This is a genomic window from Streptomyces sp. NPDC127068, assembly GCF_042724695.1.
Classification (GTDB): Bacteria; Actinomycetota; Actinomycetes; order Streptomycetales; family Streptomycetaceae; genus Streptomyces.
This window is the reverse complement of sequence record NZ_JBHXEN010000062.1, coordinates 1-47,458: the sequence shown is the minus strand read 5'-3', so window position 1 is coordinate 47,458 and position 47,458 is coordinate 1. Positions and strand designations below refer to the sequence as shown.

The window sequence follows — 47,458 nt, the reverse complement described above, 5'->3', positions numbered from 1 at the left end:
GTCGCCCTGCCGTCCCGTGCGGAGCGGCAGGGCGACACCGCACGGCACCACAGGACACGACGGGGCCGGGGGTCAGCCCTTTTCGGACGCTGCCCCGGCCTCCGCCGCCGCGCACTCCGCGCAGGTGCCGAAGATCTCCACGGTGTGCGCGACGTTCACGAACCCGTGTTCCGCCGCGATGGCCTCGGCCCACTTCTCGACGGCCGGCCCCTCCACCTCCACGGCCTTGCCGCAGGCGCGACAGACCAGGTGGTGGTGGTGCTCGCCGCTGGAGCAGCGGCGGTAGACGGCCTCGCCGTCGGAGGTGCGCAGGACGTCGACCTCACCGGCGTCGGCGAGGGATTGCAGGGTGCGGTACACCGTCGTCAGGCCGACCGAGTCGCCCTTGTGTTTGAGCATGTCGTGGAGGTCCTGGGCGCTGCGGAACTCGTCCACCTCTTCGAGCGCTGCCGCCACGGCCGCGCGCTGGCGGGTGGACCTGCCTCGAACCGGGGCTGTCACGATGGCCTCCTCCTGGTCTCCTGCCCGGCCATTGTGCCAGGCGTTGACCCCCCGGTGCGGTGCACCGGGCGGGCGGCGGACGCCGTCGCTCCGTCGGTGCGGGGTGATTCCTCCCGGTTCTGGTGGGGTGGCTCGTGTCGGTTCCCCGGGTGTGTGGGGGTTGTGTGGGTTCCCCCCGCGGACTTCGCCGGGGCCTCCCCTGCGGGGGTGGCGCCCGCTTCAGTGCGAGGTCGGGACCGCGCACTCCAGGGGGGCGCCGTCGGTGTCGGTGGGGGCCGCCTTGCGGGCGCGCCGGCGGGCCAGCGGTGCGGCCAGCACGGTCAGCGCGATGAACACGCCGATCGTCAGCAGCACGATCGTGGCGCCCGGCGGGACGTCCTGGTAGTACGAGGTGACGGTGCCGCCCAGGGTCACCGAGACGCCGATCGCGACGGCCACGGCGAAGGTGGCGGCGAAGGACCGGGTGAGTTGCTGGGCCGCGGCGACGGGCACCACCATCAGCGCGCTGACCAGCAGCAGCCCGACCACCCGCATCGCGACGGTCACGGTGACGGCGGCCGTCACTGCCGTCAGCAGGTTCAGGAACCGCACCGGCAGCCCGGTCACCCGGGCGAACTCCTCGTCCTGGCTGACCGCGAAGAGCTGTCGGCGCAGCCCGACCGTCACCAGCACGACGAACGCCGCCAGCAGGCAGATCGCGAGGACGTCCTCGGAGGACACCGTCGACAGCGAGCCGAACAGGTAGGAGTTCAGGTTGGCGTTGGAACCGCCCGGCGCCAGGTTGATGAACATGACGCCGCCGGCCATGCCGCCGTAGAAGAGCATGGCGAGCGCGATGTCACCGCGGGTCTTGCCGTACCAGCGGATCAGCTCCATGGTCACGGCGCCGAGCACGGCGACCGCCATCGCCATCCACACCGGCGAGGCGGACAGCAGGAAGCCGAGGCCGACCCCGGTCATCGCGACGTGTCCGATGCCGTCGCCCATCAGGGACTGGCGGCGCTGCACCAGGTAGATGCCGACCGCGGGGGCCGTGATGCCGACGAGCACGGCGGCGAGCAGGGCCCGCTGCATGAAGGCGTAGTCGAGGATCTCCATCAGCCGTCGTCCTCAGCTCAACAGTCCGGTGCGCAGCGGCTCCGGGCCGGGCGCGTGGGGGTGGACGTGGTCGTGGCCGGGCAGCGCGTGCTGACCCAGGGCCTTCGGGGGTGGTCCGTCGTGCAGGACGCAGCCGTCCCGCAGCACGACGGCCCGGTCGATCAGGGGTTCCAGCGGTCCCAGCTCGTGGAGGACCAGCAGGACCGAGGCGCCCGCCGTGACCTGCTCCCGCAGGGTCGCCGCCAGCACCTCCTGGCTGGTCAGGTCGACGCCCGCCATCGGCTCGTCCATGATCAGGAGCTCGGGTTCGGCGGCCAGTGCGCGGGCGATCAGCACCCGCTGGTGCTGGCCGCCGGAGAGCGCCTCGACGGGGTCCTTGGCCCGGTCCGCCAGGCCGACCCGCTCCAGCGCGTCGCGCACGGCCGTCCGGTCGGCCCGGCGGAGCAGCCCGAAGCGGGAGCGGGCCAGCCGCCCCGAGGTGACGACCTCGGTGACGGTCGCCGGGACGCCGCTGGCCGCGGTGGTGCGCTGCGGTACGTAGCCGATGCGGGCCCAGTCGCGGAAGCGGTGGCGGGGGACGCCGAACAGTTCCACGGTGCCGCCGGTCACCGGGACCTGGCCGATGACGGTGCGGACCGCCGTCGACTTGCCCGAGCCGTTGGCGCCGAGCAGTGCGACGACCTGGCCCCGGTCGACGGTGAGGTCGATGCCGCGCAGCACGGGGCGCGAGCCCAGCTCGGCGGTCACCCCGCGCAGGGCGATGACCGGGTCTCCGCTCGGGTGCGCGGGGTCGCCCGTGCCATGCGTGTGGTCCGTGTGGTTCACGGGTCCGCGTCCTTCCCGGCCGTCACGGCCTCGTTCGGTGTCCGGCACTGTCAGCGTGCCGGTGGCTCCGGGGCATTCCCGGGGCGGGTCGTCACTTGGCGCCGAGCGCGGTGCGCAGGGCGGTGAGGTTGGCCTCCATGACCTGGAAGTAGTCGTCGCCGCGGGACTTCTCGGTGATGCCCTCGATCGGGTCGAGGACGTCCGTGCGCATCCCGGTGTCGGCGGCGAGGGACTTCGCGGTCCGGTCGGAGACCAGGGTCTCGTAGAAGACCGTGTTCACGTCGTCGGCCTCGGCCACCTTCTGGAGTTCCTTGATCCGGGCGCCGCTCGGTTCGCTCTCGGGGTTGAGGCCGCTGATCGACTCCTCGATCAGTCCGTACCGGTCGGCGAGGTAGCCGAAGGCGGAGTGCGTGGTGATGAAGACCTCGGTACGGGTGTCCTTCAGACCGCTCCGGAACTTGGTGTGCAGTGCGTCCAGCCGCTTGACCAGCGCGTCCGTACGGTTGCGGTAGTCGGCCGCGTGGTCGGGGTCGGCCTTCTCCAGCGCCTTGCCGACCCCCTCGGCGACCTCCGAGTAGCGCACCGGGTCCAGCCAGATGTGCGGGTCGGGGCCGTCGTGGCTGTGGTCGTGGCCGTGGTCGTCGGCGTGCGCGTCCTCTCCGGCGCCCTCGTCGGCGTGCGCCTCACCGCTCTCGTGGGCGTGGCCCTCCTCGCCGTGGGACTCGTCCGCGTGGGCTTCGTCGCCGTCCTGGTGCTCGTGGCCGGGCTCGCCGTGCTCGGGGTGCTCGTCGGCGGGCTCCTCGGAGCGGGCGGCGCCGGTCTTCTCCAGGGAGGTGAGCGTCGTCGCGTCGACCTTCGTCCGGGCCTCGGACTGTCCGACCGCCTCGTCCACGGCGGGCTGGAGCCCCTTGAGGTAGACGATGAGGTCCGACTCCTCCATGGCGGCCCGCTGCCGGGCGCTGACCTCCAGGTCGTGCGGCTCCTGGCCGGGCTCGGTCAGGGTGGTGAGCCGCACGTGGTCACCGCCGATCTCGTCCACGAGGTAGCCGAGCGGATAGAACGAGGCCGTGACGTCGAGCTTGCCGTCGTCACCGGACGCGCCCGCGTCCCCGCAGCCGGTCAGGGCGGTCAGCGCGACCAAGGTGGCCGCGGAGGCCGCGACGGCGGTGCCGGGTATCAGGCGTCGTACGTTCATGACTGTCATTTTCAACAAAACTGGAAACGATTGTCAATAAACCGGCTAGTCGCCCACATCACTCGAACGAGATCATCCCGTCCGATCGGCGTACGCGACCCCGTTCCGGAGCCCTCCGACCGCGGCCCGTCACCCGGCCCGTCACCCGACGCGCCCCGAGTCGGCGCGGACCCCGACGCCGACCCCCGCGCGGACCCCGCCGGGGAGCCGGTGGACCGGCCAACGAGACTTGGCCGACCGGAGTTGGCCCGGCCCGTGCCTGCGCCGTAACCTTGGGCATTCGCTCGGAAGCATTCGCTTCGCGCCGTCGTCACCCCGTCGTCATCCGTCGTAATGAAGAGAGCACCGTGGCCGCCGACAAGATCGACACCATCGTCAGCCTGAGCAAGCGCCGTGGCTTCGTCTACCCGTGCAGCGAGATCTACGGAGGCCAGCGCGCCGCCTGGGATTACGGGCCGCTGGGCGTCGAGCTCAAGGAGAACATCAAGCGCCAGTGGTGGCGCTACATGGTCACGTCCCGTGAGGACGTCGTCGGCATCGACTCCTCGGTGATCCTCGCCACGGAGGTCTGGGAGGCTTCGGGTCACGTAGCCACCTTCTCCGACCCGCTCACCGAGTGCACCTCCTGCCACAAGCGCTACCGCGCCGACCACCTGGAAGAGGGCTACGAGGCCAAGCACGGCCGCCTCCCCGAGAACGGTCTGGCCGACATCAACTGCCCCAACTGCGGCAACAAGGGTCAGTTCACCGAGCCCAAGCAGTTCTCCGGCCTGCTCGCCACCCACCTCGGCCCCACCCAGGACAGCGGCTCCGTCGCCTACCTGCGGCCCGAGACGGCGCAGGGCATCTTCACCAACTTCTCCCAGGTCCAGCAGACCTCGCGGCGCAAGCCGCCGTTCGGCATCGCCCAGATGGGCAAGTCGTTCCGCAACGAGATCACGCCGGGCAACTTCATCTTCCGCACCCGCGAGTTCGAGCAGATGGAGATGGAGTTCTTCGTCAAGCCGGGCGAGGACGAGAAGTGGCAGGAGTACTGGATGGAGCAGCGCTGGAACTGGTACACCGGCCTGGGCCTGCGCGAGGAGAACATGCGCTGGTACGAGCACGCGCAGGAGAAGCTCTCCCACTACTCCAAGCGGACCGCGGACATCGAGTACCGCTTCCGCTTCGGCGGCAACGAGTGGGGCGAGCTGGAGGGCGTCGCCAACCGCACGGACTACGACCTGTCCGCGCACTCCAAGGCGTCCGGCCAGGACCTCTCCTACTTCGACCAGGAGGCCGGCGAGCGCTGGACCCCCTACGTCATCGAGCCCGCCGCCGGTGTCGGCCGCACGATGCTCGCCTTCCTCCTCGACGCCTACGTCGAGGACGAGGCGCCCAACGCCAAGGGCAAGCTGGAGAAGCGCACCGTGCTGCGCCTCGACCCGCGCCTCGCGCCCGTCAAGGTCGCCGTGCTGCCGCTGTCCCGCAACCCGGAACTCTCGCCGAAGGCCAAGGGCCTGGCGACCGCGCTGCGCCAGCACTGGAACATCGACTTCGACGACGCCGGCGCCATCGGCCGCCGCTACCGTCGCCAGGACGAGATCGGCACCCCGTTCTGCGTGACCGTCGACTTCGACACCCTCGACGACAACGCGGTCACCGTCCGTGAGCGCGACACGATGAAGCAGGAGCGGGTCTCCCTCGACCAGATCGAGGGCTACCTCGCCGCCCGCCTCATCGGCTGCTGAACCCTTCCGGGCGACGGGGTGAACCCGTCCGGTACGGGGACCGTTCCCCGTACCGGGTGAGCCCCGTCGCCGCTCCGGAACCACCGTGGACCCCGGCCCCGCACCCGCGCGGCCGGGGTCCACGCGTTCCGGCCCGTCACACCGGCCGCACCGGTGGGGGTCACGGAGATCGTCGGCAGGCCCTAGGGTGTGCGCATGTCCGCGCCCGAGCTGATCCGCATCGTCACCCGCGACTCCCCGATGGCGCTCGCCCAGGTCGAACGGGTCCGTGCCCTCCTGGCCGCGCACCACCCGGACGTCACCACGACGGTCGTCCCCGTGAAGACCACCGGCGACAAGTGGCAGGGCGACCTCGCCGCCGTCGAGGGCAAGGGGGCGTTCACCAAGGAGGTCGACGCGGCCCTGCTGAACGACGAGGCGGACGTCGCCGTGCACTGCGTCAAGGACGTGCCCGCCGACCGCCCGCTGCCCGCCGGGACCGTCTTCGCCGCGATGCTCGCCCGCGACGACATCCGCGACGCCCTGATCCACCCCGGCGGACTCACCCTCGACGCCCTCCCCCCGGGCACCCGGGTCGGCACCTCCTCCGTCCGACGCACCGCCCAACTCGCCCGCAGCCACCCCCACTTGCACTGCGTACCGATCCGCGGCAACGCCAACCTCCGGTTGGAGAAACTCGCGCACGGCGCCGCCGACGCACTGCTGCTCGCCGTCTCCGGACTGGAACGGATCGAGCGCACCGACGTGATCAGCGAGGTGCTGTCGCCCGAGGCGATGATGCCGCCCATCGGCGCCGGCATCATCGCCCTCCAGTGCCGGGAGGACGACCACGACACCATCGAGACGGTGAGCGCCCTCGGCGACCCGGGCACCCACCGCGAGGCCACCGCCGAGCGCATGTTCCTGCACGTGCTGCAAGGCCACTGCAACAGCCCGATCGCCGGCTACGCCTCCGCCCGCGCCGGTGAACTCTCCCTGCGCGCCTGTGTGTTCACCCCCGACGGCAAGACCATCCTGAACGCCCACGAATGGGCCGGCCGGCTCGACCCGGCGACGCTCGGGACCTCCGTGGCCGTCGCGCTGCTGCGCCAGGGCGCCCGGGACCTGATCGACGGCATCCCGCACTGACCGGGCGCCGCGGGGGCGGACGGCCCCGACCCGCGGAGCCCGACGGCCCGGCACGCACCCTGGTGGACCCCGCCGCCCCCACCTAGGGTCCAGGGCCATGACTACCAGCGAACGCCTCCCAGCGGTGCAGCGGGCGAGGACCCTGCTGCTGCTCCTGGTCCTGTCCGTGATCGCCGCGACCCTCACCGGCGTCCAGCCCGCCACCGCGAACGGGGCCGGCGCCCAGTCGACGACCACCCTGGACCCGCTGCCGGCGGCGCAGCGCGACACGTACAAGCTCCACCCGGCGCCGGCCGATCTGGACACCTACGGAGCGTCGATACGGGCCGTGGAGGCCACGGGCAACGTGACCCGCACTTCGCCGGCCGCGGTGGCCCTGTCGCGGCAGCACGTGGGGCGGGCGCTGTGCCACGGCACCGGACTGAACGGGGCCTACCTGTACGACGGCTTCTGTTGGGACGCAGGTGACGACGCCACCAGCGCCTGGTCCGGCGGCTGGCACCCCCAGGGCCTGACCGCCTCCCACGACGCCCAGCCCGGCGGCACGGTGGACGGCCACCACCTCTACGTCGCGTCCTGGTACTACGGCACCGGCGAAACGACCCGCGATCAGTTCGCCCGGGTCTCCTTCCTGAAGTCCACCGGAACCGACCGCAGTTACGGGCACGTCATGCTCGTGAAGCCCAAGAACACGGGCGCCAGCGCCACCTTCGAAGCGGTCACCAACGTCCACGCTGACGGCATGGTCTGGTACGGGAACAAGCTGTACGTCGCCAACGGCGGCGAGTTGCAGGTCTACGACACCCAGTACCTGTGGCGCATGGAGTCCACCGCGACCGACCGCGTCGGCATCGCGAACGGCGTCTCCTCGGCCCGCTACCACCAGTGGGCGCTGCCCATGGTGGCCCGCTACGTCACCGTCCCCACCGAGACCAACGTCCGCACCTGCGCCGACGGGAAGGCCTGCCTGGGCAGCCTGAGCCTGGACCGTAGCGGCCCCGTCGACCACCTCGTCTCCGGGCAGTACCTCACCCCCGGCTCGCGCACCGCCCACCTGGCCCGCTGGCCCCTGAACGACGCCACCGACCTGCTGGCCTCGGACAGCGGGGCGACCTTCGGCATCACCACGGCCACAGCCGTGTACGCGGTGCCACCGTCGGTCCGACGGGTCCAGGGCGTCGCCACGGACGGCACGCGCTACTACCTCGCCGGCCAGTGCCCCGACGGCTACATGGGCGACGCCAACACCAGTGACCCCCTCTCCTACTCGTGCATCTTCGAGTCGCTCCCGGGCGGCGTCCCCACCGTGCTCACCCGGTCGCCCACGCTGACGCAGAACCTCTCCTACGCCCCGTCATCGGGTCGCCTGTGGGGCCTCAACGAACAGACCAACCACCGGGTGGTCTTCTCGATCCTTCCCAGCGCGGTGTGACGGAACGCCGGTGACGAGTGGCCGTGCTGCCGGGGCGGGTACGGGGCACGGCCGTTCACGGAGGGTGCGCCTACGAACGGGACGCCGTCCCGCACTCCGCGTCGCCGGACGCCCGTAGGTGTTCGTCCATCGAGGTGCTGCGGTCGTAGGGGTCGACCCCGGGGCCGCCGGCCCCCTCGGTGGGCCGCGCGGTGCCGAACTCCGGGGTGAAGTGGCCGGTGGAGTCGCCGCAGCCGCCGTTGGTGCTGTCGAGCTTGTACGAGACGAGCGAGAAGGTACCCGGCTCGGTGATCACCTTCGCGGGATCGTCCCAGCTCAGCACCAGCTCGCGCCGCACGATCGTCCGCACGACCTCGTCGCTGCCCGCCGCCGGGGCGACCGGGTACACGTACGTGACGTCCGCGGTGACCTGGAGCGCACCCTGCTCGCCCTCCCGGTACGTCAACCGCCCCCGGGTCTTGACGACGTCCCCGACCGGACGGGTGTGCGCCGGGTCGAACCGGCTGAACAGCATCAGCGGGTCGTCCTCCTCGCTCGGCGCACGGAACGCGTTCTTCAGGAAGTCCTGCACGTCCTTCTGGTGCGGATTGATCAGCGCGGTGGCCCGTGTCGGGTGCTCGCCCCGCAACACCTGCGCGTCCAGGTTCGACACGTTCAGGAACTCCCGGGACCGGTTGAGGGCCCGCTCCACCTCGGCCTTGCCCATCCAGCCGGTCGCCCTGGCCGCGGGCACGGCGACCCCGGCCGCACCGTCCGCCCAGCGCGCCGCGGGCGACCCCTTGAACGGCTCGTCCAGCGTGGGGCGTCGGGCGTCCTCCAGCGGCGGCGGGTCGTTCGGACGTTCCGACTCCACGGCGAGCGGTTGCACGGTCTCCTCGTCGCCGAACCATCCGCTGCTCAGCCCCGGCACCAGCGCCACGACCAGCACGGCGAGCGCGGCCAGTAGCCCGGCCACGTACCAGCCCGTGCGCCGCTTCGGCCGGGCCGGCGTGTACGTGCGCCACGGTTGCGGCGGTGCGGGTTCGTCCCGTAGGCGTCGCGTCACCTCACGGGCCCGTGCGGACGGCTCCTTGGGCGCGTCGTCCGGCGTACCGTTCACCGACTCCCGCAGGAACCGGTCCCATTCGTCGTCGGGCACGGACGAACCGCGCTCCTCCCCACCCGCGGCCACACCGAGCTCCCTACTTACCCCGACCAGCGTCGCAGCCCCTCCCCAGGACCGTCACGGCATGATCGCACAGCGGTTCTCCCCGTCCGGGACCCCGTCGCCCGGGTGCGACGCCCGGGAGTTCAGAGTGTCGTGTCGATGCGAGGTGCGCACGCGTCGGCGAGTTCACGCAGTTCGGCCCGTGCCTGAGCGACGGAATCGGCTCCGAGCAGGGCATCCGCAAGAGCCATGTTCACGAGTCCCTGCAACCGGTGCCTGTTGGGGATCGGGAGCAACGACGTGCTGTGGAGGGGAAGCCCGGTCTCGATGCGGTTGCCCAAGGTGTGGTTCAGTTGCATCCACTCGGCCCGCGCGCTGCTGACGCGGGATTCCCGCTGGTCGGCCGTTCCCGATGCCAGGGTGTCGAGGGTCAGCACGAGCGAGTCGGCTTGATGGCTGATCTGCGTGCACAGCTTCCTCGCACGGGAGTGGACCTTCAGCGAAGCTCCGCCCGCAGTGAGGAAGATGCCCGTCACGAAGGTGAAGTTGGCGTTCTGCTGATCGGGTGCCGTTCGCGTGCTCGTGCAGAAGAGGATCAGCGCGATCGATGCTGCCGCGATGGCGATGACGCGGAAGGCCACCCGAGTGGTGATGCGCGCATGCAGGTGTTTCAGGGGAATGGGATGACTCCCGTTCCCGCCGGCAATGAAGTAGTTGCCGAATGCCACAAGTGCGAACAATGCCATGGCTGCCGCTCGGTCCACGAAGAGCACGAGGACGGCACATGCCGTGAGTCCCAGGTATCCGGAGATCGATCCGATGGTCCGGAGGGTGAACAGACGGCGCCTGGCGCGCGGCGAGAAGCGATTCGTCACTTCATTGGCCAGCAGGATGAAGGCGACCAAGGAGACGAACCAGCAAGCGAGCAGTGCCCACTGCACGGTCGGCGAGTCTCCGTAGCGCGGGAACGCCATGCCGCTGAGGAGGTAGGCGGTGCCGGCTGCGCCGATCGACCACACCCGAAGCGTGAGGGGGATGCGCTCCACCTGTGCCTGGAGTCGTTTCGCTGTACGCATGGCTTCATCGACGGCGCGAAGGCCGAGACCGGTTCCGGGACCTGCGCCCTCGGTGACCCGGGCCCCGTTGTTCGCGGTGCGAGGTCAGCTGGTCAGTGGGTCGCCCGTCCGTACGGCTCCGAGGAACGCGGTCCACGCGGCGTTCCTTACGAGGAGCACGGGGCCGTGCGGGCGCTTGCTGTCGCGTATGGGGATGCTCGCGTGGTTGCCTCGTCCGACTTCGAGGCAGTCTCCTCCTTCACCATTGCTCAGGCTGGACTTTCGCCAGTTGAAGGCTTCTCCCCCCGAGGTGTGGCGAATCGCTTGCACTTGGCGTGGCCTCCAGCAAGTGTCTGAGGAACTGAGCGGACTCCCCGGGAGGTAGCGCGGCGTCTCGCAACAGGTCGTAGGTGAGGTCAAGCTGCTCCACCCGATCCGGTTCCTCGACGAGATCCATGGCGCGATTTCCCTCCATGTAGGCGATGAGCTTGCCCGTCCGCAGCCGCAGCAGAGTGAGCGAATCGCCCAACAGTCCGTGTAGTCCGGCGGAGAAGGGCAACACTTGAATCCGGATGCTAGGCACCTTCGTGGCCTCTATCAGCACCCGCAACTGCTCCTGCCAGACCTGGTCGTCCTTGGTGGGCCTGCGCAGGACTGATTCGTCCAGGATTGCACGGTAGTGCTGCGGGTGGTTGCCGAGAACCATGGCCTGGCGACCCAGCCTGACCGCGATGAGGCGTGCCCGGTCCTCTTCGGAATGACTCAGGTGCGTCCCCATGAGTTCCTGCATGTAGCCCTCAGTCTGGAGAAGCCCGGGGATGGTGCTGAACGAGTACTGCTTGCGACTGGTGGCCTGCCGTTCGCGCTCCATGAACCGCTGGTACTTGTCAGGGTGCGCCTCGTTCTTGGCCAGCTCCCACAGCTCCTGCAAGTGCTGTCCGGTGCCGTAAACGGCGTCCAGCGCGGCCAGCACCTCGGGAGATCCGCTGCTCTTGCCGGTCTCCAACTTGTGGAGATACGCGCGGTCGTACGTGGTCAGGTCCGACAGCGCCCCGAGGCTTTGCCCTGACGCCGCCCGCAGGCGTGCGAGTTCTGCGGCGAGGATTCTCTTTGCTGAGGCGCATCCGACCATCGCGGACCTGTGTGCAGGCATCGCAACCCCCTCGTTGCAGTGGAACATCCGGCTACGGCCGACCTCTTCCGACCCTACCGGCCGCCTCGGACACTCGTAGCCGTACGACTACCAAGGGCTACGAAAGGGAACGGCGTTCCATGACCGCGCAATCCACCCCCATCGGCATCACCATCCTCCGGGCGCCCGGCGAGCCGATCCACCGGGTCATCAAGGGCGACGCCCCGGACATGGTCTTCCTCCCGTTGCTGGTGGTGCAGGGGGACACCCCCGTCCCCGCCGGAACGGGGCTGATGCTCACCGAGTGGGAGGCGTTGCGACTGGTGGACCAGCTGAAGGACGTGCTCCAGCGGGTCCGGGTGGGCCGCCTCACCACCGTCATCGGTCCGGTGAACCGTCACGAGACGGAAGCCGCGGGCGAGCAGTGAGGCGGCACCGGCGGCGCGGCACGTTCTGGCGGGGTGTCGCCCGCAACCTGGACGCCCTGGTGCCCCTGTCCCTCTTCGTGGTGGGCGCGGTCGTCATCCTGGGGGCCTACCTCGTACCCGGCCGGTGCCACCGGTGACGGAACCGCACGCGTGCCCCCACTGCCGGGGGTCCGGCACCGTACTGGCGGGCTCGAACTCCGGGCCCTGCCGCCCGTGCCCGTGCCGCCGCTGCCACGGCACGGGCGTCTACGTACGGGCCCGCGACCCCGCGGTGACGCGGGGCGGCCCATCCTCACCTTCAGGTGGGCAGGGTCCAGCTGGGCCCGGTCGGGATGTCGAGACGCACCGTCTGTTCGGCGGGCGTGGCGGCGACGGTGAAGGCGGTCTGGGGTGGTGAGCCGGCCGCTTCCCAGACGTCGATGGTGGCCTCGATGTCGTCCCAGAGCCGAGCCGGACCGCCCTGGCGAACGTGGTACCCGTCGCCGCCGTCATCGGGGGTGAGGGTGGCGAAGGAACCGCTGCCGACGTCGATGGCGTGCGCCAGCCAGGGCCCGCCGTCCACGCGGGTGGAGAGGTGCTGGGCTCCGGGGGCGGCGAGCTGGGCGAGGAACACCTGGCTCCAGTTCCTGAAGACGTCCCGGCCGTGGCGGGCGGGGCGTTCGTCTGCCGGTTGCCGCAACAGGGCGGAGAAGTCACCGAGGTCCGGGGCAGCGTGGGGGCGGGCGATCATGAAGGAGACGGCGCCGGGCAGGAAGTGGCCCTCGGCGGTGCCGTTCTCACCGACGGCGAGGCGTACGAGGCCGGAGCCGTGGAGCCAGCCGGACACGGTGGTGAGGATCGTGCCACCCGGTTTGACCTGCCGGAGCCAGGCGGGCGGGATGGTGCGTACCGAGCAGGTGGCGATCAGGTGGTCGTACGGCGCACCCTCGGGGTCTCCTTGGAGGCCGTCGCCCTGGATCAGCCGGGGTGTGTACCCGGCTGCGGTGATCGCGGTGCGGGCGCGGGCGGCGATGGCCGGGTCGTACTCGATCGAGGTGACGTGGTCGCTGCCGAGGCGGTGGCTCATGAGCGCGGTGGAGTAGCCGGTGCCGGTGCCGATCTCCAGGACCCGGGCGCCGTCCTCGGGGTCCAAGTCTTCCAGCATCCGTACGACGAGGCCGGGCAGGGTGGACGAGGAGGTGGGCTCCCCGCTGACGGGGCCGTCGACGTCGCCGGGGTACAGGCCGCCGTCGAATTGGGTGACCAGGGTCTCGTCGGCGTACACCTCTTCCAACCAGGCACCGGGGTCTTCCGCGTCGGGTAGCGCTGGGGTCCACACGGTCCCCTGGGGCCCGTCGCCGCGGCGGAAGAATCCGTCGGCGACGAAGACCTCCCGGGGGACCGCGGTGAGCGCTGCTCGCCAGGGGGCGGAGCGTAGTACGCCGGTGTTCTCCAATCGGTCTGCGAGTTCCTCGCGTAGCCGCGCGGCGTGCTCGTCGTGAGCGAGGTCGGTCATGCGGGGAGTCCCTTCTCCAGTACGTCGGCGAGCGCGGCGGCGATGGCGGTGCGGGTCCCGTGGTCCACGAAGGCCCACTGCCCGTTGGGGTTGATCTCGTACATCCACCAGCGGCCATCTTGGCCGAGTCCGAAGTCGAAGGCCCCGAAGACCAAGCCGAACGCGGTCAGGAACTTCCCGATGCCCTCGCGGACGTCGGCGGGCACGTCGATGGGATCGAACGTGATCCGGTCGTAGTCCCAGCGCCAGTCGAGATGGTCGCCGTCCACGGTGATCCGGCTGGCGAACAAACGGTCGTCGACGACGGCGATCCGGATGTCCGCGACCTTGTCCACTGCTTGCTGGAAGAGGTGGGGACAGGCCGCGACCCCGTCGCCGATCTCGTCCGGATCGACCTGCCGGACCCAGATCGTGCGGTGCTCGCCGGCCTCGACGTAGGGGGTTGATCGCAGCGGCTTGTAGACGACGGGCCCGTACTCCTTGGCGAACCTGCGGGCCTCAGCGGGGTCGTTCGTGATCAGGGTCGGTGGAACGAACAGGCCGGCGCGGGCGGCTTCGGTGATCTGGCGCGGCTTGTACCCGGCGGCCAGGTTCTGGTGGGGATGGTTCACGTAGAGGCAGTCGAGCGCCCCCAGGATGCCGCCCAGGCCGTGCCGGGCGTGAGCGGTGACGAACGTCCGCTGCTGGGAGTCCAGATGTTCCGGCGCGCTGTACGGGGACGGCCTGCGGTAGTAGACGGAGCGCACGTCGCCGAGGTCGAGGGGACGGCCGTCGGCTGCGAGGGGACCTCTCCACTCATGTCCGGGCAGTGCGAGCGCGGAGAAGGCCACCGGGTCCGTTCCGGGGTCGAGCCGAACGACGGGGACCCGACGCTCGTTCAGCTCGGTGATCACCCAGTCGGCTGTCGGGTCGGCCAGTTCCGTGAGCACCACGACGGGTCGGTGGGTGCTCATGATCAGCTATCGGACTCGTCCTGCTCCGTCCGCTGATCGTGATCTTCGTCGTAGGCGCCCGGGCTGGCGCCGTCCCCCGGGTTGGTGGTGGTCGCGGTCTCCACGCCGTGGTGAGTCGAGTGTTTGCCCATCTCCACCCGGCGGCCCTCTGCGTCCTGGTAAATCGCGGTCTGGGTGTCCGGATCCAGCCCGACGAGCGTTGCTGTCTGCTTGCTCAGCGTCGGGTAGGGCTCCATACGCGTCAGCCCCCACGGCACGACGGTCTGTCGGCTCATGCGTCTCCTCAGGCCAGGGCTTCTCAGAGTTGCTGCATTATCCGGGCGCGCCGAACCGTTCGCCAGAACAGGGGGGCGTTCTCGGACACGACCGCCAACCCCTCGCACGGGGAAGGCCCGCGCTCCGACGTGTGGTCGGGGCGCGGGCCGGTCCTCACCGTCAGGACGTGTGCCGGTGCACCAGTGCGCTGATCGTCGCCGCCGTGGCGAAGTCCGCGCCCAGCCGGTTCTTGGTGACGGCGAACGAGACCCCGGACACCGTGTCGCCGCAGGCGAAGCTCCCGCCCACGCCGCCGAGGCCGAAGGTGGTCATCCGGGGCTCGGGGTCGGTGTCGATCGAACCGAGACCGTAACCGAGCGCCCAGGTGCTGGGCATCCCGAACACCTCGTCGGGGCCGCTGACCGCCTGCTGCGTGGCCTCCCGCAACCGCGCCTCGGGGATCAGCCGCACGCCGTCGACCTCACCGAGCAGCGCCGCGTACATGCGGGCGATGGCCCGGGCGCTGGTCTTGGCGCCGGCCGGGATGTCGGCGGCGAGGACGTCGGTCCGGCTGCCGAACGCGGCGTCGGGGAAGGTGTGCAGCGGCCCGGCCTTGAGCATCGGGGTGTCCGGCGGGAGCTGGCTCATGTCGAACGTCGAGGGGCCGTCCTCCAGCACCGCGAGCCGGTGGTGTTCGGCGGCGGGCATGCCGAAGTACAACTCGTCGGCGATGCCCAGCGGTTCGGTGATCTCCGTGCGCAGCACCTCGGAGATCGTGCGGCCGGTGGTGCGGCGGGTGATCTCACCGAGCAGGTAGCCGAAGGTGTAGGCGTGGTAGCCCATCTTGGTTCCGGGCTCCCACCACAGTTCGGCGTCCGCGAGGGCCGCGCACATGTGGTCCCAGTCGCAGAGCTGCTCCACCGTGGTGTCCGGGGGGATGCCGGGGACGCCCGCCGTGTGCGTCAGGACGTGGCGGACCGTCACCTTCTCCTTGCCGCGGGCGGCGAACTCGGGCCACAGTTCGGCGACGGGCGTGTCGTAGCCGAACAGGCCCTTCTCCACCAGGAGATGGGCGATCGTGGCGGTGGCGCCCTTGCCGATGGAGAAGTTGTAGAACGGGGTCCCGGGCGTGACCTCGCGCCCGGTGGCCGGGTCGGCGACCCCCGCGACGGCCTCGGCGATCAGCTCGCCGCCCCGGTAGACGGCGACCTGGACGCCCCGCTCGGCGTCCTTCGCCACCAACTGGTCCACGGTGTGCTGGAGTTCGCTTTGAAGGTCGGTCATCGTGCCGCTCCCTGTGATCGTGCTCGGTGGGCCCCGTCACGGAACCCGGCCCCGTTTCTCTGAGTAGTGACCCTAGAACGCACCGGAACTCATCGGCGGGGCTGAATCCCGTCCCCCTCGGTCGTGCGCCGGTCCTGACCGTTTCGGGGTCCGTGCTGGTCAGGCGGGTGGGCCGGAGGTGTGAGCCGAGAGTGACGGGGGCCGTCGGGGGGAGTCCGGCCGGCCCTGGCGGGTTTACGCCGTTAGCCTGGCGTGCGCGTCGGGGAGAGGATGCCGGCCGGGGTGACCGTCCGGACGTGGAGGACGGCGTCGAACCAGTCGGTGAGCGCGCCGCCGGTCACGTGGTGGTCGGCGTCCTCGGTCGGGTCGTAGCCGGGGCCGATCATGCGGGTGCTGGTCGGGGCGGTGAGCCAGGTGCGCACGGCGGGGGGAGCGTCGGTGCGCAGATCGAGGAGGTAGGCGTCCGGTCCGGCGCTGCCGAGGACCGCTTCGGCGTACTGCGCCGGTGGGTGGGGGACGGTCGCGGGGAGCGTGCCGTGGTGGAAGGTGAGACCGAGGGAGGCGTATCCCGTTCCGAAACGTTCGCGCAGGTGGCTGCCCGCGTTCCGGTGCCCGGTCGGGGCGGCCGGGGTGCCCACCGCGGTGTGGGCGAGGCCGCCCCAGTAGACGATCTTGTCCCCCGTGCGTTCGTGCCACTGGATCGCCGCCGCGGCCAACGTCCACTCGATCCCGGCCATGCCGTCCAGCGCGGGGACGGGGCCCGTGACCGTGGACCCGGCGAACCGGACGGGGTCGTCGGGGTGGCGGAGGTTGAAGGCGCGCATCCAGCGGACCAGGTCGAGGATCTCCGCGGTCCGCCAGAAGGAGCGGGCCCCGGCGAGCAGCGCCCGCGGGTCCCCCGCCCCGGTACTGACGTACGCGTCGAGCCCGACCCGCGTCGCGTCGTCGCCCTCCAGGGCGAGCGAACGGAACCCCCGCTCCTCGACCAGCAGCCGGACGATGCGGTGCGCGAGGGCGGACAGTTCGTGGGTCTGACGGGCCGCGGCGCCGAGGGCCACCACCTCGGCGTCGCCCACCAGGTCGGCCAGGGGGAGGAGGTCGGTCGGCGGGGCTGCGGGGTCGAGCGTGGTGAGGGGGTGGGCGTGCTGCCCGATCCACCGGGTCACCTGGTCGGTCATGGGGCCTCCGCACGTCGGGGCGGGGGCGCCGGGGGCGCTCCCCGGTCGGGCTGGACCCCGCAGGCGCAGCCTCGGACGTGAACCGAAGTTGAGGTCAAGCCCGGGGGAGGGAGAGGGGTGACCGGGCGGGCGGGGTGGATAGTGCGGCTAACTAATTACCCGGGAGGGGTGTGGGTGCGCGACAATGGGGGGATGCCCGTGTCCCCGTCCCCCTCGATGGCTGATCCCGCGATGACCTCTTCCGTGTCCTTGCCCGCGCCCGCCCGCACCCCCGCCGCCGTGCCTGGCGCCCCCGCCGCCTCCGCGCCGGGTCTCGCCATCGGCCCGTACCCCGTGACGCCGCCGGTGGTCCTCGCCCCCATGGCGGGCATCACCAACGCGCCGTTCAGGACGCTGTGCCGGGAGTTCAGCGGCGGCAAGGGGCTGTTCGTCAGCGAGATGATCACCACTCGGGCGCTGGTCGAGCGCAACGAGAAGACCATGCAGCTCATCCGGTTCGACGCCAGCGAGACGCCGCGCTCCCTCCAGCTGTACGGGGTGGACCCGGCGACGGTCGGCAAGGCGGTCCGGATGATCGCGGACGAGGGCCTGGCCGACCACATCGACCTGAACTTCGGCTGCCCCGTCCCCAAGGTCACCCGCAAGGGCGGCGGCTCCGCCCTCCCGTACAAGCGCCACCTGCTGCGGGCGATCCTGCGCGAGGCGGTGACCGGGGCCGGGGACCTGCCGGTCACGATGAAGATGCGCAAGGGCATCGACGACGACCACCTCACCTACCTCGACGCCGGACGCATCGCCGTCGAGGAGGGCGTCACCGCGATCGCCCTGCACGGCAGGACGGCTGCCCAGCACTACGGCGGCACCGCCGACTGGGAGGCCATCGCCCGGCTCAAGGAGCACGTGCCGGAGGTCCCCGTCCTCGGCAACGGTGACATCTGGTGCGCCGAGGACGCCCTGCGGATGGTCCGCGAGACCGGCTGCGACGGGGTCGTCGTCGGCCGCGGCTGCCTCGGCCGGCCCTGGCTCTTCGCGGACCTCGTCGCCGCCTTCGAGGGGACGGGCGGCCCCGCGGCCCCCTCGCTCGCCGAGGTGGCCCGGGTGATGGTCCGGCACGCGACCCTGCTCGGGGAGTGGCTGGGCGACGAGGCGCGCGGCGTCATCGACTTCCGCAAGCACGTCGCCTGGTACCTGAAGGGCTTCGCGGTCGGTTCGGAGATGCGCAAGCGGCTCGCGATCACCTCCTCGCTCGCCGAGTTGGAAGAGGGCCTCGCCGAACTGGACCTCACCCAGGAGTGGCCGCTCGGCGCCGACGGTCCCCGGGGCCGCACCTCCGGCAACAACCGAGTGGTGCTCCCGGACGGCTGGCTGAAGGACCCGTACGACTGCGCGGGCGTCAGCGAGGAAGCGGAACTCGACACCTCCGGCGGCTGACGGACGGGCGGGCGCGCCCGTGATCCGCTGCGCGCCCCCGACCCGCTACCCCTCGCCTCCGCCCCCGCGCCCGCTACCCCTCGCCCCGCACGGCCGTGAGCAGCGCCAGCGGGGTCGCGGCCGACCGGGACTCCCGGACGCAGGCGTGCGGGTACGGGACCGGCACCGGATGGGTGTCGCGGGAGTAGCCCGCCAGCACCTCCGGCAGCCGGTCGCCGCCCGCCCGCGCCGCCGCCAGCACCCCGCGGGCCACCGTGCGGGCCTCGTCGTGCAGCCCGTAGCGGGCCAGCCCCAGGGCGATGACCGCGTTGTCGTGCGGCCAGACCGAACCCCGGTGGTACGACAGCGGGTGGTACGCGGGCTGCCCGGCGGCCAGCGTCCGCACGCCCCAGCCGGAGAAGAAGTCGGGGGCGAGCAGCCGCCGCCCCACCACCTGTCCGTGGTCCTTGTCCAGCAGCCCCGACCACAGCAGGTGCCCCGCGTCCGAGGCGAGGGCGTCCAACGGCTCGCCGTCCCCGTCCAGGGCGAGCGCGGGGAAGGCGTGGCCCGCCATCCAGAAGTCCCGCTGGAACCGGTCGCGCAGGTCGTCCGCCGACCGGGTCAGTCGGGCCGCGAAGTCCTGGTCGTCCCAGACCGTGCGGGCCAGCCGGGCGGTCCTGCGCAGGGCGTCGTACGCGTAACCCTGGGCGCCCGCCGCCCGCACCGGACCCGTCGCCCGGGTGCCGTCGGCGCGACAGATCGCCCCGGGGGAGTCCTTCCAGTTCTGGTTGGCGAGCCCGCCCTCGTCCGCGCGGTAGACGAGGTAGCCGTGCTCGGCCAGCCCGCCCCGGTCGAACATCCAGCCGACGGCGGCCCGCGCATGGCGTTCCAGGCGCCGGGCGAGCGTCCGGTCACCGGTGGTCTCCGTGTACGCGCCGAGCAGCACCAGGAACAGCGGGGTGGCGTCCACCGAACCGTAGTAGCGCCCGTACGGGACCTGCCCGAAGTGCGCCAGCTCCCCGTGCCGCACCTCGTGCACGATCTTCCCCGGCTCGCCGGCGCACCGGTCCGCTTCGCCGGCCGGCCCCGGGTCCGCGGTGCTGCGGGCCGCCTGGGTCGCCGCGAGTACGGGCAGGGTCGCGGCGGCCAGCGCGGGCAGGTACGGCAGGGCGAACAGCGAGGTCAGCAGGGCGTCCCGGCCGAGCATCGCCGAGAACCAGGGCACGCCCGCGGCCGGTACGCGCAGCTCCTCGCCGTCCGGTCCGGCCGCCCGCACCCGGAGCACCGCCAGATCGGCGAGGCCCTGGGCGCAGGCGTCCGCCAGCTCCGGCCAGTCCGGGTCGACCGCCAGGGTGCATCCGGCGGCCAACTCCTCGCGCAGGGTGCGCAGTTCCGCCGCCACGCCGGCCGGTGAGGCGGGCACCCGGGCGGTGTCCGGGGCGCCGTGCGGGCGGGCGGTCACCCGCAGCAGCAGTTCCGTCGTGCCGTGCGGCGCCAACTCCAGCTCCCACACCAGTCGGCGGGCCCCGGTGCCGGTCTCCTCCACGGCGTCCGGCGCCGGATCGCAAGCGACCTCCGTACGGGACTCCCAGTCCCCGCGCCGGTAGCCGAAGACGATGCCGTCCTCGGTGGCCTCCCGGGTGCGCACGGCGCCCGTCTTCGTATACGTGCGGTGGTCCCGGCGCAGCTCGAACGGGTCGCTGAAGTCCACGTCGACGGTGAGGGCGAGCCGTACCGTCGTCGGCACCGGACGGTTGCTCACCACCCGCACCGACTCCACGAACCCGTGTTCCGCCACGGCCTGTTCGCGCAGCACCGTGCAGGACGGCGGTTCCTGTCGGCCGCCGCGCGGCACCAGTACGCAGCGGGCGGTCTCGCCGGAACCCACCGGGGCGAGCACGGTGAGCACCGCCCCGTCCACCGTGAGCTGCCAGCGGCTCAGGTGCCGGGCGTCCCGGACGAACAGTCCGTCCGGGGCGCTGCCCGCGTGGACCCCGGTGATGTCTCCGCCGGACCCCACGGCCGCGAACGCGCTGCCGTGCACCAGCACATGATGCCGGTCACTCATCGTCGGCCTCCTCCTTGGCGCCGTCGTCATCCGTCTCGTCGCTCGCGCCGCCGTCGGCGCCTTCGGGGGTGCTGTCGGGTGCGGTCCCGGTCCGGACGAGGTCCAGGGCGAGGGCCGCCGTCCAGGAGAAGCCGCGCGCCCCGCACGCCCGGCCGGTGTGCGGGTCCACGTACTCGGCGAAGCCGGAGGCGTCCGCGGTCGTCACCAGCGCCGCCCGCAGCGCCCGGGCCTCGGCGTGCTCCCCGTGCACCCGCAACCCGCGCTCCACCAGCCAGTTGACGTTGAACCACGCCGGCCCGCGCCAGTACCGGTGCGGGTCGAAGGCCGCACCGGTCAGGTCGTAGCTGGGGACCAGCCGCGCCGCGCCGCCCAGCCCGAAGCAGGGTCCGCGGGCGGTGCGCAGCAGCCCGGCCACCACCGGGGCGGGCAGCGCGGGCAGCACCAGCGGCAGCAGACCCGTCACCCCGCGCTCCGGGACCAGGGTGTCGGTACCCAGGTCCCGGCAGAGGAACTGCTCCCGCTCCGGGTCCCACAGCCGTGCGACGAGGGCGGCCGTGAGGCGTTCCGCGCGCTCGTCGCGGGCGCTGCCGCCGAGGCCCAACTCGGCCGCGATCCGGGCGAGTGCGTGCTCGGAGGCGATCAACAGCGCGTTGAAGGAAGGGTCTTCCACCGCGAAGGCGTCGAACACCGGGCGGGTGTCGGCGTAGTGGCGGTCCCGGTAGTCGGCGGCGAGCCGTACGTACCGCCCGTAGTCGAGGTCGGTGGGCCGGTCGTCGGGTGCCCCGTGGTCGAGGTCCGCGCGACGGAACGAGCCCTCGGGCGCGGGGGTCACCCGGGACAGCGGGACGTCCCAGCAGGGGCTGTTGTCCATGCCCTGCTCCCAGGGGTGCACCACCGCGGCGAGGCCCCCGCCGCCCGCGTCCCGGCGGCCGAGCAGATAGCGGTGCCAGGCGGCGAGCTTCGGGTACGCCCGGGACAGGAACGAGCGGGAGCGGGACAGCTCCGGGTCCGCGCAGTGGGTGAGCCACACGGCCAGGGCGTGCACCGGGGGTTGCACCAGACCGGAGGTCTCCACGGTGCGCGGCGCCCCCGCCGCGCGGCCCGCGGTGGACGAGCGCCAGAACCCGGGGCCGGGGAAGTAGGCGGCCGGCGGCACCGCCGGGTTGAACACGATGTGCGGGACGCGCCCGTCGGACCACTGGGCGCGCAGCAGCGTCTCCACCTCCCGCTGGGCCCGCCGGGGCGCGACGTGGCGCAACCCGATCGCGATGAACGCGGAGTCCCAGGACCACTGATGGGGGTACAGGGCGCGGGAGGGCACGGTTGACGCGCCCGTCCAGTTGCGGTGCAGCACCTGTGCGGCACGGCGCGCGACCCCGGCGGCCGGGAGGGCCCCGGGTGCGGGGAGGAGGGGCGGCGGGGTGAGCTGGGTCGTGCGGTACACGAAGGTCTCCCGGTCCCAGGGGACGGTCACGGCCGGTCGGAGCCCCGACCGGGCCGCAGGTGGCGGGCGCGGCGCTCGGCCGGCGGTCGGGTGGCGGCTCGTCAGTTGTGGGGCAAGCGTTGCCGAGTTACGTCTATTTAACACGCACAACTCAATATGTAACGTGGGTTCGGGCGAGGCAAGGGGGAGTCAGCCATGGGCGGACGGCAGTCGAGTGCCGGGGACCTGCTCCAGTTGGTGCGCAGTGGACGGGCGACCACCCGTGGTGCGCTCCAGCAGGTCACCGGGTTGTCCCGGGCCACCGTGGGGCAGCGGCTCGACCGGTTGTTCCGGGCCGGCTGGCTGCGGGAGGGCGCGGCCGGACCGGTGGACTCGCCGCTCGGCGGGCGGCCTTCCGTGCGGTTGGAGTTCGACACCTCGCACGCCGTGGTCCTCGCCGCCGACCTCGGCACCCGACGCGCCCGGGCCGCCGTCCTGACCCTGGACGGCACCCCGCTCGCCGAGCGCGTCGGCCCGCTGAGCGTGGCGGACGGGCCGGGCCGGGTGCTGGACGAACTCGGCAGCTGGTTCGCCGGGTTGCTGGACGAGGCCGGCTGCGGGGCCGAGGGAGTGTGCGGGATTGGGCTCGCCGTACCGGGTCCCGTCGACACCGCGACGGGCCGGGTCGTCCAGCCGCCGATCATGCCGGGCTGGGACGGGTACGACATCCGGGGGCGGCTGCGGCGGGCGCTCGCCGGGCGGACCAGCTGCCCCGTGGCGGGCACCGTGCCGGTGCTGGTCGACAACGACGCCAACCTCATGGCCTACGGGGAGCAGCGGGCGGGCTTCCCGGACTGCGGGGCGTTCGTGCTGGTCAAGGTCTCCACCGGGATAGGCGCCGGGGTGATCGTCGACGGGGCGGTGTACCGGGGGATCGACGGCGGCGCGGGGGACATCGGGCACGTCCGGGTGCCGCAGGGCGCGGACACCCTGTGTCGGTGCGGCTCGTACGGCTGCCTCGCGGCGGTCGCCAGCGGCCGGGCCGTGGCACAGCGACTGGCCCGGGCCGGGGTGGCGGCCGAGTCCGGTTCCGACGTGCGCGCGCTGCTCGCCGCCGGGCATCCGGAGGCGGTGCGGCTGACCCGGCAGGCCGGGCGGGCGGTGGGGGAGGTGCTGGCGACGGTGGTCACCCTGCTGAACCCGGGCGTCCTGATGATCGCCGGGGACCTCGCGGGCACGCCGTTCCTGACCGGGGTGCGGGAGTTGCTGTACCAGCGGGCGTTGCCGCGGGCCACCGCCCGGCTGGAGGTGGTGACCGCGCGGCTCGGCCAGCGGGCCGGTCTGGTGGGCGCGGGCGCCCTGGTGGTGGAGGAGCTGTACGCACCGGGCCGGGTGGAGGAACGGCTGCTCGCCCTGGGGGTGTGAGCCGCGGTGCTGCTCCGGCGCGGGCTCAGGTGGGCAGGGCGGCCAGCCAGTCGGTCAGGATCTCGTTGACCTCCGCGGGGCGCTCCTGCTGGATCCAGTGGCCGCAGCCGTCCAGGACGTGCGAGGAGAGCAGGCCGGGCAGGGTGGTGGGGTACGCCCGGATCGCCTCGGCCAGCCAGGTGGTGGACGCGTCCAGTGACCCGCCGAGGAACAGCGAGGGTTGGGTGACGGGCCGGCCGTGGAAGTCGGCGAGGTCCGCCCAGTCCCGGTCCATGTTCCGGTACCGGTTGAGTGCGCCGACCAGCCCGGTCCGCTCGAACTCCCCGGCGTAGACGTCGAGGTCGTCCGCACCGAGCCACTCGGGCAGCCGGTCGACGGGGAACCGTTCGCGCAGGGTGCCGCCGCGGCCGACGAAGTGCGGGTCCGGGGCGTCGGGCGCGGGCATGGTCCCGGCGGAGAACGCGGCGTAGAAGCCGGCGAGCCAGCCGCGGACGTCGGGTTCGATCTCCGCTTCGACCCGGCCGGGCTCCTGGAAGTAGGAGACGTACAGTTCCTCGTCCCCGCCCATCCCGGCGAAGACCTCGCCGGGCCGCGGACCCCCGGGCGGGGCGTAGGGGACGCTGAGCAGACCCACCGCGCGGAAGACGTCCGGCCTGAGGAGGGCGGCGTGCGCGGCGATGGTCGCACCCCAGTCGTGCCCGACGATCACCGCGGTCCGCGCGCCGAGCGCCCGCACCACGGCCACCTGGTCCTCGACCAGGTCGAGCATCCGGTACGCCGCCGGGTCCGCGGGCCGGGACGAACGCCCGTAGCCGCGGACGTCCACGGCGACCGCGCGGTAGCCGGCCGCGGCCAGCACCGGCAGCTGGTGGCGCCAGGAGTACCAGGACTCCGGGAACCCGTGCACCAGCAGCACCAAGGGGCCTTCGCCCTGTTCCACCAGGTGGGTCCGGCCGGCGGGGGAGGGGACCTGACGGTGGGTGAGGTCCGTGATCTGGGCGGGCTGCGACATGCGTCCTCCGGCCTTTCGATCGATCCGCGGGGTGCCGTCCGGGTCTCTGCCCCGGGTCTCGACCATGCAGCAGACGCGGCGGCGTCGCGAGTCCTGTTGCCGCTTCGGCAAAGCGGGCCGCGACGGGGCCGGCTCCGGGCGTTCACCTGTCCGGTGGACCTGATTGCGGGCGTGACCCCGAGGGGGGTGCGGAGGTTGGGTTCAGTGGAGCTTTGGCGCTTGGGCAGGACCGGGGGGCCCGCCGTGTGGAACGGAAGGACTTCCGATGACTCGTAGTGCACCGCGACTACTCGCCCCCGTGCCGGAGGGCACCGGCCTTTCTGGGGTGCAGGGCGACCCGGGACCGCCGTACGTGGGGTACGCGCTCCACATGATGCGCGATCCGGTACGCCTCCACCGGGAGCGGCTGGAACGGTACGGCCCGGTGTCCTGGGGGAACTTCCTGGGCCGCCCCCTGGTGACCGTGCAGGGGCCCGAGGCCGCCGAGGTCGTCCTGACCAACCAGGACAAGGCGTTCGCGTCCGGCCCCGCCTGGGACTTCTTCATCGGGCCGTTCTTCGACCGGGGTCTGATGCTGCTCGACTTCGACGAGCACCTGGCCCACCGCCGGCTGATGCAGCAGGCGTTCACCCGCGACCGGATGGTGGCGTACCTCGCCCGCGTCCACGACAACGCGGAGCAGGGCGTGGCCTCCTGGCAGCCCGGCAAGCACACCCTGCTGCCGCTGTTCCGGCGGCTCGCCCTCGACATGGCCATCGACGCCTTCGTGGGGCTGTCGCTCGGCAGCAGCGAGATCCGACGGGTGGACCGGGCCTTCACCGAAGCGGTGCGCGCCGGGCTCGCCGTGGTCCGCATCCCGGTGCCCGGGCTGCGGTGGAGCCGGGGGCTGAAGGCGCGCCGCCAGCTGATGGACTTCTTCGTCAAGCACATCCCCGAGAAGCGGGCGCGCGGCGGCGACGACCTGTTCGCGGCGCTGTGCACCGCCGTGTCCGACGAGGGCGAGCGGTTCAGCGATACGGAGATCGCCAACCACATGATCTTCATGTTGATGGCCGCGCACGACACCTCGACCATCACCCTGATGTCCATGGCGTACCACCTGGCGCGCCACCCCGAGTGGCAGGAGCGCTGCCGGGCCGAGTCGCTGGCGCTGGGCCCGGGTCCGGCCGGCACCGCCGCACTGGACTCGCTGCGCTCGATGGACCTGGTGATGCGGGAGTCGCTGCGGCTGTGCGCACCGGTGCCGCTGCTGCCGCGGGTGGCGGTGCGGGACACCGAGGTCCTCGGCTACCACATCCCGGCCGGGTCCCTGGTGAGCCTCACCATCCACACCAACCACCACATGCCGGAGCACTGGCCCGAGCCGGAGCGCTTCGACCCGGAGCGGTTCACCCCCGAGCGGCAGACCGAGATCACCCACCCGTACGCCTGGTTCCCCTTCGGGGGCGGCATCCACACGTGCATGGGCCGCCACTTCTCGGGCTTCCAGGCCAAGGCGGTCATGCACTGCCTGCTGCGGTCCCGTTCCTGGTCGGTGCCCGAGGACTACGAGTGGGAGTTGGACTTCAGCACCCTGCCGGTGCCCCGGGACGGCCTCCCCGTGACGCTGAGCGCGCTCCCCACGTAACCGCTCGCCGCCACCCGGTCGGAGCGCTCCGGACACCGTCCGGATCGTGGGACGTACGGGTGAACGGCGGCGTGATTCTCGCCACCCTTGAGTGGGTGGGTGCTCAGATGAGCGAATGCACTTCCGGAAGGGGTGGCACTGAGTGTCACCCTTTTCTCTTTCAGTGCTCGAAATCAAGTGTGGGTCATGATGCTCATGTGAGCGGATCGTGTCATGTGAAGGTTTAGCTGACTTCAAGAGGTGAACGCTGTGGCCGGATTCTCCTCACTCTTCTGACACTTTCGATCTGCTGGCGGACGAGTGGTTGCAGCCGTATGACAGGCAGGTGGACGTACCCAGAAGCCTTCGATCTGGGTATGTTCCTCGCCGTCAGGGCAGCCACCGAGTCCTTGGGGAGTCAAGACCCGTGTCGGAAAACAGAGATCCTCAGGCCACGAAGTTCGTTTACGACTTCACTGAGGGAAACAAGGACCTCAAGGACCTGCTCGGCGGGAAGGGTGCGAACCTCGCCGAGATGACCAATCTGGGCCTGCCGGTTCCCCCCGGATTCACCATCACGACCGACGCCTGCAAGGTCTACCTGGACAGCGGCGAGGAACCCACGGCACTGCGTGACGAGGTCTCCGCCCATCTGACCGCCCTCGAAGAGCGGATGGGCAAGCGCCTCGGCCAGCCCGACGACCCGCTGCTCGTCTCCGTGCGCTCCGGCGCCAAGTTCTCCATGCCCGGCATGATGGACACCGTCCTCAACATCGGCCTCTCCGACGCGTCCGTCGCCGGACTCGTCCAGCAGTCCGGCGACGAACGGTTCGCCTGGGACTCCTACCGGCGGCTGATCCAGATGTTCGGCAAGACCGTCCTCGGCGTCGACGGCGAACTCTTCGAGGAGGCGCTGGAGGAGGCCAAGGCCGCTAAGGGCGTCCAGGTCGACACCGACCTCGACGCCGCCGACCTCAAGAAGCTCGTCAAACGCTTCAAGAAGACCGTCCGGGCCGAGGCCGGCCGCGAGTTCCCGCAGGACCCGCGCGAACAGATGGACCTCGCCGTCAAGGCCGTCTTCGCCTCCTGGAACGGCGACCGCGCCAAGCTCTACCGCCGCCAGGAACGCATCCCGCACGACCTCGGCACCGCCGTCAACATCTGCTCCATGGTCTTCGGCAACCTCGGCCCCGACTCCGGCACCGGCGTCGCCTTCACCCGCGACCCCGCCAGCGGCCAGCAGGGCGTCTACGGGGACTACCTCCAGAACGCCCAGGGCGAGGACGTCGTCGCCGGCATCCGCAACACCGTCCCGCTCGCCGACCTGGAACAGCTCGACAAGAACTCCTACGACCAGCTGATGCAGATCATGGAGACGCTGGAGAACCACTACAAGGACCTCTGCGACATCGAGTTCACCATCGAACGCGGCCGGTTGTGGATGCTCCAGACCCGGGTCGGCAAGCGCACCGCCGGAGCCGCCTTCCGGATCGCCACCCAACTCGTCGACCAGGGACTCATCGACGAGGCCGAGGCCCTGCAACGGGTCACCGGCGCCCAACTCGCCCAGCTGATGTTCCCCAAGTTCGACGAGGAGGCCAAGACCGAGCGGATCGCCCGCGGCATCGCCGCCTCCCCCGGCGCCGCCGTCGGCAAGGCCGTCTTCGACTCGTACACCGCCATCAAGTGGTCCCGGTCCGGCGAGAAGGTCATCCTGATCCGCCGCGAGACCAACCCCGACGACCTCGACGGCATGATCGCCGCCGAGGGCATCCTGACCTCCCGCGGCGGCAAGACCTCGCACGCCGCCGTGGTCGCCCGCGGCATGGGCAAGACCTGTGTGTGCGGCGCCGAGGAACTGGAGGTCGACACCAAACGGCGCCGCATGACCGCCCCCGGCGGGACCGTGGTCGAGGAGGGCGACCTCGTCTCCATCGACGGCTCCACCGGCAAGGTCTACCTCGGTGAGGTGCCCGTCGTGCCCTCACCCGTCGTCGAGTACTTCGAGGGCCGGATGCACGCCGGCGCCGACGACGCCGACGAACTCGTCGTCGCCGTCCACCGGATGATGGCCTACGCCGACCGGGTGCGCCGGCTGCGGGTGCGCGCCAACGCCGACAACGCCGAGGACGCGCTGCGCGCCCGCCGCTTCGGCGCCCAGGGCATCGGCCTGTGCCGCACCGAGCACATGTTCCTCGGCGAACGCCGCCTGCACGTCGAGCGGCTGATCCTCGCCGACACCGACCAGGAGCGCGAGGAGGCCCTGACCCTGCTGCTGCCCCTCCAGAAGCGGGACTTCGTGGAACTCTTCGAGGCCATGGACGGCCTGCCGGTCACCGTCCGCCTCCTCGACCCGCCGCTGCACGAGTTCCTGCCCGACATCACCGAACTCTCCGTACGGGTCGCGCTCGCCGAGTCCCGTCAGGACGCCAACGAGAACGACCTCAGGCTGCTCCAGGCCGTCCACCGGCTGCACGAGCAGAACCCGATGCTCGGCCTGCGCGGCGTCCGGCTCGGCCTGGTCATCCCCGGCCTCTTCGCCATGCAGGTGCGGGCCATCGCGGAGGCCGCCGCCGAACGCCGGGAGGCGAACGGCGACCCCCGCGCCGAGATCATGATCCCGCTGGTGGGCACCGTCCAGGAGCTGGAGATCGTCCGCGACGAGGCCGAACAGGTCATCGCCGAGGTGGAACGGGCCCGCAACGTGGACCTCAAACTCTCCCTCGGCACCATGATCGAGCTGCCCCGGGCCGCGCTCACCGCCGGCCAGATCGCCGAGGCCGCCGAGTTCTTCTCCTTCGGCACCAACGACCTCACCCAGACCGTGTGGGGCTTCTCCCGCGACGACGTGGAGGCCAGCTTCTTCACCGCGTACCTGGAGAAGGGCATCTTCGGGGTCTCCCCGTTCGAGACCATCGACAAGGACGGCGTCGGCGCCCTCGTCCGGGACGCCGTGCGCGCCGGCCGGGCGGCCCGCCCCGACCTCAAGCTCGGGGTCTGCGGCGAACACGGCGGCGACCCGGAGTCCGTCCACTTCTTCCACGAGGTGGGCCTCGACTACGTGTCCTGCTCGCCGTTCCGCATCCCCGTCGCCCGGCTGGAGGCCGCCCGCGCCGCCGACGAGTCCCCCGGCAGCGACCACCGCTGACCCCACCCGGGTCCCGAGACCCCCGGGGCCGCCGTCGCTCACCCTCACCGACCGGCGGCGGCCCCGGGCGCACGACGGGGCGGCACCCTGTGCGGGGGTGCCGCCCCTCCCTACGTCCCGGCGAAGAGCCCGGCCGGCGACCGCGACGGCACGCGCAGGAGGAGTCCCATCCCCCGGGACTCCTACCGCGCCACCCGTCCGCGCCGCTCACGGGGCACGCCCCGTTTCCCCCGGCCCGCGGGGCTGGCACCATGCTGAGGGCCCGCGGACCGGTACCGCGAGGCTTTTCGACACAGACCGAAACACTGGGTTCCCTGGACGGGGTAAGGGTGCTGCGAATCCACTTCACGTGCGACGACCTCGCGCGGGTGCGGGTCGCCGAACGCCCGCACCCGCTGTGGGAGACCGTGCTCAGCGTGCACCGGCTGCGGGACCGCTGGGCCCCCACCGAGTTCGACGCCTGGCGCGGCGCCGCCCGCCGCGGCCTGCTGGCCGAACCGGACCGGGGGCGCGCCGCGTTCTCGCTGCTCGGCTCCCTCATACCCCGACGGGGCAACTTCCCCGACTTCCTCACCCCGACCCACCTCGCCGGCCGGCCCGGCGACGACCTGCGCGACGGCCTGCAACAGGTCCTCGCGACCCCCCGCCGGCTGCTCAGCCGCGACATCGGCCGGCTCACCGACCCGCCGCACCACCTCGGGCCCCTCGGCGACGGCGACCGCGACGCCCTGCACCGGCTCGGCCACGCCCTGAGCACCTACCACGAGGCCGCCGTCGCACCGCAGTGGAACGCCGTACGGGCCGCCGTCGAAGCCGACCGGGCCCGCTGCGGCCGGGACCTCCTCGACGGCGGCACGGAACGTCTGCTCACCGGACTGAGACCGGTCCTGCGCTGGGAACCGCCGGTGCTCACCGCCGACTACCCGGTCCCCCGCGACCTGCACCTCGACGGACGCGGCCTGATCCTCGTCCCCTCGTACTTCTGCGGCAGACGCCCCGTGACCCTGGTCGACCCCGCCCTGCCCCCGGTCCTCGTGCACCCCGCCCGCGCCGCGCCCGCCCGCGCCGCCCCCGACCCGGACGGCAGCACGGCCGGCGGGCGGCGCGCGGTGGACCGGCTCCTGGGGCGCACCCGCTCCGCCGTCCTCGCCGCCGTCGGCACCGGCTGCACCACCGGCGAACTGGCACAGCGCACCGGGATCTCCCCGGCGTCGGCCAGCCACCACGCCACCATCCTGCGACAGGCCGGACTGATCTCGACGGTCCGGGTCGGGCCCAGCGTGCTGCACACCGTCACCGCACTCGGGACCTCCCTGCTGCACGGCACGCCGTGAGGAGGCGCCCGGCCGGCGCGGGGGAGTGGCCGGGCCCGGTCCTGGGCAGGCGTCCCGTGGACGGTACCCGCCCGGCCGGTGGACGATGGACGGGCCGGTGACGGACGCCCCCGGGTCACGAGGAGCAGGCGGCATGAGCAGCTGGAGCGCACACGACATCCCCGACCAGAGCGGCCGGACGGCCGTGGTCACCGGAGGCAACAGCGGGATCGGCTTCACCGCGGCCCGCGCGCTGGCCCGCCGGGGCGCCCGGGTCGTCCTCGCCTGCCGCAGCGAACGGCGCGGCACCGCCGCCCGGGACCTGATCCGTACCGAAATCCCTTCAGCCGAGGTCGAGTTCGCCCCCCTGGACCTCGCCTCCCTCGACTCCGTGCGGAGGTTCGCCGACACCCACCGGAGCGCCCACGACCGCCTCGACCTGCTGATCAACAACGCCGGCGTGATGGCCCTGCCGCACCGGCTGACCACCGACGGCTTCGAGATGCAGTTCGGCATCAACCACCTCGGCCACTTCGCCCTCACCGGCCTGCTGCTGCCCACCCTGACCGCCACCCCGGGCGCCCGGGTCGTCACCGTCTCCAGCTTCATGCACCACACGGCGAACATCGACATCCACGACCTCAACAGCGCACGCCACTACCACCCGTGGACCGCGTACAGCCGGTCCAAGACCGCCAACCTCCTCTTCGTCCACGAACTCGCCCGCCGACTCACCGCCGCCGGCGCGGACACCGTCGCCGCCGCGGTGCACCCCGGGTACGCCCGGACCAACCTCCAGACGGCCGCCGCCCGGATGGAGGGCCGCCGGGCCGCCGAACGGGTGCTCGGCTGGGGCAACCGGCTGTTCGCCCAGGGCCCCGAGGCGGGCGCCCTGCCCACCCTGTACGCGGCGACCGCCCCCGGGGTGCTGCCGGACTCCTTCACCGGCCCCCGCCTGATCGGTTGGCGCGGCGCCCCCGCCCCCGCCCGGCGCGCCCGGTGGACCACCGACGACCGTGCCTCCGCCCGACTGTGGGAGGAGTCCGCCCGGCTGACCTCGGTCGCCTGGCCCGCTCCCTGAGGCCCCGCCCGCCCCCCGGTACCGTCATGGGCTCGTCAAGGCTGGGTGCCGTCGGGTCAGCGAACCGTCAATCCCGCTGACGCGCCCGGGCCGTCGTTCTACCGTGCCCAGCATGGGATGTGACAGCGCAGGGCGCGAGGACGGGGAGCGGGACGACCACGAGGACCGGGGGGCCGGGAACGGTGGGGCCGACGGCCTCTCCTGGGTGACGATCGTTCCCGGCCCGCCGACCCACCAGGGACCACCGGGCACCCGCAACGTCGACACCGACCGCCGCTGGGCCACCGACCGGCGGGACGCCCTCTGTTGCGCACTGGCCCTGCTCGGCCTGATCTGCCTGGTCGACCTCGGCAACGCCACCCTCTCCGCAGCACGCGCAGCCCTGTGGGCGGCCCTCTCCCTGCTGCTCTACGCCGTGCTGCACCCGCCGTTGGTCACCGCGGGACCCGGCTGGCTGGCGGTCCGCGGACTGTGCCGCACCCGACGGGTCGCCACCGACCTGCTGATCTCCGCCCGGCACGGCGACGGCATCCAACCCCGGCTGGTCCTGCGGGACGCCCTCGGCAACCGGGTCGAGGTCGACCCCAAGGTCCTCACCGGCAACCCGCTGATCTGGCACCGCCTCGACACCGGGGCCCGACACGCCCGCGCAAGCGGACTGCTGCGCACCGGCACCGCCGTCCTGGAGGGGATCGGCGAACAGCTCGACGTCGAGGAGGCCCGGGCCGTCTTCGAGGTCTCGCACCTGAGCTGACGCCCGCCGGCCGGTAGGGTCGCCCCGAGGAGCGCGGATCGGGGGACCCATGACCACTGCGGACGTACCACCCGTCGTCCTCGTGCACGGGACGCGCTTCAGCGCGGGGCAGTGGAGCCCGCAGCTCCCCGCGCTGCGCGCGGACTTCCCGGTGGCCGCCGTCGACCTGCCGGGGCACGGCGCCCGATCCGCCGAGCCCTGGAGCCTGGCCGCGGCCACCGAGGTCATCGCCTCCGCGGTGGCCTCGCTCGACCACGGGCCGGCGCTGGTCGTCGGGCACTCGCTCGGCGGATACGTCGCGCTGGACTTCGCGCGGCGCCGCCCGGACCTGCTGCGCGGGCTGGTCCTGGCCGGCGCCAGCGCCTCGACCCGCGGTCCGTGGGCGGCGCCGTACCGGTGGGTCGCCGGGCTCGTCCCCCGGCTGCCGGCGCACCGGCTGACCCGCTGGAACGACGCGCTGCTGCGCCGGCTCTACCCGCCGCAGGTGGTGGACGCCACGATCCGTGCCGGTTACGCCTTCCACACGCTGCCGGCCGCCTGGGGCGAGGTGCTGGGCCGCTTCGACGCGGCGGCGCTGCGCCGGGTGGCGGCTCCCGTGCTCATCCTGAACGGCGAGAAGGACACCCTCTTCCGCTCCGGCGAGCGGGACTTCGCCCGCGCCCATCCGCGGGCCCGCGTGGAACTGATCCCGCGGGCCGGGCACCTCGCGAACTTCGACGACCCGGCCGCCTTCACCGACGCGGTCCGCCGCTTCGCCCACCAACTCCCCGCCCGGGGCTGAACTCAGCGGACGTCGGTCAGGTGGGCGAAGACGACGACGTTCCCCTCGTAGCCGGTGCGCTTCGAGTACGGGCCGCCGCAGGTGATGACCCGTAGCTCGGGCCGGGGCGCCGGGCCGTAGACCTTCTCGTCGGGGAAGTCGTCGGCCGTGTACACCTCCACGGCGCTGACCGTGAAGACGGCGACCGAGCCGTCCCGCCGGTTCACCTCGATGGTGCGTCCCCGGACCAGCGCGCCCAGCCGGTAGAAGACGGCGGGACCCTCCGCGTTGTCCACGTGCCCCGCGACCACGGCCGTGCCGCGTTCGCCCGGGGTGGTCCCCGCCTCGTACCAGCCGGCGAGCTCCGGCCGCTCGGGCGGCGGCACGTCGAGCGCACCCCGTGCGGTCAGCCCGAGCCCCGTCAACGGGGCGTCCACCCCGATCGACGGGATGCGGACGCGGTCCGGCGGTGACGGGGGCAGTGCGGGCGCGCCCCCGGCCAGGTCCGTCCGGTCCGCGGCCCCGGTGTCCGAGGGGCCGGACCGTGCCGACTGCGCGGCGGACGGTTGCGGCGGTCGCGGCTCCACGGCGACGTCGCGCAACAGCCACACGCCCGTGCACAGGGCCAGCGCGGTGACCCCGGCTATGGCCGCGTCGCCGGGTCGCCGCCGGGCACCGGTCGTGGAACGGGCCCGTGTGCGCATGGGTTCCCCCTCAGGTCGTGAGCGTGCGGGGCGTGGGGGCGGGGTTCGTGGGGGGTGGGGCGCAGGTGGGGAAGAACGGTTCGCTGCCCCCTCCGGCCCCGGCGAGGGGCCGCGGGACCGGAGGGGGAGCGAAGGGCGGTACCGGTGGACAGCGGAGGGTGTCCGTCAGATCCCGTCGCCTCTCGCCCGGCGATGCAGGAGCCAGGTACCGCCCGCGGCGGCGACGGCCAGGGCCGCCACACCCGCCGCGGTCTGTACGGGGTCGGGGCCCAGGGCGCCGCCGACCCCCGTGTTCACGTGTCCCCGCGGATGCGCGGGCAGGTCCGCCGCCCCGGCGAGGACCACCGACAGGTCCGCCGCGCTGCGGGTGCCGTCCGCGCACCGCACGACGATCTCGTACGTGCCCGGCTGTGCGGAGGGCGGCACCTCGAAGCGGCCGACCGCCCGCCCCTCGGTTCCGCTCGGGGCGAGCGTGAAGGAGCCCGCGCCGACCGCACTGGCATCGCCCGCCGCGACCCCGCGCGCTCCGCAGCCCTCGCTGTGCGCGGCGACCGGTTCGCCCGGCACGACGGTGGACGGGGAGAGCACGGCACCCCCCGGACCGTCGGCTCCGGCGGGGGCCGCGGTGAGGCCCGCCAGGGCGACGGCGAGCGCGGCGACGCTCAGCGGACGGGCAGTGCGCATGGATCGCTCCTCGGACCGGGCGTGTCCGGCGGCCCCCAAGTGCCGCTGTCTCGGTCACGTCCTCGCACCACGAGACAACGGCCCCGGGCCGCGCCCCGCCTCCCGGAGCATCGCCCCGGATACCGGCGAACGGCCGACGCCCGCGCTCGTCCGCCCGCCGTTTCAGCAGGTCATGGGCGCGCAGACGGAAACCCTTGCGGGTGGGGTGAGCGGGACGGTGAACGGGTGACGGGGCGCCGGCCGCAACGGAATGGGGCGACGGCGGTGCTCGGCAAGGGAGGTGACGGACCGTCCGCAGCGGACGGGTATTGACCTCAACCTTGGTTGAGGGAACACGCTGGGCCCATGACCACGAGCCAGCAGGCCCCTCGGGCCGAAGCGACCGCCCCGTCCGCCCTGACCACCCCGCACACCCCGCCCGCCCCGGCACCCCTGAGGGTCGCCGTCGTCCTCGGCAGCAACCGGGAGGGCCGGTTCGGGCCGGTCGTCGCCGAGTGGCTGCTCGCCGAGATCGCCGAACGCCCCGAACTCCGCGCGGACCTCGTGGACGTCGCCGCAGCCGACCTGCCCACCTCCATGCCCCAACGACCGTCCCCGCGGATCGACGCCGAACTCGCCAAGGTCTCCCCCCTGCTCGCCGAGGCCGACGCCTTCGTGGTGCTCACCCCCGAGTACAACCACTCGTTTCCGGCCGCTCTGAAGAACCTCATCGACTGGCACTACGGGGAGTGGCACGCCAAGCCGGTCGGCTTCGTCTCGTACGGCGGCGTCTCCGGCGGGCTCCGCGCGGTCGAACAGCTCCGCCAGGTCCTCGCCGAACTGCACGCCGTCACCGTGCGCGACACGGTCTCCTTCGCCAACGCCGGGTCCCGCTTCGACGACGAGGGCCGGCTCCTGGACCCCTCGCCCTCGGTGGCCGCGGCGAAGGGCATGCTCGACCAGCTGACCTGGTGGGCCCTGACCTTGCGCGAGGGCCGACAGAAGCGTCCGTACCGGACCTGACCCCTTCCCCGACGTTCCGGTCGCCGACGACAATCGGTTCCGGAGACCGGGACGTCCGGACCACGGAGCACCCCGGGCCACGGCCGCGGGCGAGCGGGAGGACCACCCACGGGCATGACCAGCCACGACCACGCGCCACCCGCAGCCCGCGCCGTGCACACCGAGCACCGCGTGCTGCCGTTCTTCGTCTACGGCACCCTGCGGCCCGGCGGCAGGTACCACGCCACGCACCTGGGCGACGCCGTCGCGGCGGGCGGCACGGTCGAACCGGCCCGGCTTCCGGGCGCCGTGCTCTACGACGGTCCCGGCTACCCGTACGCCGTCCCCGCCCCGGCGCCCGCCGAGGTCCTCGGTGAACTCGTCACCGCTCGCCCCGACGGGTACCGGGCGCTGCTCGGCTCACTCGACGGTCTGGAGGAGTACCGGGGGGCGGGCGACCCGCGCAACCTGTACGACCGGGTGGTCCGTGAGGTGCTGCGCGCGGACGGCACCGCCGTGCCCGCCTGGGTGTACCTTGCGGCGGCGCCGGTGGCCGAGCGGCTGCGGCGCGGGGGCACCCGGATAGCCCGGGGTGACTGGCTGGGGCGCGCCCGCGCTGCGCGCTGAGGTCCGCGGTGCGGCTGGGGGTGCGCGGTCCCTGTGCGGTGCGCTGTGGATTCGCGCAGTTCCCCGCGCCCCTGATCGGGTGCGTTCTGCTCGGGGTGCGTTGTCGTGTGAGCGTGCGCTGTGGTTTTGCGCAGTTCCTCGCGCTCCTATCGGGGCGCTCTCCGGTGCGGGCGGTCCCGTGGTGTGCGGCCCGGTTACTGTCGGGGGCATGGCACGTACCTCCCGCTCCGAGCCCGATGCGGTCCCCTACGACTCGGCCGACACCGCCCGGTGGGCGGTCGAGGCCGACAAACGCCCGGGCCGCACCGCGTTCCAGCGCGATCGGGCGCGTGTCCTGCACTCCGCGGCGCTGCGCCGGCTGGCGGGCAAGACCCAGGTGGTCGCCCCCGGCAGCCGCGGCCCGGCCTGGGACCCCAGCCCCCGCACCCGGCTCACCCACTCCCTGGAGTGCGCCCAGGTCGGCCGGGAACTGGGCGCGGCCCTGGGCTGTGACCCCGACCTGGTGGAGACGGCCTGCCTCTCCCACGACATGGGGCACCCCCCGTTCGGCCACAACGGGGAACAGGCCCTCAACGAGGTGGCGGCCGACTGCGGCGGCTTCGAGGGCAACGCGCAGTCACTGCGCCTGCTCACCCGCATCGAACCCAAGCGCTTCGCCCCGCCGCCCGACGCGCCCGGCGCCCCCGAGGTCAGCGTGGGACTGAACCTGACCCGCGCGGCCCTGGACGCGGCCACCAAGTACCCCTGGCCCCTGGGCGGCCACCCCACCGACCCGGCCTCGCCGAAGTTCGGGGTCTACGAGGACGACCGCCCGGTCTTCGACTGGGTCCGCGCCGGCGCCCCCGCCGACCGCACCTGCTTCGAGGCGCAGGTCATGGACTGGTCCGACGACGTCGCCTACTCGGTCCACGACCTGGAGGACGGACTGCACGCCGGGCACATCGACCCGAACGTGCTGCACTCCGCACCGGAGCGGCAAGCCGTCTTCGAGGTGGCGGTCGGCCGCTACGTCCCCGCCGACACCGACCCGGCGGAACTCGCCGCGGCCCTGGACCGGCTGCTCGACCAGGAGTGGTGGCCGCACGGCTACGACGGCTCTGCGTCCTCGCAGGCCGGCCTCAAGGACGCCACCAGCCAGCTCATCGGCCGTTTCTGCCTGGCCGCGGAGCACGCCACCCGGGCCCGCTGGGACCCGGGGCACACCGGCGCCCGACTCACCCGGTACGCGGCGCAGCTGATCGTCCCCCGGGAAGCCGCCCTGGAGTGCGCGGTCCTCAAGGCCGTCGCCGACCGGTACGTGATGCAGCGGGCCGAACAGGAACGGATCAGGGCCGAGCAGCGCGTCGTCGTCGCCGAACTCGCCGAGGCGCTCACGCTGCGCGCCCCGTACGGGCTCGACCCGCAGTTCCGCGCGCTGTTCGACGCGGAACCCGACGACCGGGCCCGCAAGCGGGTGATCGTCGACCAGATCGCCTCGCTCACCGACGCCTCGGCGTCCGCCCTGCACGCCCGGCTGACCGGCCGCCCCGGCGGTCACTGACCGCAGCCGCGCCGGTCGCCCGCCCCCGGCCGGCGACCGGCGCGCGCGGGGCCGGTCGGCGCCCGGGCGGCCCACTGACCGGTGGCGTCCGTGCGCCCGGGGGACTGAACGCCGGGTCCCCGGGGCACGCACCTGAGGAGGGACGGCGGGCGGAATCCCCGGTACCGCCACGGCGCGTGACGAGCACTGGCCTGATCGGGTCACCCCCTCTTCCCGCATCCCGCCCGGTGCGGGACGCTCACCCTGGCGGATAGCTCACGAGGAGGCATCACGTGGTCGACGAGGATCAGACGTTCGTCATCATCGGTGGAGGGCTCACCGGCGCCAAAGCCGCCGAGACCCTGCGCGAGGAGGGCTTTTCGGGCCGGGTCATCCTGATCGGCGACGAACGCGACCACCCCTACGAGCGCCCCCCGCTCTCCAAGGGCTATCTGCTCGGCAAGGCGGACCGGGACAGCGTCTTCGTCCACGAACCGGCCTGGTACGCGCAGCACGACGTCGAGCTGCACCTCGGGCAGACCGTGGACCTCATCGACCGGGCCACCCGGACGGTGCGGCTCGGCGACGGCACGGCCATCGCGTACGACAAGCTGCTGCTTGCCACGGGTGCGGAACCGCGCCGCCTCGACGTGCCCGGTACCCAGCTCGTCGGCGTCCACCACCTGCGGCGGCTCGCGCACAGCGAGCGGCTGCGCCAGGTGCTGACGAACCTCGGCCGGGAGAACGGCCACCTGGTGATCGCGGGCGCCGGGTGGATCGGTCTGGAGGTCGCCGCCGCGGCCCGCTCCTACGGGGCGGAGGTCACGGTGGTGCACCGGGGGCCGACCCCGCTGCACGGCGTGCTCGGTCCGGAGCTGGGGCAGCTCTTCACCGACCTGCACAGCGAACACGGGGTGCGGTTCCACTTCGGCGCGAACCTCACCGAGATCGTCGGGGAGGACGGCCTGGTCCTGGCCGTGCGGACCGACGACGGCGAGGAGCACCCGGCGCACGACGTGCTCGCCGCGATCGGCGCGGCCCCGCGCACCGCACTCGCCCAGGCCGCGGGCCTGGAGCTGGTGGACCGGTCCCAGGGCGGCGGCATCGCCGTGGACCTGGCCCTGCGCACCTCCGACCCGGACATCCACGCGGCCGGCGACATCGCCTCCGTGCACCATCCGCTGTTCGACCGCCGGATCAGGGTCGAACACTGGGCGAACGCCCTGAACGGCGGCCCGGCGGCGGCCCGCGCGATGCTCGGCCGGGACGTCACGTACGACCGGCTGCCGTACTTCTACTCCGACCAGTACGACGTGGGCCTGGAGTACTCCGGCTGGGCGCCGCCCGGCACCTACGACCAGGTGCTGATCCGCGGGGACGCCGGGAAGCGCGAGTTCATCGCCTTCTGGCTGGCCGACGGCAAGGTGCTCGCGGGCATGAACGTCAATGTGTGGGACGTCACCGCACCGGTGCAGGCACTGATCCGGTCCGGTGCCCGGGTCGACCCGAACGCCCTCGCCGACCCGGCCGTCCCCCTGGAATCGCTGGTCCCGGCGGACGCGGACTGACCCCCGCCGCGCGGTGGGGCCGGGGCCGGAGTCCTCCACGGACGCCCCGGCACCACCGCGCGGCGCGGGAGTGTCGGTGCTCCCCCGTAGAATCGCGGCGTGGCCGGCAGGATCAATGACGAGGACGTGAAGGCGGTACGGGACGCGGTCCCGATCGACGCCGTGGTGTCCGAGTACCTCCAGCTGCGCAGCGCCGGCGGCGGGAACCTGAAGGGCCTGTGCCCCTTCCACGACGAGAAGTCGCCGTCGTTCCAGGTCAGCCCGTCCAAGGGGCTCTTCCACTGCTTCGGCTGCCAAGAGGGCGGCGACACCATCACGTTCGTGATGAAGGTCGACCACCTCTCCTTCTCGGAGGCCGTCGAGCGGCTCGCCGGGAGCGCGGGCATCACCCTGCGCTACGAGGAGGGCGGCTACAACCCCAGCAACCAGCGCGGCGAACGCATCCGGCTGGTGGAGGCCCACAAGATCGCCGCCACCTTCTACGCCGAACAGCTGGACGCCAACGCCGAGGCGGAGATCGGCCGCAAGTTCCTCGCCTCCCGCGGGTTCGACCAGTCCGCCGCCGAGCACTTCGGCGTCGGCTACAGCCCCGCCGGCTGGGACCACCTCACCCGCTTCCTGCGCGGCAAGGGCTTCAGCGACAAGGAACTCCTGCTGTCCGGCCTGTCCCAGGAGGGCCGCCGCGGGCCCATCGACCGGTTCCGCGGTCGCCTCATGTGGCCCATCCGGGACATCTCCGGCGAAGTGGTGGGCTTCGGTGCCCGCAAGCTCCGCGACGACGACAACGGCCCCAAGTACCTGAACACCCCCGAAACGGCGATCTACAAGAAGTCCCAGGTCCTGTACGGCATCGACCTCGCCAAGAAGGACATCGCGAAGGTCAGCCGGGCCGTGGTCGTCGAGGGCTACACCGACGTCATGGCCTGCCACCTCGCGGGCGTCACCACCGCCATCGCCACCTGCGGCACCGCGTTCGGCGGCGACCACATCAAGATCCTGCGCCGCCTGCTGATGGACAACGGCTCCGCCCGGGTGATCTTCACCTTCGACGGGGACGCGGCCGGCCAGAAGGCCGCACTGCGCGCCTTCGAGGACGACCAGAAGTTCGCCGCCGAGACGTACATCGCCGTCGCCCCCGACGGCATGGACCCCTGTGACCTACGGCTGGCCGGGGGCGACCAGGCGGTCGCCGACCTGGTGCAGCCCCGCACCCCGCTGTTCGAGTTCGCCCTGCGGCAGATCGTCTCCCGCTACGACCTCGACACCCCGGCCGGCCGCGCCGCCGCCCTGGACGAGGCCGCCCCCGTGGTCGCCCGCATCAAGAACAGCGCCTCCCAGCACGAGGTCGCCGTGCAGCTCGCGGGCCTCGTCGGCATCCTCGACACCCAGTTCGTCGTCAAGCGCGTCGCACAGATCGCCCGCTGGGCCCGCGACCGCGGCGGCCAGGGCCCCGCCCCGGACCGGACCCGGACGACCGCCGGCCACGAGAGCAGCGCCCCCCGCCGACCCCAGGGCCCCGCCCTCAACCTGCGCAACGCGGTCCACGCCACCGAACGCGAACTGTTGAAGCTCGCCCTCCAGCGCCCCGAACTCGTCTCACCGGCCTTCGACGCGTACGGCGCGGACGAGTTCACCGCCGAGCCCTACGCCGCCGTCCGGGAGGCCGTCATGGAGGCCGGCGGCGCCGAACGGGGCGTCCAGGACTCCCAGGCGTACCTCGTCCGGGTCCGGGAGGCCGCCCCCGACGACCGGGTCCGGGCCATGGTCACCGAGCTGGCCGTCGAGGCGATCATGCGTCGCACCGTCGACGAGGTCTACGCCGGCGAACAGCTCGTCGCCGTCCGCCGGCGTGCCGTGGAGCGCCGCGTCCGGGACATCCAGTCCACCCTGGCCCGCCTCGGCGCGGGCGGCGACCCGGCCCACCTGGCCGCCGTGCAGAACGAACTCTGGGTCCTCCAGCAGTACGACCAGTCGCTCCAACAGCACGGCGCGGGCGCACTCTGACGCCCGGCGCGGGGGCGCCGACCCCGGACCGCGCGGGCCGCCGTCCGCCGGCCCGCACGCATCGGCACCCGTGAGCACGCGGTCACGCTCCGGGCGCAAAAAATACCCCGCACGCCCCTCGTGGCGGGGATGTGTCGTACAGCACACTGGGGTCGGTGCCTGAGTCCCCGGAGCGCGGCCGGTCCGTCCCCGACGGACCTTTCACCCCCGCGGTTCCGCTCATACGCGTACGGGGCGGGAGCGGCGCGACCGGTCCCGTCGGTCCCGTCGTTCCCCCTGTCGCTCGCCTCAGCAGCGAACCCCCTGGAGGTCGCCGCCGTGCAGACCCAGACCCTCGCCCAGTCGCCCCACGACACCCGCGCCCCCGCGGCCCGGACCCTGCCCGCAGTGCCCACGCAGGGCCCCGCACCGCACCACCCCGAAGCGACACCCACCGACTGTCGCCCGGCCACCGCCGACCGGGACGACCCGCCCGGACCCACCGCCCCGGACGAACCGGCCGCCCGGCCCGACCCCGCGCCGCCGGCCGGGCCGCACGCCCCGAGCGGCACCTCCTCCGACCTGTTCCGCCAGTACCTGCGGGAGATCGGCCGCATCCCCCTGCTGACCGCCGCCGACGAGGTCGAACTCGCCCGCCGCGTCGAAGCCGGACTGTTCGCCGAGGAGAAACTCCACACCGCCCCCGACCTCGACTCACGGCTCGCCGGCGAACTCGACCGGCTCGTCGTCCTGGGCCGGATCGCCAAACGACGCCTCATCGAAGCGAACCTCCGGCTGGTGGTCTCCGTCGCCAAGCGCTACGTCGGCCGCGGCCTGACCATGCTGGACCTCGTCCAGGAGGGCAACCTCGGACTGATCAGGGCCGTCGAGAAGTTCGACTACGCCCGCGGCTACAAGTTCTCCACGTACGCCACCTGGTGGATCCGCCAGGCCATGTCCCGCGCCCTCGCCGACCAGGCCCGCACCATCCGGGTCCCCGTCCACGTCGTCGAACTCATCAACCGGGTGGTCCGCGTCCAACGCCGCATGCTCCAGGAGTACGGGTACGAGCCGACCGCCGGGGAGGTCGGCGCCCAACTCGACCTGTCGCCGGAGCGGATCAGCGAGGTGCTGCGGCTGGCCCAGGAACCCGTCTCGCTGCACGCCCCGGTCGGCGAGGAGGACGACGTCGCGCTCGGCGACCTCATCGAGGACGGTGACGCCGCGTCCCCCGTCGAGTCCGCGGCCTTCCTCCTGCTGCGCGAACACCTCGACGCCGTGCTGTCCACCCTCGGGGAACGCGAACGCAAGGTCGTCCAACTCCGCTACGGCCTCGCCGACGGCCGCCCGCGCACCCTGGAGGAGATCGGCCGGCTCTTCGGCGTCACCCGCGAACGCATCCGGCAGATCGAGTCCAAGACCCTCAACAAACTCCGCGACCACGCCTTCGCCGACCAACTCCGCGGCTACCTGGACTGACACGCCCACCGGTGGGCCCGGCACCCCCGCGCAGCCGCGTCCGTCCGGCCGTATCCCCGGGGAGCCTCCCACCCCGCCGGGCGCCGGCCCACCACGCTCGCCGCATGGACACGAGAGACGACTGCGGGCACGGCGACCGGCCGGGCGCCGGCGGCACCGACTGCCCGCCCCACCGCAGCAAGGAGCTACGGCTCGCCCTGGCGATGCGCGGCGGCGTCAGCCTCGCCGTCTGGATGGGCGGCGCCTGCCAGGAGATGGCCGCCCTGCGCAACGCCGCCCCCACCGCGGACTGCTCCTCGGACTTCTACGACGTGCTGCTCCGCGTCTGCGGCTACCAGAACGCCGAGATCGACGTCCTCGCCGGGACCAGCGCGGGCGGACTGAACGCCGTCCTGCTCGCCTCGCACCTCGTCCACGGGATGCCCTTCGCCGAAGGGGTGCGCAACCTGTGGCTGGAACTGGGCGACCTCGAAGGACTCCTGCGCACGGAGTCCCGCCCCTTTCGGGTACCGGACTCCCTGCTCCGCGGCGACGAGGCGTTCTACGAGCGACTGCGCGACGCCATGGTGAAGCTCGTCGACGCCCCCGGCGACAAACCCGCTCCCGCCACCTCGCTGCGCCTGATCATCACCGCGAGCCGGCTGCACCCCCGCCGCGACTGGGTGCGCCCCACCCTCGGCCAACCCCTCCTGGTGGGACGCTCCCAGGCCCACTTCCGCTTCCGGCACCGGCACACCACCGGCCCCGTCGCACAGAACGCCCTCACCGACTTCTACGACGACGGCGAGACCGGCCGGGCCCTCGCCCGGCTCGCCTACGCGGCCCGCTGCTCCTCCTCGTACCCGGGAGCCTTCGAACCCGGCCGACCCCGGGTCGCCGAAGCCGCACCGCCCCCGCAGGACGACGTCCCCTTCGTGGACCTGAGCGGCATCAGCAGCGAAACCGGCTGCCCCGACCCCGACGCGCACGGCCGGGTGCAACTCCTCGACGGCGGACTCCTCGACAACATCCCCGTCGCCTGGGCGGTCCGCGCCGTCGCGGGCGCCCCCGTCACCCGACGCCCCGACCGCTGGCTGCTGTTCCTCCAACCCGTGCCGCCGTTCCCGCCGCCCCCGCAGCAGCCGACCGGGTCCCGCCGCCGGGTCACCCGACTGCTGCGCACCCTCGCCGCCTCCCTCAGCATGAAGATGGGCAGCGAATCCCTCCTCGACGACGTCCAGGAACTGCGCACCGCCGCCGCCGGACTCGCCCGCCAACAGGGCATCGCCGGCGTGCTCCCGGACGACCTGCCCGGCCTCCTCGGCGCGGCGAACACCCGGTTCGAGGTCTACCGGCACGTGGTCGGCACCGCCGAGGCCGACCGGATCGCCCGGCTCCTCCAGGACCCGACGGAGGTGACGGGACCCGACCCGCTGCCCCTGCCGACGGTCCCCGGCCCCCTCGACGTGCTCGACGCGGCCGGCGGCGACACCTCCGTACGGCTGCTCGCCGCACTGCGCCGCCAGGCGGACGAACTGGCGACCCCCGAACTGCCGCAGCAGACGACGTCGGTGGACCGCCTCGCCGTCTCCGGACGGACACCCCTCGCACCCGCCCGCGCGGTGCGCCTGCTGATGGACTGGCTGCGGGCCTGCGAGATCGCCGCTGCCCGGTCCGAGGGCGCGGCCGTACCGGACTTCGAGGACCTGTGGCGGCGCCTGTACGCCGTCCGGCTCGCCGCCGCGGCCACCATCGCCGCCCGCGACCGGCTGCTGCTCCACACGGTGAACGCCGCAGCCGCCGACGGCGTACCGGGCCGGCCCGTCCCGCTCGTCATCAGGGCGTCGACCCGGCTGGAGGCACTGCTGACCCCGCTCCCGCCGCTCCCGTCCGACCCACCAATCCCGCCGAACCTGACGGACCTGACGGACTGGGAGGCGTGGGCGGGCTGCCTCGCCCAACGCGTCACCGTCGCCACCGCGCCCCACGCGCCGGCCCGACCCGCCGTCACCGCGCCCCGTGCGCCGGCCCCGTGCGCCGCCCCCGAATGGCCCGTCCACCTCTACGAGGACCTGTGGGACCGACTCGCCGGCCTCGGCATCGACATCGCGGTGGTGGCCCGCGTCCCCGCCCCCGAGTTCGCCGCCCTGCACCAGGCGTCCGCCCGGGGCACCGCCACGATGCGCACCGCGCTCACCGCCGCCGAGGTCCTGCTCGGCCCGCTGCGCCCCGACCCCTTGGCCGAGGCCACCGACATCGGGCTGCACACCGTCTCGGCGGCCACCCGGAGCTGGGCCACCGACACGGTGCTCGCCGAGGGCGGCCGGCCCGGCCCCGCATCCGCCGAGGAACTCGTCGCGGCCAAACTCAGCGGCAACCAGCTCAACAACTTCGCCGCCTTCCTCAGCGCCCGCTGGCGCATGAGCGACTGGACCTGGGGGCGGCTCGACGCCGCCGCCTCCCTCGTCTCGATCGTCGCCACCGACTGCCGACTCGCGGCGCGCTACGGGACGGGCGACGACGACCGACTGCTCGCGGACCTCGCCGCCGACCTGGAAGCGGACCTCTACGCACTGATCGACCAGGGACACGTACCCCTGCCCGGCACCCCACCGACGGTCCCCGCACAGACCCCGGCCGACCTCCTCGGCTACCTCTGGGGCACCGTCCCCGGCCCCGAACGCTGGGACAAGGTGCGCCAGGTCCTCACCGCGGTACGCCAGCGCGGCATCCTCACCGAGGAACTGCCGCTGATCGGAGCGCTCCAGGAGAGCGGCGCGGGCGACCGGCCACCCGGCTCCCCCGTCCCGACCGTCCCCGTCGACACCCCGGAGGGGTTCACGGGGGCACTGAAATCCTTCCGCGACATCGGCGCCGAAACCATCGGACAGCTGGCCCGCAAACCGGACCCGCGCCGCACCGCACTGCGGGCCGGACTGCTTGCCTGGCCCGCCCTCCAGCCCACGGGCCGGAGATGGGTCCGCCTCGTGCACCTCGGGGCGGGCTTCCTCAAGCCGCTGTTGTGCGTCAACCCGCTGCTGGTCCTGCTGGCGCCGCTCTGGGCGGCGATCGCCGCCCCGCTGTGGTGGGTTGCCGTCGCGGCGAGCACCGACAACTGGTTCTCACCGCCCGGCCACGGGCTGGTGCTCGCCCTCCTGGTCCCCCTGATCGTCGGCGTCCTCATCCGCATGACCGCCAACAACTGGCTGCGGGCCCTGTCCATCGGGGGCGCCCTGGCCCTGCTGGGCGGAGCGGTGTTCCTCCTCGACCGACTCGGCACGGCCTTCGGGACGCAGGACCTGGCGGCCACCGCCACCGGAGTCGCCTACACGCTCGCCGCCGGGGTGCTGCTGTTCCCCGCCGCGGCCCGCCGGGTGCGGCTGCCGCTCATCGCCGTCGCCCTGGGCACCGGCCCCGCGCTCGCCGTACTGTTCGCCGGCGCCCTCCCCTCCTGGTGCGCGGCGGCCCTCCTGTACCTGGTGCTGCTCGCCGTCACGGGCCTGTACCCGTGCCTCTACCCCAGGGCCAAGACGGACTCCTGACCGGTTCCACCACAGCCCGGGCACGGCCGGGACACAGGACTTACGTACGGGTGTCCTACCGGTCCCGCGAGAAGCTCCTGTTGCTCCCGATCGCCGGAACGACGGAGGAACCACCATGTCCCCACCGCCCTCGTACGCACACCTCTTCGCACCCTCCACCCCCGGGAGGGGGCCGGGGCGACGGGGGGTACTCGCCGCGGGCGCGGCGCTCGGCCCCGCCCTGCTGCTGGGCGCCGCGCCGACCCCCGCACGGGCGGCACCGGGCCGCCGCCGGGCGTTCACCCCGTTGCTGCCGCCGCCGACGGGCCGCCACCGCGTCGGACAGGTCGACGTCCACCTGCGGGACGAGGACCGCCCCGACCCGTGGCGGCCCGACCGGGCCCGTGAGCTGATGGTGACCCTCACCTATCCGACGACGGCCACCACCGGCACCCGCCCGCGCTGGCTGAGCCGGACCCAGGCCACCCGTTTCGCACGGGGCGGGATCACCCACCTGGGCCTCGCCGAGGGCGCGGTGGACTGGGCGGGCATCCGCACCCACACCCTGCGCGGCGCCCCGGTGCGCCCCACCCGCGACGGGCTGCCGATCGTCGTCCTCATGGCCGGCGCCCTGCTGGACCGGATCGAGACCACCCAGTACGCCGAGGAACTCGCCAGCCACGGCTACCTCGTGGTGCAGCCCGACCACACCCATGAGACTCCGCTGGTGGAGTTCCCCGACGGCCGCACCGCCCGGGCCGTCATCGAGGACTTCGCCCAGTACGAGGACGACGACCTGGAACAGATGATCCAAGCGCGGGTCGACGACACCGGGACGATCCTCGCCGCGCTGGAACGCTTCCACCGCGGTCGCCGCACCGACGCCTCGGGCCGCCGCCTGCCGGACGGCCTCGTCGGCGCGCTCGACCCGTCCCGGGTGGGCATCGGCGGGCACTCGGCCGGCGGCTTCGCCACGGGGGAGGCCCTGCGCGCGAACCGCCGCATACGGGCCGGCGTCAATCTGGACGGCATGCTCTACCACAGCAAGAACCCGCAGAACGCGAACGGTTGGGTGTTCGGCGAGTCCGGGCTGCACGGCCTCGCCGAACACCAGGCGTTCCTGCTGGTCGGCGCCGAGTGGTCGGGGCCGGCCGAGGTGAACCGGCCCTCGCCCCACAGCCATGTGAACGACGAGTTCCTGGGCTCCTGGAAGAGCTTCTGGGCGGCGCACCGCGGCTGGAAGCGCGACTTCACGCTGACGGGCGCCAAACACCTCATGTTCACCACCGCCGCGCCCGTGCACGCCCAACTGGTCAAGGGCGCCGGCCTGGCCCCCGGACGTCTCACCGACCTCTTCGGCACCACCCCGCCCGAAGCGGCGACCCGCGCCCCACGCGCCCTGCTGACGGCCTTCTTCGACCTCCACTTACGGGAACGGGCCGACCCCCGTGGCCTGTTGGACGGCGATACGCATGCCCACCCGGACCTCGTCCACGTGCCCTGAACGCGGTGCGGGGGCCCCCCCCCCCCCCCCCGGGGGGGGGGGGCGCCCCCGGGGGGGGCGGCGGAAACGGCCC

Annotated in this window: 39 protein-coding genes; 21 read left to right on the top strand and 18 right to left on the bottom strand. The window is 72.9% G+C overall.

All coding sequences use genetic code 11. The features are described from left to right. Nucleotides 1-72: 72 nt before the first annotated feature. The 4 genes from ACFWIA_RS30250 to ACFWIA_RS30235 all read right to left on the bottom strand — a co-directional run bounded on the left by ACFWIA_RS30250 (nt 73) and on the right by ACFWIA_RS30235 (nt 3,619). Nucleotides 73-504 carry a Fur family transcriptional regulator gene (locus ACFWIA_RS30250; RefSeq protein WP_387010446.1) on the bottom strand — a complete coding sequence of 144 codons (432 nt, stop codon included), beginning with the start codon at nt 502-504 and terminating at the stop codon, nt 73-75. Between the two features lie 216 nt (nt 505-720). Continuing rightward, nucleotides 721-1,599, bottom strand: coding sequence for a metal ABC transporter permease (locus ACFWIA_RS30245; protein WP_387010444.1), 879 nt, complete (start codon nt 1,597-1,599; stop codon nt 721-723). Nucleotides 1,600-1,611: 12 nt separating this feature from the next. Continuing rightward, the gene (locus tag ACFWIA_RS30240; RefSeq protein WP_387010443.1) at nt 1,612-2,424 is read right to left on the bottom strand and encodes a metal ABC transporter ATP-binding protein; all 813 of its coding nucleotides are present in this window, start codon (nt 2,422-2,424) and stop codon (nt 1,612-1,614) included. A 91-nt stretch (nt 2,425-2,515) separates the two neighbouring features. Next, nucleotides 2,516-3,619, bottom strand: coding sequence for a metal ABC transporter substrate-binding protein (locus tag ACFWIA_RS30235; protein WP_387010442.1), 1,104 nt, complete (start codon nt 3,617-3,619; stop codon nt 2,516-2,518). A gap of 347 nt (nt 3,620-3,966) precedes the next feature. Between ACFWIA_RS30235 and ACFWIA_RS30230 the strand changes: the two genes are divergently transcribed. The 3 genes from ACFWIA_RS30230 to ACFWIA_RS30220 all read left to right on the top strand — a co-directional run bounded on the left by ACFWIA_RS30230 (nt 3,967) and on the right by ACFWIA_RS30220 (nt 7,909). After that, nucleotides 3,967-5,349, top strand: coding sequence for a glycine--tRNA ligase (locus ACFWIA_RS30230; RefSeq protein ID WP_387010441.1), 1,383 nt, complete (start codon nt 3,967-3,969; stop codon nt 5,347-5,349). Between the two features lie 189 nt (nt 5,350-5,538). Beyond that, entirely contained in the window at nt 5,539-6,477 is a 939-nt protein-coding gene (gene hemC, locus ACFWIA_RS30225) for a hydroxymethylbilane synthase (RefSeq protein WP_387010440.1), read from the top strand. A 97-nt stretch (nt 6,478-6,574) separates the two neighbouring features. Next, nucleotides 6,575-7,909 (top strand): hypothetical protein, encoded by a 1,335-nt coding sequence (locus tag ACFWIA_RS30220; RefSeq protein WP_387010439.1) that lies wholly within the window; start codon nt 6,575-6,577, stop codon nt 7,907-7,909. Nucleotides 7,910-7,979: 70 nt separating this feature from the next. Here the strand turns inward: ACFWIA_RS30220 and ACFWIA_RS30215 are convergent, their stop codons facing one another. The 4 genes from ACFWIA_RS30215 to ACFWIA_RS30200 form a co-directional block, all read right to left on the bottom strand. Further along, on the bottom strand, nt 7,980-9,047 hold the full coding sequence (locus ACFWIA_RS30215; RefSeq protein ID WP_387010438.1) for a hypothetical protein: 1,068 nt from the start codon (nt 9,045-9,047) through the stop codon (nt 7,980-7,982). 152 nt (nt 9,048-9,199) lie between these two features. Continuing rightward, nucleotides 9,200-10,132, bottom strand: a complete 933-nt coding sequence (locus ACFWIA_RS30210) for a hypothetical protein (protein WP_387010437.1) — start codon at nt 10,130-10,132, stop codon at nt 9,200-9,202. 84 nt (nt 10,133-10,216) lie between these two features. Beyond that, nucleotides 10,217-10,441 (bottom strand): DUF397 domain-containing protein, encoded by a 225-nt coding sequence (locus ACFWIA_RS30205; protein WP_387010436.1) that lies wholly within the window; start codon nt 10,439-10,441, stop codon nt 10,217-10,219. After that, on the bottom strand, nt 10,371-11,264 hold the full coding sequence (locus ACFWIA_RS30200) for a DUF5753 domain-containing protein (RefSeq protein WP_387010435.1): 894 nt from the start codon (nt 11,262-11,264) through the stop codon (nt 10,371-10,373). Before ACFWIA_RS30200 ends, ACFWIA_RS30205 begins: the two co-directional genes overlap by 71 nt. A 119-nt stretch (nt 11,265-11,383) precedes the next feature. Between ACFWIA_RS30200 and ACFWIA_RS30195 the strand changes: the two genes are divergently transcribed. Beyond that, nucleotides 11,384-11,671 carry a hypothetical protein gene (locus tag ACFWIA_RS30195; protein ID WP_387010434.1) on the top strand — a complete coding sequence of 96 codons (288 nt, stop codon included), beginning with the start codon at nt 11,384-11,386 and terminating at the stop codon, nt 11,669-11,671. After that, nucleotides 11,668-11,808 (top strand): hypothetical protein, encoded by a 141-nt coding sequence (locus ACFWIA_RS30190; RefSeq protein ID WP_387010433.1) that lies wholly within the window; start codon nt 11,668-11,670, stop codon nt 11,806-11,808. The genes ACFWIA_RS30195 and ACFWIA_RS30190 overlap by 4 nt, the downstream gene beginning before the upstream one ends. A 161-nt stretch (nt 11,809-11,969) precedes the next feature. Here ACFWIA_RS30190 and tgmC read toward each other — a convergent pair whose 3' ends face one another. The 5 genes from tgmC to ACFWIA_RS30165 all read right to left on the bottom strand — a co-directional run bounded on the left by tgmC (nt 11,970) and on the right by ACFWIA_RS30165 (nt 16,836). Beyond that, on the bottom strand, nt 11,970-13,166 hold the full coding sequence (gene tgmC / locus ACFWIA_RS30185) for an ATP-grasp peptide maturase system methyltransferase (RefSeq protein ID WP_387010432.1): 1,197 nt from the start codon (nt 13,164-13,166) through the stop codon (nt 11,970-11,972). Beyond that, on the bottom strand, nt 13,163-14,119 hold the full coding sequence (gene tgmB, locus ACFWIA_RS30180) for an ATP-grasp ribosomal peptide maturase (RefSeq protein WP_387010431.1): 957 nt from the start codon (nt 14,117-14,119) through the stop codon (nt 13,163-13,165). The genes tgmC and tgmB overlap by 4 nt, the downstream gene beginning before the upstream one ends. Nucleotides 14,120-14,121: 2 nt before the next feature. After that, nucleotides 14,122-14,394, bottom strand: coding sequence for a putative ATP-grasp-modified RiPP (gene tgmA, locus ACFWIA_RS30175; RefSeq protein WP_387010430.1), 273 nt, complete (start codon nt 14,392-14,394; stop codon nt 14,122-14,124). 160 nt (nt 14,395-14,554) lie between these two features. Continuing rightward, nucleotides 14,555-15,658, bottom strand: a complete 1,104-nt coding sequence (locus ACFWIA_RS30170) for a serine hydrolase domain-containing protein (RefSeq protein ID WP_387010429.1) — start codon at nt 15,656-15,658, stop codon at nt 14,555-14,557. A 242-nt stretch (nt 15,659-15,900) separates the two neighbouring features. After that, nucleotides 15,901-16,836, bottom strand: a complete 936-nt coding sequence (locus ACFWIA_RS30165; protein ID WP_387010428.1) for an erythromycin esterase family protein — start codon at nt 16,834-16,836, stop codon at nt 15,901-15,903. Nucleotides 16,837-17,067: 231 nt separating this feature from the next. Here ACFWIA_RS30165 and dusB point away from each other — a divergent pair, with 231 nt between their 5' ends. Continuing rightward, entirely contained in the window at nt 17,068-18,267 is a 1,200-nt protein-coding gene (gene dusB, locus ACFWIA_RS30160) for a tRNA dihydrouridine synthase DusB (protein ID WP_387010427.1), read from the top strand. A 73-nt stretch (nt 18,268-18,340) separates the two neighbouring features. Here the strand turns inward: dusB and ACFWIA_RS30155 are convergent, their stop codons facing one another. Continuing rightward, nucleotides 18,341-20,314 carry a glycogen debranching N-terminal domain-containing protein gene (locus tag ACFWIA_RS30155; protein ID WP_387010426.1) on the bottom strand — a complete coding sequence of 658 codons (1,974 nt, stop codon included), beginning with the start codon at nt 20,312-20,314 and terminating at the stop codon, nt 18,341-18,343. Then, nucleotides 20,307-21,758: a hypothetical protein gene (locus tag ACFWIA_RS30150; RefSeq protein ID WP_387010445.1), complete on the bottom strand. Its 1,452-nt coding sequence runs from the start codon at nt 21,756-21,758 to the stop codon at nt 20,307-20,309. Before ACFWIA_RS30150 ends, ACFWIA_RS30155 begins: the two co-directional genes overlap by 8 nt. Nucleotides 21,759-21,953: 195 nt before the next feature. On the opposite strand from ACFWIA_RS30150, the gene ACFWIA_RS30145 reads away from it, so the two are divergent. After that, nucleotides 21,954-23,162 carry an ROK family protein gene (locus ACFWIA_RS30145; RefSeq protein WP_387010425.1) on the top strand — a complete coding sequence of 403 codons (1,209 nt, stop codon included), beginning with the start codon at nt 21,954-21,956 and terminating at the stop codon, nt 23,160-23,162. 25 nt (nt 23,163-23,187) lie between these two features. Here ACFWIA_RS30145 and ACFWIA_RS30140 read toward each other — a convergent pair whose 3' ends face one another. After that, the gene (locus ACFWIA_RS30140; protein WP_387010424.1) at nt 23,188-24,174 is read right to left on the bottom strand and encodes an alpha/beta fold hydrolase; all 987 of its coding nucleotides are present in this window, start codon (nt 24,172-24,174) and stop codon (nt 23,188-23,190) included. A 265-nt stretch (nt 24,175-24,439) separates the two neighbouring features. Here ACFWIA_RS30140 and ACFWIA_RS30135 point away from each other — a divergent pair, with 265 nt between their 5' ends. The 6 genes from ACFWIA_RS30135 to ACFWIA_RS30110 all read left to right on the top strand — a co-directional run bounded on the left by ACFWIA_RS30135 (nt 24,440) and on the right by ACFWIA_RS30110 (nt 32,857). Further along, nucleotides 24,440-25,801, top strand: a complete 1,362-nt coding sequence (locus ACFWIA_RS30135) for a cytochrome P450 (protein WP_387010423.1) — start codon at nt 24,440-24,442, stop codon at nt 25,799-25,801. A gap of 406 nt (nt 25,802-26,207) precedes the next feature. After that, the gene (gene ppdK / locus ACFWIA_RS30130; RefSeq protein WP_387010422.1) at nt 26,208-28,928 is read left to right on the top strand and encodes a pyruvate, phosphate dikinase; all 2,721 of its coding nucleotides are present in this window, start codon (nt 26,208-26,210) and stop codon (nt 28,926-28,928) included. Between the two features lie 329 nt (nt 28,929-29,257). Beyond that, nucleotides 29,258-30,262, top strand: a complete 1,005-nt coding sequence (locus ACFWIA_RS30125) for an ArsR/SmtB family transcription factor (RefSeq protein WP_387010421.1) — start codon at nt 29,258-29,260, stop codon at nt 30,260-30,262. A 133-nt stretch (nt 30,263-30,395) separates the two neighbouring features. Further along, nucleotides 30,396-31,322, top strand: a complete 927-nt coding sequence (locus tag ACFWIA_RS30120) for an oxidoreductase (RefSeq protein WP_387010420.1) — start codon at nt 30,396-30,398, stop codon at nt 31,320-31,322. 112 nt (nt 31,323-31,434) lie between these two features. After that, nucleotides 31,435-32,076, top strand: a complete 642-nt coding sequence (locus ACFWIA_RS30115; RefSeq protein WP_387010419.1) for a hypothetical protein — start codon at nt 31,435-31,437, stop codon at nt 32,074-32,076. 49 nt (nt 32,077-32,125) lie between these two features. Continuing rightward, the gene (locus tag ACFWIA_RS30110; RefSeq protein WP_387010418.1) at nt 32,126-32,857 is read left to right on the top strand and encodes an alpha/beta fold hydrolase; all 732 of its coding nucleotides are present in this window, start codon (nt 32,126-32,128) and stop codon (nt 32,855-32,857) included. A gap of 2 nt (nt 32,858-32,859) precedes the next feature. Here the strand turns inward: ACFWIA_RS30110 and ACFWIA_RS30105 are convergent, their stop codons facing one another. Then, nucleotides 32,860-33,540 carry a class F sortase gene (locus ACFWIA_RS30105; protein WP_387010417.1) on the bottom strand — a complete coding sequence of 227 codons (681 nt, stop codon included), beginning with the start codon at nt 33,538-33,540 and terminating at the stop codon, nt 32,860-32,862. Between the two features lie 165 nt (nt 33,541-33,705). Then, entirely contained in the window at nt 33,706-34,224 is a 519-nt protein-coding gene (locus ACFWIA_RS30100) for a hypothetical protein (RefSeq protein ID WP_387010416.1), read from the bottom strand. A 345-nt stretch (nt 34,225-34,569) separates the two neighbouring features. On the opposite strand from ACFWIA_RS30100, the gene ACFWIA_RS30095 reads away from it, so the two are divergent. From ACFWIA_RS30095 to ACFWIA_RS30060, 8 genes are all read left to right on the top strand, one after another. After that, nucleotides 34,570-35,226 carry an NADPH-dependent FMN reductase gene (locus ACFWIA_RS30095; protein ID WP_387010415.1) on the top strand — a complete coding sequence of 219 codons (657 nt, stop codon included), beginning with the start codon at nt 34,570-34,572 and terminating at the stop codon, nt 35,224-35,226. A gap of 114 nt (nt 35,227-35,340) precedes the next feature. Further along, complete coding sequence (locus ACFWIA_RS30090; protein WP_387010414.1) at nt 35,341-35,832, top strand: gamma-glutamylcyclotransferase family protein; 492 nt, start codon at nt 35,341-35,343, stop codon at nt 35,830-35,832. Between the two features lie 208 nt (nt 35,833-36,040). Continuing rightward, a complete protein-coding gene (locus tag ACFWIA_RS30085) occupies nt 36,041-37,372 on the top strand; it encodes a deoxyguanosinetriphosphate triphosphohydrolase (protein WP_387010413.1) in 1,332 nt (443 codons plus the stop codon). Between the two features lie 272 nt (nt 37,373-37,644). Continuing rightward, nucleotides 37,645-38,919 (top strand): NAD(P)/FAD-dependent oxidoreductase, encoded by a 1,275-nt coding sequence (locus tag ACFWIA_RS30080; RefSeq protein WP_387010412.1) that lies wholly within the window; start codon nt 37,645-37,647, stop codon nt 38,917-38,919. 99 nt (nt 38,920-39,018) lie between these two features. After that, nucleotides 39,019-40,923: a DNA primase gene (dnaG, locus tag ACFWIA_RS30075; protein ID WP_387010411.1), complete on the top strand. Its 1,905-nt coding sequence runs from the start codon at nt 39,019-39,021 to the stop codon at nt 40,921-40,923. A 318-nt stretch (nt 40,924-41,241) separates the two neighbouring features. Then, on the top strand, nt 41,242-42,381 hold the full coding sequence (locus tag ACFWIA_RS30070) for an RNA polymerase sigma factor (RefSeq protein ID WP_387010410.1): 1,140 nt from the start codon (nt 41,242-41,244) through the stop codon (nt 42,379-42,381). Nucleotides 42,382-42,485: 104 nt separating this feature from the next. Further along, entirely contained in the window at nt 42,486-45,902 is a 3,417-nt protein-coding gene (locus tag ACFWIA_RS30065) for a patatin-like protein (RefSeq protein WP_387010409.1), read from the top strand. 115 nt (nt 45,903-46,017) lie between these two features. Then, nucleotides 46,018-47,385 carry a hypothetical protein gene (locus ACFWIA_RS30060; protein ID WP_387010408.1) on the top strand — a complete coding sequence of 456 codons (1,368 nt, stop codon included), beginning with the start codon at nt 46,018-46,020 and terminating at the stop codon, nt 47,383-47,385. Nucleotides 47,386-47,458 lie beyond the last annotated feature (73 nt).

Coding starts and splice junctions, on each gene's coding strand:
- ACFWIA_RS30145 (WP_387010425.1), top strand. CDS start 21,954: ATGGGCGGACGGCAGTCGAGTGCCGGGGACCTGCTCCAGTTGGTGCGC.
- ACFWIA_RS30100 (WP_387010416.1), bottom strand. CDS start 34,224: ATGCGCACTGCCCGTCCGCTGAGCGTCGCCGCGCTCGCCGTCGCCCTG.
- ACFWIA_RS30195 (WP_387010434.1), top strand. CDS start 11,384: ATGACCGCGCAATCCACCCCCATCGGCATCACCATCCTCCGGGCGCCC.
- ACFWIA_RS30200 (WP_387010435.1), bottom strand. CDS start 11,264: ATGCCTGCACACAGGTCCGCGATGGTCGGATGCGCCTCAGCAAAGAGA.
- ACFWIA_RS30245 (WP_387010444.1), bottom strand. CDS start 1,599: ATGGAGATCCTCGACTACGCCTTCATGCAGCGGGCCCTGCTCGCCGCC.
- ACFWIA_RS30115 (WP_387010419.1), top strand. CDS start 31,435: ATGGGATGTGACAGCGCAGGGCGCGAGGACGGGGAGCGGGACGACCAC.
- ACFWIA_RS30085 (WP_387010413.1), top strand. CDS start 36,041: ATGGCACGTACCTCCCGCTCCGAGCCCGATGCGGTCCCCTACGACTCG.
- ACFWIA_RS30120 (WP_387010420.1), top strand. CDS start 30,396: ATGAGCAGCTGGAGCGCACACGACATCCCCGACCAGAGCGGCCGGACG.
- ACFWIA_RS30170 (WP_387010429.1), bottom strand. CDS start 15,658: ATGACCGACCTTCAAAGCGAACTCCAGCACACCGTGGACCAGTTGGTG.
- tgmA (WP_387010430.1), bottom strand. CDS start 14,394: ATGAGCCGACAGACCGTCGTGCCGTGGGGGCTGACGCGTATGGAGCCC.
- ACFWIA_RS30060 (WP_387010408.1), top strand. CDS start 46,018: ATGTCCCCACCGCCCTCGTACGCACACCTCTTCGCACCCTCCACCCCC.
- ACFWIA_RS30135 (WP_387010423.1), top strand. CDS start 24,440: ATGACTCGTAGTGCACCGCGACTACTCGCCCCCGTGCCGGAGGGCACC.
- ACFWIA_RS30140 (WP_387010424.1), bottom strand. CDS start 24,174: ATGTCGCAGCCCGCCCAGATCACGGACCTCACCCACCGTCAGGTCCCC.
- ACFWIA_RS30065 (WP_387010409.1), top strand. CDS start 42,486: ATGGACACGAGAGACGACTGCGGGCACGGCGACCGGCCGGGCGCCGGC.
- ACFWIA_RS30210 (WP_387010437.1), bottom strand. CDS start 10,132: ATGCGTACAGCGAAACGACTCCAGGCACAGGTGGAGCGCATCCCCCTC.
- tgmC (WP_387010432.1), bottom strand. CDS start 13,166: ATGACCGACCTCGCTCACGACGAGCACGCCGCGCGGCTACGCGAGGAA.
- ACFWIA_RS30155 (WP_387010426.1), bottom strand. CDS start 20,314: ATGAGTGACCGGCATCATGTGCTGGTGCACGGCAGCGCGTTCGCGGCC.
- tgmB (WP_387010431.1), bottom strand. CDS start 14,119: ATGAGCACCCACCGACCCGTCGTGGTGCTCACGGAACTGGCCGACCCG.
- ACFWIA_RS30105 (WP_387010417.1), bottom strand. CDS start 33,540: ATGCGCACACGGGCCCGTTCCACGACCGGTGCCCGGCGGCGACCCGGC.
- ACFWIA_RS30110 (WP_387010418.1), top strand. CDS start 32,126: ATGACCACTGCGGACGTACCACCCGTCGTCCTCGTGCACGGGACGCGC.
- dusB (WP_387010427.1), top strand. CDS start 17,068: ATGACCTCTTCCGTGTCCTTGCCCGCGCCCGCCCGCACCCCCGCCGCC.
- ACFWIA_RS30090 (WP_387010414.1), top strand. CDS start 35,341: ATGACCAGCCACGACCACGCGCCACCCGCAGCCCGCGCCGTGCACACC.
- ACFWIA_RS30235 (WP_387010442.1), bottom strand. CDS start 3,619: ATGAACGTACGACGCCTGATACCCGGCACCGCCGTCGCGGCCTCCGCG.
- ACFWIA_RS30095 (WP_387010415.1), top strand. CDS start 34,570: ATGACCACGAGCCAGCAGGCCCCTCGGGCCGAAGCGACCGCCCCGTCC.
- ACFWIA_RS30220 (WP_387010439.1), top strand. CDS start 6,575: ATGACTACCAGCGAACGCCTCCCAGCGGTGCAGCGGGCGAGGACCCTG.
- ACFWIA_RS30165 (WP_387010428.1), bottom strand. CDS start 16,836: ATGACCGACCAGGTGACCCGGTGGATCGGGCAGCACGCCCACCCCCTC.